General features: G+C 43.2%; 46 protein-coding genes and 1 pseudogene. 24 read left to right on the forward strand and 23 right to left on the reverse strand.

Annotation, left to right across the window (positions count from 1 at the left end; genetic code table 11):
- The first annotated feature begins 204 nt into the window (after positions 1–204).
- Positions 205–948: a Fe(II)-2OG oxygenase family protein gene (locus tag Xkoz_RS06605; RefSeq protein ID WP_244183417.1), complete on the forward strand. Its 744-nt coding sequence runs from the start codon at positions 205–207 to the stop codon at positions 946–948.
- Positions 949–1,123: 175 nt separating this feature from the next.
- Here the strand turns inward: Xkoz_RS06605 and hemW are convergent, their stop codons facing one another.
- The 5 genes from hemW to Xkoz_RS06630 all read right to left on the reverse strand — a co-directional run bounded on the left by hemW (position 1,124) and on the right by Xkoz_RS06630 (position 5,206).
- Positions 1,124–2,254, reverse strand: a complete 1,131-nt coding sequence (hemW, locus tag Xkoz_RS06610; protein WP_099141421.1) for a radical SAM family heme chaperone HemW — start codon at positions 2,252–2,254, stop codon at positions 1,124–1,126.
- Positions 2,247–2,840: an XTP/dITP diphosphatase gene (locus Xkoz_RS06615; protein WP_099141540.1), complete on the reverse strand. Its 594-nt coding sequence runs from the start codon at positions 2,838–2,840 to the stop codon at positions 2,247–2,249. The genes hemW and Xkoz_RS06615 overlap by 8 nt, the downstream gene beginning before the upstream one ends.
- Before the next feature lie 57 nt (positions 2,841–2,897).
- Positions 2,898–3,461 carry a YggT family protein gene (locus Xkoz_RS06620; protein WP_099141422.1) on the reverse strand — a complete coding sequence of 188 codons (564 nt, stop codon included), beginning with the start codon at positions 3,459–3,461 and terminating at the stop codon, positions 2,898–2,900.
- A gap of 32 nt (positions 3,462–3,493) precedes the next feature.
- Positions 3,494–4,315 (reverse strand): pyrroline-5-carboxylate reductase, encoded by an 822-nt coding sequence (proC, locus tag Xkoz_RS06625; RefSeq protein ID WP_099141423.1) that lies wholly within the window; start codon positions 4,313–4,315, stop codon positions 3,494–3,496.
- Positions 4,316–4,510: 195 nt separating this feature from the next.
- Positions 4,511–5,206, reverse strand: coding sequence for a YggS family pyridoxal phosphate-dependent enzyme (locus Xkoz_RS06630; RefSeq protein WP_099141424.1), 696 nt, complete (start codon positions 5,204–5,206; stop codon positions 4,511–4,513).
- A 21-nt stretch (positions 5,207–5,227) separates the two neighbouring features.
- Here Xkoz_RS06630 and Xkoz_RS06635 point away from each other — a divergent pair, with 21 nt between their 5' ends.
- Positions 5,228–6,229, forward strand: coding sequence for a type IV pilus twitching motility protein PilT (locus Xkoz_RS06635; protein ID WP_099141425.1), 1,002 nt, complete (start codon positions 5,228–5,230; stop codon positions 6,227–6,229).
- Positions 6,230–6,334: 105 nt separating this feature from the next.
- On the opposite strand, the gene ruvX is transcribed toward Xkoz_RS06635, so the two are convergent.
- From ruvX to rsmE, 4 genes are all read right to left on the reverse strand, one after another.
- Entirely contained in the window at positions 6,335–6,757 is a 423-nt protein-coding gene (ruvX, locus tag Xkoz_RS06640; RefSeq protein ID WP_099141426.1) for a Holliday junction resolvase RuvX, read from the reverse strand.
- Positions 6,757–7,320, reverse strand: a complete 564-nt coding sequence (locus tag Xkoz_RS06645; protein WP_099141427.1) for a YqgE/AlgH family protein — start codon at positions 7,318–7,320, stop codon at positions 6,757–6,759. The genes ruvX and Xkoz_RS06645 overlap by 1 nt, the downstream gene beginning before the upstream one ends.
- A gap of 108 nt (positions 7,321–7,428) precedes the next feature.
- Entirely contained in the window at positions 7,429–8,388 is a 960-nt protein-coding gene (gene gshB, locus Xkoz_RS06650) for a glutathione synthase (RefSeq protein WP_099141428.1), read from the reverse strand.
- A gap of 9 nt (positions 8,389–8,397) precedes the next feature.
- Complete coding sequence (gene rsmE / locus Xkoz_RS06655) at positions 8,398–9,129, reverse strand: 16S rRNA (uracil(1498)-N(3))-methyltransferase (protein ID WP_099141429.1); 732 nt, start codon at positions 9,127–9,129, stop codon at positions 8,398–8,400.
- Positions 9,130–9,640: 511 nt separating this feature from the next.
- On the opposite strand from rsmE, the gene Xkoz_RS06660 reads away from it, so the two are divergent.
- The 3 genes from Xkoz_RS06660 to Xkoz_RS06670 all read left to right on the forward strand — a co-directional run bounded on the left by Xkoz_RS06660 (position 9,641) and on the right by Xkoz_RS06670 (position 12,057).
- On the forward strand, positions 9,641–9,991 hold the full coding sequence (locus Xkoz_RS06660) for a metalloregulator ArsR/SmtB family transcription factor (protein WP_099141430.1): 351 nt from the start codon (positions 9,641–9,643) through the stop codon (positions 9,989–9,991).
- A gap of 76 nt (positions 9,992–10,067) precedes the next feature.
- Complete coding sequence (locus Xkoz_RS06665) at positions 10,068–11,357, forward strand: arsenic transporter (RefSeq protein ID WP_099141431.1); 1,290 nt, start codon at positions 10,068–10,070, stop codon at positions 11,355–11,357.
- Between the two features lie 193 nt (positions 11,358–11,550).
- Complete coding sequence (locus Xkoz_RS06670; protein WP_244183418.1) at positions 11,551–12,057, forward strand: prepilin peptidase; 507 nt, start codon at positions 11,551–11,553, stop codon at positions 12,055–12,057.
- A gap of 841 nt (positions 12,058–12,898) precedes the next feature.
- Here Xkoz_RS06670 and Xkoz_RS06675 read toward each other — a convergent pair.
- Positions 12,899–13,783, reverse strand: coding sequence for an MBL fold metallo-hydrolase (locus Xkoz_RS06675; protein ID WP_099141432.1), 885 nt, complete (start codon positions 13,781–13,783; stop codon positions 12,899–12,901).
- Positions 13,784–13,921: 138 nt separating this feature from the next.
- On the opposite strand from Xkoz_RS06675, the gene Xkoz_RS06680 reads away from it, so the two are divergent.
- Positions 13,922–14,836 carry a LysR family transcriptional regulator gene (locus Xkoz_RS06680; RefSeq protein ID WP_099141433.1) on the forward strand — a complete coding sequence of 305 codons (915 nt, stop codon included), beginning with the start codon at positions 13,922–13,924 and terminating at the stop codon, positions 14,834–14,836.
- Here the strand turns inward: Xkoz_RS06680 and Xkoz_RS06685 are convergent.
- On the reverse strand, positions 14,819–15,748 hold the full coding sequence (locus tag Xkoz_RS06685) for a LysR family transcriptional regulator (RefSeq protein ID WP_099141434.1): 930 nt from the start codon (positions 15,746–15,748) through the stop codon (positions 14,819–14,821). The genes Xkoz_RS06680 and Xkoz_RS06685 overlap by 18 nt on opposite strands.
- A gap of 132 nt (positions 15,749–15,880) precedes the next feature.
- On the opposite strand from Xkoz_RS06685, the gene lysA reads away from it, so the two are divergent.
- The 3 genes and pseudogenes from lysA to Xkoz_RS19520 all read left to right on the forward strand — a co-directional run.
- Positions 15,881–17,131, forward strand: a complete 1,251-nt coding sequence (gene lysA / locus Xkoz_RS06690; RefSeq protein ID WP_099141435.1) for a diaminopimelate decarboxylase — start codon at positions 15,881–15,883, stop codon at positions 17,129–17,131.
- Between the two features lie 96 nt (positions 17,132–17,227).
- Entirely contained in the window at positions 17,228–17,713 is a 486-nt protein-coding gene (locus tag Xkoz_RS06695; protein WP_099141436.1) for a hypothetical protein, read from the forward strand.
- A pseudogene (locus Xkoz_RS19520) lies at positions 17,709–17,822 on the forward strand (transposase); the annotation flags it as partial. The gene Xkoz_RS06695 and the pseudogene Xkoz_RS19520, both read left to right, overlap by 5 nt.
- Before the next feature lie 88 nt (positions 17,823–17,910).
- Here the strand turns inward: Xkoz_RS19520 and fadE are convergent.
- Positions 17,911–20,358: an acyl-CoA dehydrogenase FadE gene (gene fadE, locus Xkoz_RS06705; RefSeq protein WP_099141437.1), complete on the reverse strand. Its 2,448-nt coding sequence runs from the start codon at positions 20,356–20,358 to the stop codon at positions 17,911–17,913.
- A 256-nt stretch (positions 20,359–20,614) separates the two neighbouring features.
- Between fadE and lpcA the strand changes: the two genes are divergently transcribed.
- Both lpcA and Xkoz_RS06715 read left to right on the forward strand, forming a co-directional pair.
- Positions 20,615–21,196: a D-sedoheptulose 7-phosphate isomerase gene (gene lpcA / locus Xkoz_RS06710; protein WP_099141438.1), complete on the forward strand. Its 582-nt coding sequence runs from the start codon at positions 20,615–20,617 to the stop codon at positions 21,194–21,196.
- A 23-nt stretch (positions 21,197–21,219) separates the two neighbouring features.
- The gene (locus Xkoz_RS06715; RefSeq protein ID WP_099141439.1) at positions 21,220–21,987 is read left to right on the forward strand and encodes a class II glutamine amidotransferase; all 768 of its coding nucleotides are present in this window, start codon (positions 21,220–21,222) and stop codon (positions 21,985–21,987) included.
- On the opposite strand, the gene Xkoz_RS06720 is transcribed toward Xkoz_RS06715, so the two are convergent.
- The gene (locus Xkoz_RS06720; RefSeq protein WP_244183419.1) at positions 21,958–22,761 is read right to left on the reverse strand and encodes a L,D-transpeptidase family protein; all 804 of its coding nucleotides are present in this window, start codon (positions 22,759–22,761) and stop codon (positions 21,958–21,960) included. The two genes, Xkoz_RS06715 and Xkoz_RS06720, sit on opposite strands and share 30 nt — an antisense overlap.
- Positions 22,762–23,195: 434 nt before the next feature.
- On the opposite strand from Xkoz_RS06720, the gene Xkoz_RS06725 reads away from it, so the two are divergent.
- The 8 genes from Xkoz_RS06725 to nqrM all read left to right on the forward strand — a co-directional run bounded on the left by Xkoz_RS06725 (position 23,196) and on the right by nqrM (position 30,457).
- The gene (locus Xkoz_RS06725) at positions 23,196–24,539 is read left to right on the forward strand and encodes a Na(+)-translocating NADH-quinone reductase subunit A (RefSeq protein WP_099141440.1); all 1,344 of its coding nucleotides are present in this window, start codon (positions 23,196–23,198) and stop codon (positions 24,537–24,539) included.
- Between the two features lie 3 nt (positions 24,540–24,542).
- The gene (locus Xkoz_RS06730; protein WP_099141441.1) at positions 24,543–25,781 is read left to right on the forward strand and encodes an NADH:ubiquinone reductase (Na(+)-transporting) subunit B; all 1,239 of its coding nucleotides are present in this window, start codon (positions 24,543–24,545) and stop codon (positions 25,779–25,781) included.
- Entirely contained in the window at positions 25,774–26,568 is a 795-nt protein-coding gene (locus Xkoz_RS06735) for a Na(+)-translocating NADH-quinone reductase subunit C (RefSeq protein ID WP_099141442.1), read from the forward strand. Before Xkoz_RS06730 ends, Xkoz_RS06735 begins: the two co-directional genes overlap by 8 nt.
- Positions 26,561–27,190, forward strand: coding sequence for an NADH:ubiquinone reductase (Na(+)-transporting) subunit D (locus Xkoz_RS06740; protein ID WP_099141443.1), 630 nt, complete (start codon positions 26,561–26,563; stop codon positions 27,188–27,190). The genes Xkoz_RS06735 and Xkoz_RS06740 overlap by 8 nt, the downstream gene beginning before the upstream one ends.
- Positions 27,191–27,198: 8 nt before the next feature.
- Entirely contained in the window at positions 27,199–27,795 is a 597-nt protein-coding gene (nqrE, locus tag Xkoz_RS06745) for an NADH:ubiquinone reductase (Na(+)-transporting) subunit E (protein WP_086107962.1), read from the forward strand.
- A gap of 15 nt (positions 27,796–27,810) precedes the next feature.
- A complete protein-coding gene (gene nqrF / locus Xkoz_RS06750) occupies positions 27,811–29,037 on the forward strand; it encodes an NADH:ubiquinone reductase (Na(+)-transporting) subunit F (protein ID WP_099141444.1) in 1,227 nt (408 codons plus the stop codon).
- Between the two features lie 200 nt (positions 29,038–29,237).
- Positions 29,238–30,215: an FAD:protein FMN transferase gene (locus tag Xkoz_RS06755; RefSeq protein WP_422646086.1), complete on the forward strand. Its 978-nt coding sequence runs from the start codon at positions 29,238–29,240 to the stop codon at positions 30,213–30,215.
- Positions 30,216–30,232: 17 nt separating this feature from the next.
- On the forward strand, positions 30,233–30,457 hold the full coding sequence (gene nqrM / locus Xkoz_RS06760) for a (Na+)-NQR maturation NqrM (RefSeq protein ID WP_099141446.1): 225 nt from the start codon (positions 30,233–30,235) through the stop codon (positions 30,455–30,457).
- Positions 30,458–30,709: 252 nt separating this feature from the next.
- On the opposite strand, the gene Xkoz_RS06765 is transcribed toward nqrM, so the two are convergent.
- The 3 genes from Xkoz_RS06765 to Xkoz_RS06775 form a co-directional block, all read right to left on the reverse strand.
- Positions 30,710–34,423 carry a hypothetical protein gene (locus Xkoz_RS06765; protein WP_099141447.1) on the reverse strand — a complete coding sequence of 1,238 codons (3,714 nt, stop codon included), beginning with the start codon at positions 34,421–34,423 and terminating at the stop codon, positions 30,710–30,712.
- Between the two features lie 263 nt (positions 34,424–34,686).
- The gene (locus tag Xkoz_RS06770) at positions 34,687–35,202 is read right to left on the reverse strand and encodes a sigma-70 family RNA polymerase sigma factor (RefSeq protein ID WP_099141448.1); all 516 of its coding nucleotides are present in this window, start codon (positions 35,200–35,202) and stop codon (positions 34,687–34,689) included.
- A gap of 135 nt (positions 35,203–35,337) precedes the next feature.
- Complete coding sequence (locus Xkoz_RS06775) at positions 35,338–37,644, reverse strand: TonB-dependent hemoglobin/transferrin/lactoferrin family receptor (protein WP_099141449.1); 2,307 nt, start codon at positions 37,642–37,644, stop codon at positions 35,338–35,340.
- Between the two features lie 187 nt (positions 37,645–37,831).
- Here Xkoz_RS06775 and Xkoz_RS06780 point away from each other — a divergent pair, with 187 nt between their 5' ends.
- Positions 37,832–38,323, forward strand: a complete 492-nt coding sequence (locus tag Xkoz_RS06780) for a hypothetical protein (protein ID WP_099141450.1) — start codon at positions 37,832–37,834, stop codon at positions 38,321–38,323.
- A 57-nt stretch (positions 38,324–38,380) separates the two neighbouring features.
- Here Xkoz_RS06780 and betA read toward each other — a convergent pair whose 3' ends face one another.
- From betA to betI, 3 genes are read right to left on the reverse strand one after another with little or no spacing between them, the layout of a single operon-like run.
- Positions 38,381–40,045, reverse strand: coding sequence for a choline dehydrogenase (gene betA / locus Xkoz_RS06785; protein WP_099141451.1), 1,665 nt, complete (start codon positions 40,043–40,045; stop codon positions 38,381–38,383).
- A gap of 27 nt (positions 40,046–40,072) precedes the next feature.
- Positions 40,073–41,551, reverse strand: coding sequence for a betaine-aldehyde dehydrogenase (betB, locus tag Xkoz_RS06790; RefSeq protein WP_099141452.1), 1,479 nt, complete (start codon positions 41,549–41,551; stop codon positions 40,073–40,075).
- A gap of 44 nt (positions 41,552–41,595) precedes the next feature.
- Positions 41,596–42,192 carry a transcriptional regulator BetI gene (gene betI, locus Xkoz_RS06795; RefSeq protein WP_099141453.1) on the reverse strand — a complete coding sequence of 199 codons (597 nt, stop codon included), beginning with the start codon at positions 42,190–42,192 and terminating at the stop codon, positions 41,596–41,598.
- Positions 42,193–42,401: 209 nt separating this feature from the next.
- On the opposite strand from betI, the gene Xkoz_RS06800 reads away from it, so the two are divergent.
- Entirely contained in the window at positions 42,402–44,441 is a 2,040-nt protein-coding gene (locus tag Xkoz_RS06800) for a choline transporter (RefSeq protein ID WP_099141454.1), read from the forward strand.
- Positions 44,442–44,597: 156 nt separating this feature from the next.
- On the opposite strand, the gene Xkoz_RS06805 is transcribed toward Xkoz_RS06800, so the two are convergent.
- The 4 genes from Xkoz_RS06805 to Xkoz_RS06820 all read right to left on the reverse strand — a co-directional run bounded on the left by Xkoz_RS06805 (position 44,598) and on the right by Xkoz_RS06820 (position 51,916).
- Positions 44,598–45,068, reverse strand: a complete 471-nt coding sequence (locus Xkoz_RS06805; protein WP_099141455.1) for a MarR family transcriptional regulator — start codon at positions 45,066–45,068, stop codon at positions 44,598–44,600.
- Positions 45,069–45,209: 141 nt separating this feature from the next.
- Positions 45,210–45,599 carry a nuclear transport factor 2 family protein gene (locus Xkoz_RS06810; RefSeq protein ID WP_099141456.1) on the reverse strand — a complete coding sequence of 130 codons (390 nt, stop codon included), beginning with the start codon at positions 45,597–45,599 and terminating at the stop codon, positions 45,210–45,212.
- Between the two features lie 118 nt (positions 45,600–45,717).
- A complete protein-coding gene (locus Xkoz_RS06815; protein ID WP_099141457.1) occupies positions 45,718–50,103 on the reverse strand; it encodes a non-ribosomal peptide synthetase family protein in 4,386 nt (1,461 codons plus the stop codon).
- Positions 50,093–51,916 carry a non-ribosomal peptide synthetase gene (locus Xkoz_RS06820; protein WP_099141458.1) on the reverse strand — a complete coding sequence of 608 codons (1,824 nt, stop codon included), beginning with the start codon at positions 51,914–51,916 and terminating at the stop codon, positions 50,093–50,095. The genes Xkoz_RS06815 and Xkoz_RS06820 overlap by 11 nt, the downstream gene beginning before the upstream one ends.
- Positions 51,917–52,434: 518 nt before the next feature.
- On the opposite strand from Xkoz_RS06820, the gene Xkoz_RS06825 reads away from it, so the two are divergent.
- From Xkoz_RS06825 to Xkoz_RS06835, 3 genes are read left to right on the forward strand one after another with little or no spacing between them, the layout of a single operon-like run.
- A complete protein-coding gene (locus Xkoz_RS06825) occupies positions 52,435–53,601 on the forward strand; it encodes a 3-deoxy-7-phosphoheptulonate synthase (RefSeq protein ID WP_099141459.1) in 1,167 nt (388 codons plus the stop codon).
- Positions 53,601–54,386, forward strand: coding sequence for a 2,3-dihydro-2,3-dihydroxybenzoate dehydrogenase (locus Xkoz_RS06830; protein WP_099141460.1), 786 nt, complete (start codon positions 53,601–53,603; stop codon positions 54,384–54,386). The genes Xkoz_RS06825 and Xkoz_RS06830 overlap by 1 nt, the downstream gene beginning before the upstream one ends.
- A 24-nt stretch (positions 54,387–54,410) precedes the next feature.
- Positions 54,411–54,776: an isochorismatase family protein gene (locus Xkoz_RS06835; protein WP_244183420.1), complete on the forward strand. Its 366-nt coding sequence runs from the start codon at positions 54,411–54,413 to the stop codon at positions 54,774–54,776.
- Positions 54,777–54,866 lie beyond the last annotated feature (90 nt).

Here is a 54,866-nt window from a genome sequence, read left to right on the forward strand (position 1 = left end):
TTTCATGTTACATTACCCGAAAAAGCACAGGAATTGACCACCCGGTTGACAGATAATTTCCAGACTTTAATTCCTGCATCTTCAAGTTAATTGCGTATATGTCATAAAATAAAAGACGAAAGGCGACTGTATGGTATTAATGCTCAACTATTGAAAAATCTTCCTATTGATAGAGTTGTTCCTGAATTCGATCAGGAAGATCCTGTGAATGACAAATACAGGAAGAAAACAACATTCATTGGCGAAAGCCTGTTGGAACTTTTCTCACAGTTAACCGACTCACCTCTTCTGGCTTATCAGACACGCAATAACGGCGATTTCTTTCATGATGTTTACGCGCATAAGAAATATTCTAATACACAAACGCAAAAAACTGATGGTGAACTCTATTTCCACAATGATCGTACTGCACACCCTGTGAGAGCAGATTTTCTTAGTTTACTCGGTATGCGTTGTAGCGAACAAAATCTGATTTATACAGGTTACCTTGATGGGAAAGAGATACTTTCTTGGCTAAAGCCAGAATCGCAGCAATGGTTACGTCAACCTTGGTATATAACACCTTACGACGAATATTCAAGAGACTCTAACAAAAAACAACTTTACTCTGAAAAGCATGTCATTCTTGAAAACATACATACTTTTCGTTACTACGATACCCGTACTACCTATTTATCAGATGCTCCTAAAGAAGCTATTGAAGCACTTCTTGAACTAAAAATTGCTATCACTAAAGCAAAAAAGGAACATGTTTCTATTAATAGCGGAGATTTATTTTCTTTTGCTAATCAGGATTCACTGCATAATCGTGAAATTATCAAAATTGTTGATAAAAATGCCATGGAAAAACGTTGGTTACTTAAAACATATAGTTTCAGAAATGAAGAATATTTAAATAAGCATAGAGAATATTTTCACCCGGAAATATGTGGTTTAGTCCAGGAATGATTATTATTTTTCTAATATGAAACACTATCTTTATCTGGTAATGCTGTTTGATTAAGGGATAATTAAGCAACGTGGGTAACTGTGTGAACTGGGTAAATTATAGATCTAAAAACAATATTCCTTCAACTTCCAATCAATAAAACTGCACCTTTTAATATTTAGGTGCAGTTTTTTGTTAAAGAAACAGCTCCAGTAACGAATTCAGGAATAGTTTCCCGTGCTGAGTGATTTGCCAGTGTGTCTCATTCTCAGTGATATAGCCTTTCGTCAGCGCTGCATCAATTTTGGGACGGATAACGCTTTCGGGTAATCCGGTGAAATCACTGAAATCCTGACGTGGCATCGATTCCAGCAAACGGAAACGGTTCATAAAAAATTCAAATGGGCGATCTTCATTATCCACCTGATGTTGTTGATCCAAATAACGCCCCTGCATATAACCGCGTGGATGCCGGGTTTTCACGGTGCGGAGGATACGGCCATCGGCAAATGAAATCTTGCCATGTGCACCACAACCAATCCCTAAATAATCACCGAAACGCCAGTAGTTGAGATTATGCTGGCATTGATAACCGGGTTTGGCATATGCCGAAGTTTCATATTGCTGATAACCCGCTTTCGTCAGTAATTGATGGCCTTGGGAAAAAATATCCCATAGCGCATCATCATCCGGTAAAACCGGAGGGCGGGAGCCGAAATGGGTATTAGGCTCAATCGTCAGTTGATACCAGGACAGATGGGGCGGGGACAACTCAATAGCCTGCCGCAAATCATTCAGTGCTTCATTGAGTATCTGGTCAGGCAAGCCATGCATCAAATCCAGATTGAAGCTGCGTAATCCAAGCCCATCAGCCAATTTTGCCGCCCGTTTGGCCTCTTCCGGGCCATGGATACGACCCAGACGGATGAGTTTATCTGAACCGAAACTTTGTACGCCGATGGAAATGCGATTAATCCCTGCCTGTTGATAAGCACTGAAACGATCGGCTTCAACGGTTCCCGGATTCGCTTCCATGGTAATCTCTGCCTGTGGGGAGAGCGGCAATGCCGCCCTGACGCCATCAAGCAATCGCTGCATCCCTTCGGCGCTTAACAGGCTCGGCGTTCCTCCACCGATAAAAATCGTTGATACTTCACGATCACTAATCATTGGCAAATCCGCATGTAAATCCGCCAATAGATGATCAACATATTCCTGATGCGGTATATCCCCTTTTAAGGCGTGTGAATTAAAGTCACAATAAGGGCATTTTTGTACGCACCACGGAATATGAATATAAAGACTCAGAGGTGGTAACTTAAGCATTACGCATGGCTTCCAACAACATGGCTAATGCTTTCCCGCGGTGTGAAACGGCAGTTTTTTGCTCACGAGTCAACTCGGCGGCGGTACTGTTAAATTCTGGAGCATAAAAAACGGGATCATACCCAAACCCCCCTTTTCCAACCGGTTCACGGGTAATCATGCCTGACCAGCGCCCATGAAACACCAGCGGGGTAGGATCTTCTGCATGGCTCAGGAAGACCAGCACACAGTTGAATTGAGCCTGGCGCTGTTCATCAGGAACATCACGCATGGTGTGCAATAATTTTTCCAGATTCTCCTGATCGGAGGCATCACTGCCGGCATAGCGCGCGGAATAAATGCCGGGTGCGCCACCTAACGCATCAACTGATAGCCCGGAGTCGTCGGCAATCGCAGGTAAGCCCGTCACTGCTGCGGCATGGCGCGCTTTGATGATTGCGTTTTCAATAAAAGTGAGGCCCGTCTCATCGGCTGGAGCCACACCTAATTCGGTCTGCGCGACGATATCTAAGCCAAAGTCAGCCAATAAGTCAGCCAATTCACGTACTTTTCCTGCATTTCCCGTGGCGAGAACAACTTTTTGCATTGCCATTTCTTTCATTAACCTGTGTGTTCAATTCATCTACGTAACTAATTTATCTCATTAACCTGCGAGTATTGAAGCCAACCACCCCATCACATCGTAACGCAGGGAATTCAGTGCGTAGAGAATAAGAATGATAATCATGGCGGAGAAATCAAGTCCCCCCATGGAAGGGATAATGCGTCGGATAGGTGCCATCAAGGGTTCGGTCAGTTGGATCAGGACATAGTCAACAGGGTTACGTCCTTGACTGATCCAACTCAATAACGAACGGGCGATCACTAACCAAAATACGAGTTTTCCGGCAGCCGTCAGTAATTCAATCACGCCAAGCAAGAATATGGCGCCAGAAGGGATAAGAAATTGCCCTGTGGCTAACCAGATAGGCAACAATATTTTGATAAAAATCAGCAGGTAGGCGAAGAGCACGGAGGCAGTATCGATGGGGCCAATGGCAGGAATGACTCTGCGTAATGGGCGTACCACAGGTTGGGTGATTTTAACGATAAATTGTGAGAATGGATTATAAAAATCACAACGTACCCACTGCATCCAGACACGCAGCAGTAAAACGGCAATATATAAATCCAGAACGGTAAAAAGGACGAAGTTTAAGAATTGCATGTAGCAGCCCTGATTGAATTAAACCAATTGAATTAAAATAATTTTTCCATTTCTTGTGCCCGGCGGATAGCTCCTTGCATAGCACTGGACACCATTTCAGGCAGCTTGCCTTCATAAAAAATGCGCAGTGCTTCAGCCGTTGTACCGCCTTTAGATGTTACCTGCTCACGCAGGATAGCAAAAGGAAGATCTTTTTGCGTTTCAGCAAGTTTAGCTGAACCTATCGCTGCTTGCAGGACAAGTTCTCTGGCGGTTTCACTGTCAAAACCCAGACGCTCCGCTTCTTGTTGCATTGATTCCATGAACAGGAAGTAATAAGCAGGGGCACTGCCTGCAACCGCGATAATATCGTTGATACCGCTTTCATCCTTTACCCAGCAAACCTTCCCGACACTGCGCATTAACGATGCAGCAAACTCGCGATCAGATTGCTCGATATGCTCAGGCGCAAATAGCCCACAGACCCCTTGTCCGATAAGTGAGGGGGTATTTGGCATGATGCGGATAACAGTGAGCTTATCCTGTAACAGCGCATAAAAACGGGAAATGGGGATACCCGCCGCAATAGAAAGCACCAATTTCTCACTGAAATCGACGGACAAGCGCAGTGCATCACACACTTCCACCATCATTTGCGGTTTAACAGCCAGGACAATGACATCGGCTTCTTGCGCGTAACGAATATTATCGTTTTGACTGTTGATGCCATACTCTTTTGCCAGCCCATCACGGCGGGTTGTCGTTGGAGAACAAACAGTGATGAGCTTAGCTGGATAACCTTGATTGACTAATCCGGCAATGATGGCATGAGCCATATTTCCTGCGCCAATAAAGGTGATTTTACGATTTTCCATTAGATAATCTCATATATTAAACAGTGAATTTTAAATATTGAATCAGATGATCTGTATTTTCTCTATACCAATCCAACTTCAAGTTGCCGTTTGCAAACCAACGAGAGTGTTTATATTTCCCCACTGCACGGGGAGATATAAGACGCATCTTGAAAGGCGACGGGTATATAAGCATATAAGCAACACATAAGCGTGTTAAGGCTGGTACTGACGAGCACCAAATATTGCCGTTCCAATCCGCACCAGGGTAGAACCACAAGTAATGGCGGCTTCCATATCCTCTGTCATGCCCATTGACAGTGTATCAACCTGAGAATATCGCACTTTTAGCTCAATAAATGCCTGTTCCATCCGACGAAAAACGGCTATTTGGTGCTCAGGGTGACTTTCTGGTGCCGGTATTGCCATTAATCCACGTAATACCAGATTGGGCAGCCCGTTAATCGTTGCAGCCAATTCAGTTAACTCTTCCAATAAAATGCCTGATTTGCTCTGTTCTCCGCTGATATTAATTTGGATCAGAACATGAAGAGGTGGCATTTTTTCAGGGCGCTGCTCGCTTAATCGTTGGGCGATTTTTGCCCTATCAATGGTATGACACCAATCAAAATGTTCTGCCACCAGACGACTCTTGTTAGATTGTAATGGGCCAATAAAGTGCCACACTAAATCGTCACGGTGATTAAAATGTTGGATCTTTTCAACGCCTTCCTGAACGTAATTCTCGCCAAATTCCCGCAGGCCATTGGCTATGGCTTCTGCGATAGCCTCCACAGGTTTGGTTTTACTGACTGCAAGCAAGGTAATTTCTTCTGGAGAACGCCCGCATTTTTGAGCTGCAAGTGCAATGCGGTTCCTGACATCGTGAAGATTTTGTTCGATATTGTGCATAATTGACTCAGGAGATAAAAAATGAATATGGAAAAATTAGTGTCCCTTAGTGTAAAGCATAATGCTTCCGATCTGCATCTTTGTGTCGGGCAAGTTCCGGTTTTGCGTATCCATGGGGTGTTATACCCTCAGAGGCAATATGAGAAAATTCAACCTGATACCCTGATAACGTGGAGTAAGGAAATATTATCCGATGTGCAGCAACAGCAATTACACAAGCAGGGACATGTCGATTTTGTGGTAACAATGCCAGATAAACAGCGGCTCAGGGGAAACCTGTTTTATCAACAATCTCATTTATCATTGGTATTGCGATTGATTGCTGATCAATGCCCGACTCTGGAACAACTCTATGCACCTGATATCATCCAGCATCTTATCCTGCAAGAGATGCGTGGATTGATATTAGTGACAGGCGCGACGGGAAGCGGTAAGTCAACTACGCTGTCGGCAATGATTAATGCCTTGAATAGCCACGTTTGTAAACACATCATCACGCTGGAAGATCCAATAGAATTTGTTCACCAAAGCCGAAACTGTTTGATACAGCAAAGGCAGGTTGGTAAGGATGTCGCGGATTATCAAACGGCATTGAAAGGGGCATTACGTCAAGATCCAGATGTGATCCTGCTGGGAGAGCTACGGGATAAAGAAACCATCCGGTTGGCCCTGACAGCGGCGGAAACGGGGCACCTGGTTTTATCGACGTTGCATACCCGTGGTGCAATTCAGGCGATAGATCGCTTGGTTGATGCTTTTTCCGCAGAAGAAAAGGGCTGGATTTGTAGCCAGTTGGCCGGAAGTTTAAAGGCAGTTATTTCTCAGCAACTGCTCCCCACCAAAGACGGTGGTAGGGTAGCGATTTATGAAGTTTTGGTCATTAACCAAGCGGTTAGCCATTTGATAAGAGAAGGTAAAAATCATCAAATAGTGTCATTAATGCAGACTGGCGCCGCTTGCGGTATGCAAACTTACGAGCAAAGCCGACAACAGCGCAGGACATTAGGGTTGTTAACTGGGTAGTGAGTAGAAGGTGGGCAGTTTTGACGTTGTTTTAGGATATCAGTGGCTGGGTAAACCGTTTGTGGTAACAGCCATGCCTAATGATGGCTATTACGGATAGGGTTATTATTGATACTGCTGTTCAAACCAGCTTTCCAGAATAATAACAGCGGAGGTAGCATCAACTTTGCTCTTATTCAATGCCTTGTAGCCACCGTGATCAAACAGGTGGGCGCGTGCTTCCACGGTGGTCAATCGTTCATCGTGCAATTGAACCTGTACGCCAAAACGCCCATGTATACGATTGGCAAATTTACGGGCCTGTGCGGTAACAGGCTGCTCTGTGCCATCCATATTGAGTGGCAGGCCAACAATGACCAGATCAGGCTGCCACTCTTTAAGGAGTTTCCCAATAAGTTCCCAATTAGGGGAACCTTCGTTAGCTTTGAAAGAGGATAATGCTCTGGCTGTAGCAGTAATTTCTTGCCCGATGGCAGCCCCAATGCTGCGAGTTCCAAAGTCAAAGGCAATAATTGTACGGTTTTTCATCAGGCGTGTCCTGCTTGTGATGCGAGATGGTGAATATTAACCCCCAGTAAAGCAGCCGCATCGTGCCAGCGGTTAGCGATAGGGGTATCGAAAATAATGGAGGGTTCAGCGCTGACAGTCAGCCAACTGTTTTCCATCATTTCCCTTTCCAACTGACCTGATTCCCAACTTGAGCATCCAAGGGTCATTAAAATATTTTTCGGTTGGCGTAGTGTGCCGAGTGTTTCCAGCATATCTCTGGAGGTTGTGATCATGGTGTGTTCAGAGATCTGAATACTGGAACTGAAACCTGATTGTGGCGTATGCAAAATAAAGCCATGCTCCTCAGACAGAGGGCCACCCGCCATCACGGGTTGATTGAGATTGATCGTATTGTCTCTATCCTTAGGGGCGATATCTAATTTTTGTAAGATACTCTGAATAGAAACTTTGGCTATCGGCTTATTGATAATTAATCCCATTGCCCCGTTTTGATCATGTTCGCAGATATAAACTACAGAACGATTGAAATAAGGATCAGAGAGCGAAGGCATGGCAATAAGAAAATGATGCTGTAGATTCATGTGTTTTCTGATAATTATTTTGGCAATGTAAGAATGATTTGGCCCACAGTATGTGGGCTCTTAATATAAATGGCAAATATTGTCAGGAAACAAACGTTGTTTGGCCCGTTATGCAACCTGTCTTTCCAACCGTTTTTCGATAGCATCCATCAGCATGCCAGTAATGGAAATATCTGGGAATGCGGCTTCTATTTCACGCACACAAGTTGGACTGGTCACGTTGATTTCGGTTAAACGGTCGCCAATGATATCCAGCCCAACAAAGATTAATCCTTTCTCTTTTAACACGGGAGCCACTGCGCGGGCGATTTCCCAATCGCTTTCTGACAATGGTCGAGCCTCTCCACGGCCACCTGCCGCCAAATTACCACGGGTTTCTCCCTGGGCTGGGATACGGGCAAGGCAATAAGGCACCGGTTCGCCATCAACAACCAGCACACGCTTATCCCCATCTTTAATGGCAGGCAGAAAATTTTGCGCCATACAATAACGATTACCATGTTCAGTCAGCGTTTCAATGATAACGCCGACGTTGGCGTCGTCTTGTTTCAAGCGGAAGATGGAAGCGCCGCCCATACCATCTAAGGGTTTAAAAATCACATCACTATGCTTTTGATGAAACTCGCGTAGTTTTTTAGCATTGCGGGTGACCAGTGTATCGGGTGTCCATTCTGGGAACCAGGCCGTAAACAGTTTTTCGTTACAGTCGCGCAGGCTCTGGGGTTTATTAACGATCAGGCTGCCTTTGGCTTCTGCTCTTTCCAGAATATAGGTCGCATAAATGAACTCAGTATCAAAAGGTGGATCTTTGCGCATCAAAATAACGTGCAAAGTATCGAGCGCTATTTCTTGCTCACCGCCAAACTGATACCACTGTTGTGGGTTTTCTTCTACCGTGAGTAAACGCGTGCGGGCGCGGGCCTCTCCTTGATGCAGGTAGAGATCACCCATTTCCATATAATGGATCTCCCATCCACGTTTTTGTGCTTCTAACAGCATGGCAAAACTAGTGTCTTTCTTGATGTTGATGGATGAAATAGGGTCCATCACAATGCCGAGCTTGATCATTTTTTCTCCTTAACCCAGATCACCAAAACGTACTTGCAATGCGGTAATTGCGGTGAGTGCCGTCGTTTCTGTCCTCAGGACACGAGGCCCTAACAGGATATCAGTAAATTGATATTTTGCGGTCATTTCTATTTCTTCGGCGGACAATCCCCCTTCAGGCCCAATCAGCAGGCGTACTTTTTCCACAGGAAGTGGGAGGGTATTGATGCTATGGCTGGCACGGGGATGCAAATTCAATTTTAGACTGCCATCATTTTCCGCACACCAGGTTTCCAGTGGCATAACCGGGCGAATTTCAGGGATACGGTTACGTCCACACTGTTCACAAGCAGAAATGGCAATTTTTTTCCATTGTTGTAATTTCTTCTCTAACCTTTCTGCATCCAGTTTTACCCCACAGCGTTCAGACAAGAGTGGCGTAATTGTGTTAACGCCCAGTTCAACAGATTTTTGGATGGTAAATTCCATTTTTTCGCCACGGGATATGACCTGGCCAAGATGTAGGTTCAGTGGTGATTCATGGTTAGACAACTTGCCATCAAGGATAGACACTTTGACCGTTTTTTTACTGGTTTCAGTGACTATTGCATCAAAAACCTGATTACTGCCATCAAAGAGTTGTAATGCTTGTCCATGACTCATTCTAAGCACGCGGCCAACATGATTGGCCGCTTCATCACTTAAATAAATTTCTGTTCCTGTTGAGAGCAGCTCTGGGTGATAGATGCGGGGTATTCGCATATTTCTTCTTTCCTTCTTTTTTCCGGTTGATTCCGGCGTGGCGCAAACGGCCATATGACAAAGTTGATTGTCCGCCATGATAAATGAGCGTTGTTTGCGTGATCAAGCTGTCTCTTGGGGGTAAGGAATACAAGATATCTCCTTGCGAGCCGGCTCGCATATTTATTTTGTCACTGCTTTTTCAGCTAAAAAATGATTGCCAATAACCGGAATGAAAAATTAGTATTTACCTTGTTCTGATTGAGGTCAGAGAATAGGGAAAGAAAAGAATAACAAGGATGTTTTTATAAATGGATTTTAAATTTTGACAGATGAAAAAAAGGAAGCGTTCTATTTTAAATAAGATTTCAAAACTGTAGGACACTTCCTTATTCCTCGCGGCGCGAGGAGTAAGGGGACTTCATAAATATCAGTGACTCCATCTGTTTATTTGTTAAAACAGCAATGATTAATACTTTAAGCTTAATCACATATGAATTAGCATATGTGTTAGGTCATCAACGGAGAGTCAATCGTGCTATTTCCCATCCAGCTTTTCAAACTTCTTGCCGATGAAACCCGCCTTAGCATCGTGTTGTTGCTACGTGAAACCGGTGAATTGTGTGTCTGTGATATCTGTACCGTGCTCAGTGAGTCTCAGCCTAAAATTTCACGACATATCGCACTACTGCGTGATGCAGAATTGTTACTGGATCGCCGTGAAGGTAAATGGATTTATTATCGTCTATCACCCCATATTCCTGCATGGGCGGCGAATATTATTGAGGCGTCATGGAATTGCCAACAGGCAGCAATAAAAGCCCAGGTAAATAAACTCGTGGATTCAAACTGTACACCTGATGGTAAGGCACTTTGCTGTTAAAAATTTTGCCCAAACACATATGAAAATTCATATATAAATTAACTAAGCGAAAAATAGATCTGCTATAGGAGATAATATGTTACTTGCAGGAGCGATCTTTATCCTGACGATAATTTTGGTCATCTGGCAACCGCGCGGGTTAGGGATTGGATGGAGTGCAACCCTGGGAGCGATCCTTGCTCTCCTGACAGGAGTCATTCAACTGAATGATATCCCCGTTGTCTGGAACATTGTCTGGAATGCCACCGCGGCGTTTATTGCTATCATCATCATCAGCCTACTGCTTGATGAGTCTGGTTTTTTTGAATGGTGCGCTTTACATGTTGCACGTTGGGGAAGAGGGAATGGGCGATTACTGTTCACCTTTATCATTCTGCTGGGAGCCGTTGTTTCGGCCTTTTTTGCCAATGATGGCGCGGCGCTTATCCTCACGCCTATTGTCATCGCCATGTTACTGGCGTTGGGATTCAGTCGGGCAACCACTCTGGCATTTGTGATGGCGGCAGGATTTATCGCTGATTCGGCAAGTTTGCCGCTTGTCGTCTCTAATTTGGTTAATATCGTCTCTGCCGATTTTTTCCAGATAGGTTTTAATCGCTATGCTTCGATCATGGTTCCAGTTTATATTGTCGCGATCCTTGCTTCATTACTCATGTTACATCTTTTCTTTTATAAAAATATTCCAGCCACTTACAATCAGGCCAAACTTAAAACACCCCAGAATGTTATCAAAGATCCCATCACCTTTCGCACGGGTTGGTTCATCCTTATCTTCTTACTGACGGGTTTTTTCTTGCTTGAACCCATGGGAATTCCGGTTAGCCTAATTGCGGCTATTGGCGCCTTAATCCTGCTTCTGGTTGCCAGAAAAGGAAAATCCATTGATACCGGAAAGGTTATACGCAATGCGCCCTGGCAAATTGTCATTTTTTCCCTTGGTATGTACCTTGTCGTATATGGCCTGCGTAATGCAGGGTTAACCGACTTTCTGGCTCAAATATTCAGCTCATTCGCTAGCCAGGGGTTATGGGAGTCCACCTTAGGGACAGGCTTTGTAACCGCCATATTGTCCTCAGTGATGAACAATATGCCAACTGTACTTATTGGTGCCCTGTCTATTGACGAAAGTTCAGCTCAAGGTGTGGTTAAGGAAGCGATGATCTACGCCAATATCATTGGCTGCGACCTTGGACCTAAAATCACGCCGATTGGTAGTCTTGCCACTTTACTCTGGCTTCATGTGTTGTCACAAAAGAATATAACCATCAGTTGGGGATATTACTTTCGGGTCGGCATCATCATGACATTCCCGGTTTTGTTCGTCACACTAGCAGCACTCGCGCTTCGTCTCTCTTTTACCGTTTAATGCGTAAAATATCATGATTGATATTAAATACACGAGCAGACACTTCTTGCGAGCTGGCTCGCATATTTATTTTGTAATTGCCTTTTTAGCTAAGATTTTATTGCCAATAACCGGAATGAAAAATTAATATTCACCTTGTTCTGATTGAGGTCAGAAAATAGGGATAGAAGAGAGTGACAAGGATGTTTTATCAATGGACTTTAATTTTTCACAGGTGAGAAAAAGGAAGGGTTATATTTTAACTAACGTAGATTGTATAATAATAATGTTTTTCTGTAGTACCTTGTTGTTATTGACGGTAATAGACATTAAAACGTATTGTTTGCCAGATATTATCACTCTTCCTTTATTATGGTTTGGGCTTCTGTTTAATATTGAAGGTAATTTGGTTTCGATAAAGAGTGCAATATACGGCGCCATATCAGGGTATCTTTTTTTATGGTTTTTGTACTGGTTATGTCGATATACCTTAAATAAGGAGGGAATAGGTCATGGCGATCTTAAATTAACCGCGGCGATCGGTGCCTGGCTGGGGGTGGAAATGATACCAATATTGATGTTAATGGCTTCATTATCTGGGTTGTTTGGGTTTGCAATGATTGGAGTGAAAAGAAAATCTATTCCTGAATTTATCGCATTTGGGCCTTATTTATGTTTATCTGCGATAGTATTGCTAGGGTATGGTTTTGGTAAAGAATGATATTAGTAAGGAATGGTATTAAGTCTTATTAACGGGCAAAAAATACAGAAATAAAAAGTGGCGGAGAGAACAGGAAGTCTAACCTACGATACGCATTCTGCACATGCTAGATGTTAAAAGCATCTAGTTGTTTTAGGCCGCTTTTTGCACACATTAGATGTTAGAAGCATCTGGTTTGCTTAGGCAGCTATCCTGCGTACATTAGACGTTAAAAGCATCTAGTTGGTTTAGACTTACCTTGTATGCGCTAGATGTTAAAAGCATCTAGTTGGCTTTAAGCTGCTTGCCTTGCATATTCTAGACGTTGGAAGCATCTAGTTAGCTTTAGGCTGCTGGCTTATCTCTCCGCTGACTACAAATTTAAAAAAAATGAGATTTTTATTCAAGCTGATTTATTGGGTTATGGACTATTGATCACAACTTAAGATTATTGGTTATTTCAAATTATTAAAAGGAGCTAAATATCACATCAATTAAGAAGTAACTGTGTTTATTTAATAAGTTTTTCAACGTCGATATCGTATTAATTTTTATATGGTGATAAATATAAAGTATTAAAATGGGTTTTAATATATACCAATCCAACTTCAAGTTGCCGTTTGCAAGCCAATGAGAGTGCTTATATCTCCCCGCTACGCGGGGAGATATAAGACGCATCTTGAAAGGCGACTGGTATAAATCTTATCAAGGATTGATGCTGGGTTTTTATTTGGTGTGCTGGAGCCATAAAAGTTGGTGGGAGGGTATTAAAATAATGTTTTAAATATGATTATGGTATTGGTTTTTTGAAATGGTAATAAGGGCGCTGCTATCCGCAGCAACGCCCGTGATAATTTTTAACCTATTGAGGCCATTTCATTTCGCCTTTTAATACCTTGGCACTGAGTTCAAGGCTGGATTCATCAGCCAGATTTGGATAGTGTTTCTTCATGGCTGCAATCAGTGCATTGGAATCTTTTGCTTTCGGTAACTCTTTTTCTAATGTGGTCAGATAATTCTGTGTAAAAGTCACTGAATCTAACGTCATTGATGGATTACCCAGATAGTGGCCTGGTACAACGGTTTTAGGTTGTAAGCTCTTGATGCGATCTAATGTTTGTTGCCAATGCTGGCGTGACTCTTTGGTCTGGGTATCTGCAATCCATACATGGATATTATCAGAAACGGTTACCCCACCGACAACCGCTTTCAATTTAGGCACCCAAACGAAAGTCCGATCTGCGGCTGGGCCATCTAAGCCTTCAACAATGAGCTTTTCACCGTCAACAGTGAAGGCGTTTCCTGTTAGTGGTTGTGGTACGACGATCTTTTTGGGTGCCTGATCTGCCAGGATTCCACCCCAATAAGCCAGTTTGCCGTCTTTGGTTTCATTGATCGCTTTAATGGTTTCTGGTGATGCGATTACTTTGGCGTCAGGGAAAGCCTCGGTGATCACATCAAGGCCAAAATAAAAATCAGGATCGGATTGACTGATATAGATCGTTGTCAATTTTTTGCCTGTTTGCTGGATCATGTTTACCAGCGCTTGGGCATCATTTTTCTTAAATTGAGCATCGATCAGGACAACTTCATGATCACCACTGATAATTTCAGAAGAAACGGGGAAGACACCTTTTTCACCTGGATTGTAAATATCCAATTTGAGATCAGCGGCCTGAGCCAGTGATGCCATCCCTAAAGAAAGGGTCGCCGCCAGAGCGATATTTAATGTTGTTTTGCGAGCCATTATCGAATTCCTGTATAAAATGCTTATGTGCTTGAATGGCATGTATGATAGGTTGCATATTTCGATTTAAAAACCCCATAATCAGCAACTATTTGTTGCATAAATAGAGCTAATTAGGGCAAAAATAGGTTGGCTGGAATGGACAGGATCACCGCAGCACAGGTGTTTGTTACGATTGTTGAACAGGGCAGTTTAATCGCGGCGGCAGAACGGTTAGAGATGTCAAGGGCGATGGTATCGCGATATTTAGCTGAGATGGAGAAGTGGGCAGGGGTTCGCTTATTACATCGCACGACACGTAAAATTGGCCTGACTTCAGCGGGTGAAAGTGCTTATCAACGCAGCCTTAAGTTAATGGAATTAGCCGAAGAAATGCCGGTACAACAATCCCTGGAAGCACAAACCTTGAGAGGATTGTTGCGAATGAGCTGCTCTCAATCGCTGGGCGTTAGTGCGTTGGCGGTGGCTATTCCTGAATTTATGCGGATATATCCACACATTGCCGTCAATTTGCAAATGGATAATAAGGCTGTCAATTTAATAGAAGAACGCATTGATTTGGCGATCCGCATTACCAATAATCTGGAGCCAAATCTGATCGCCCGCCCATTATCGACTTGCCATTCCATTGTTTGTGCCACGCCGTCTTATTTAGCAGGAAAATCTACGCCTAAAAACCCGGTAGACCTGACATCGCATAACTGTTTGACCTATAACTTTTTCGGCAAGAGTTTATGGCTCTTTGAAAAACAGCATGAACACTTTTCAGTCCCTGTCAGTGGTACGTTAAGTGCCAATGAATCCACCGTATTAATGGAAGCTGCCTTGCAAGGGGCTGGAATTACCATGCAGCCTTACTATTCGGTTTCTTCTTATTTAATGTCAGGGCAGTTAGTTGAGTTGTTACCTGATTATCAACCTCAGGCCATGGGGATTTATGGTATCTATACCAGCCGCCAGAATATGCCCGCCACTTTACGGGCACTGTTGGATTTTCTGGTGGATTGGTTTGCGACATCACCTTATTGGCAGCAGTTAATGTTGAAACGCTAATGCCAGTTTTTCAGGAAATAGGGCAACCTGCTGTTTTAAATGCATAATAAAAGCTTCGACAGGCTCTGAAGAGGGTCGATGTACGGGTTTGATCAAACTTACGGTGAATGGAATGTCGATACTGAATGGCCGAAGGCAAATTTTTGCATTGTTATCTAAATAATCCAGGGCAGTTAGCGGGTTTACGATAGACATGCCAATGCCTTCGTTAATCATGGCACAGATTGAGGCTGCACTGTGGGTTTCCATCACCATCTTGCGACTGACTTGATGCTCAGTAAAGAGGGTATCGATAAGTTGTCTATAGCTGTCGGTGATCGAGAGGCTGATAAATTTTTGATTATGAAAATCTGCGGGGGTCAGTTGTGATTTTTGACTGAGTGGGTGATGGATAGGTAAAACACAAACCTCATTCAAGGTTATCAACGTCTCTCGCTCAGTCCCTGCCGGAGTCTGTAAATGTTCGGTCAAGCCAATATCATGGCGCTGGGCTGAAAGCCATTCTTCTAATAGAGGGGATTCTTGCGGAATGATGGTCAGTTTGGTGTCGGGGTGGTGTTCAATAAAACGACAACAGGCTTTTGGCAGCAGAGATTGGGAGAACATAGGCAGGCAGGTAATGGACAATTGCGCCTGCTCAAATTGCCGGATACTTTCAGCCGCATTGATGATCCTTTCCAGCCCATAATAAGAGCGTTGCACTTCTTCGAATAGCCTTAATCCCTGCGCGGTGGGAAACAGGCGCCCTTTGATTCGGTCAAACAATTTAAATTTGAGTAATTGTTCAAGGCGGGCAAGTTCGCGGCTGACGGTTGGCTGGGAGGTTTTCAGTAATAACGCGGCATCAGTCAGGTTTTTGGTGGTCATTACAGCATGAAAAATTTCAATATGTCGCCATGAGCAGAAGTGCATATATTGTCCCTTTTGGATAATAAGTAAGCATAACCATATCATAAATGAATAGACTATGGATAAATGGATATTTTTCTTCCTGCTTCATTGTTGTCAATAATGAAGGATCTGCGGATTTTGTGAGGCGCTTCAATGACTATATCGACCTTTACCCATGCCTTGGGGACTGAAAATCTACTTCGTTTACCTGTTCAGTATGGAACACCATTGTGGCTTTATGATGGCGATAGCATCATCAAGCAAATCCAAAAATTAAAACAGTTTGATGTCATTCGGTTTGCACAGAAAGCGTGTTCCAACACCCATATTTTACGCTTGATGAGAGAGCAGGGGGTGAAAGTGGATGCGGTGTCATTGGGTGAAATCGAGCGGGCGCTGTATGCCGGTTTTACACCTGGAGGTGAGAAATCGGAAATTGTGTTCACTGCGGATGTCATTGATGAAGCCACCTTGTCGCGTGTCATTGAGCTGGATATTCCGGTCAATGCCGGTTCTATTGATATGCTGGCGCAAATTGGTGAACGTCGATCTGGGCATCCGGTTTGGTTACGCATCAATCCCGGATTTGGACATGGACATAGCCAAAAGACGAATACTGGCGGCGAAAATAGCAAGCATGGCATCTGGTTTCAGGATTTGCCTCTGGCGATTGAAAAAATTCGCCAATACAGTATGAAGTTGGTCGGGCTACATATGCACATTGGTTCAGGGGTGGATTACCGGCATCTCGCCAATGTGTGTAATGCGATGGTAGAGCAGGCCATACTGTGCGGGGAGGATATCCAAGCCATTTCCGCCGGTGGCGGGTTATCAATTCCTTATAATGTCGATGAAGCGCCCGTCGATACTGAACATTATTACAGTTTATGGCATGAGGCTCGCCAGCGTATTGAGCGACATTTGGGGCATCACGTTGAGTTGGAAATCGAACCTGGCCGTTTTCTGGTGGCTGAATCAGGTATTTTGCTGGCGGAAGTTCGGGCAGTTAAGTCTATGGGTCATCGCCATTATGTGCTGGTGGATGCGGGGTTCAATGACTTAATGCGCCCGGCGATGTATGGCAGTTATCACCATATTTCTGTGTTGCCGGTAAAGGTTTCGCCGGCAGCGCCATTGCGAGAAACCATCATCGCGGGGCCGTTATGTGAATCTGGTGATGTGTTCACGCAACGGGAAGGCGGCGAGGTGGTATCACGTATGCTGCCTCGCGTTTGTGTCGGGGATTATCTGATTTTTCACGATACCGGCGCTTACGGTGCGTCGATGTCTTCAAATTACAATAGCCGCCCGTTGATCCCTGAAATTTTGGTGAGCGGGGGAGAAGCGCGTTTGATCCGCCGTCGTCAGACAATCGAAGAGTTGCTATCGCTGGAAGACATTTAAATAAAAATGGGAAATGATGTCTTAATATCGCACTCTTAAGGGACGCAAGCGAAGCAGAAAAAATGGCGCTAATACAATTATTCAAGGAGTAACATCATGAGATATCAAGATGAACGTCATAAAAAAATTTTTGAGTTATCTAAAAAACTCGTTGAACTAAAGGCCTTGTCTAATCAAATGCGTGCTTGGAAAAAAGCGGATGATAGTCATATTTATGAGCTACGGTTCCATCCAACTGAACAGCATCAATACGTATTAATCAATATGGTCACCCAAGAAGAAACAATACCAATAGGAAGCTATGTCTTTGTCAATCGGATAGATGAACCTGGAATTATTCGTATGGCAAAATCCCATATTTATGGGCATTCATCGTTAACTTATTATCGTTATCAAAGACAAGGTAAAAATTTTGATGGCAATATAGCGGTTTACTATGCAGGTAAAGCTGAATTTATGAATGGCCGGTTGAAATGGTGGACTAACGAGAGCGGTCACTATAAGCCTTCCAGTGATTTGTCTAGAAATTTTATACCCTATGTTAGTCGGCTTTTACCAATGAATTTATTTAGAGCAATATAGAACGAGAACAGGATGTCCGTGGCGGGATTTATCCGATGAATATGGAAAATGGAATATTCCCTTTAAGCGCTTTAATGCGTGGTCAGAGAAAGATGTTTTCAAATTACTCGCTGAAAAATCGGCCTCAGACAATCATCTGAGGCCGGTTATGACTTATCCCAATTGGCTTAAGTGAGTGGCTTTACCTTTCGTCAGCATCAGGCGGCCTTAATTTGACGCTGACTGTCAGGCTTTTTTGCTGAATGAGGCACCGCAAAGGCATCCGGCTCAAATTCATCGACATTGATTGAACGCAGTCGACTGTTTTCAGCCCGTTTCAGGATATCGGCTTCTTCCTGGCTGATTTTATTCGCTGCCAGCGCTTGTTCCGCTAATTTATCCAAACGGGTGAAGCTCAGGTTTTTGCCGGCTTCACGGCTCAGGCGGGCATGGATTGGCTCTGCGGCGATGATATCGTGCAATGCTTCTTCCAGTAACCCGTGAGGGTTATGCTCGCTGGGTGTCAGATATTGCCCGCGCCCAATCCGGTTACGGGTGGCGGAAGGCGTTTGTAATATCTGGGCCAGCTTGTGATCCAATTTATCGGATGGTGCGGTATGTACACGTCCCAATGGGAAGATAATCACTCGCATTAAACCGGCAACCAAACGGTTGGGGAAATTGCGCAGTAAATCATTCATGGCCTGTTCAGCTTGATGCAGGCTATCTTCCACCGCCCATTGTACCAATGGCAAGTCTTCCTTTTGGCGCCCTTCGTCTTCATAGCGTTTCAATGTGGCAGAGGCCAGGAAAATTTGGCTCAGAATGTCCCCCAGACGCGCTGAAATGCGTTCACGGCGTTTCAGGCTGCCTCCCAATACGCCCATTGAGACATCAGAGAATAAGGCAAGGTTGGCGCTTAAGCGATTAATTTTTTGGTAGTAACGGCGAGTAGCATCGTTGACAGGCGAACGGCTGGTTCTGCCCCTGGTAATCCCCAGCCATAAGCTGCGCAGTGTGTTGCTGGCAACATGGCCTAAATGACCAAATAGGGCTTTGTCAAAGTCTTTCACATTGTTGTTTTCTGCTGCCGCAATTTCAGACAGGACATAAGGATGGCAGCGGATTGCACCCTGACCAAAGATGATCATGCTACGGGTCAGGATATTCGCCCCTTCAACCGTGATGGCAATGGGGGAGCCTTGATAGCCGCGGGCAAGGAAGTTGGATGGGCCAAGGCAAATGCCCTTACCGCCGGCGATATCCATCGCATCAATGATGGAGCGTTGGCCTCTGTGCGTACAATGATATTTGACAATGGCCGACAAAACCGAAGGTTTTTCGCCTAACATGATCCCGCCGGTGATCATGGTTGCCGCCGCATCCATCAGGTAAGCATTACCTGCGATACGTGCCAGTGGCTCTTCAATACCTTCCATTTTACCGATAGGCAGCTTGAACTGGCGGCGAATATAGGAATAAGCACCGATTGCCATCGCCGCGCTTTTTAACCCACCGGTTGCGTTGGAGGGCAGGGTAATACCACGCCCAACAGACAGACATTCAACCAGCATACGCCAGCCTTGGCCTGCCATTTTCGGTCCACCAATGATGTAATCGATAGGAACGAAAATGTCTTTACCACGGGTTGGGCCATTCTGGAATGGGATATTCAGCGGAAAATGGCGGTGACCAATTTCAACGCCTGGCGTATTGGTTGGGATCAAAGCACAGGTAATGCCGAGTGATTCACTATCGCCCAACAGATGGTCAGGATCGTACAGTTTAAATGCCAAGCCCAGCACGGTCGCGATCGGGGCAAGCGTAATGTAACGCTTATTCCAGTTCAGGCGCATACCCAGCACTTGCTCACCTTGCCATTCTCCCATACAGACAATACCAGTATCCGGGATAGCGCCGGCATCTGAACCGGCTTCCGGGCTGGTCAAAGCAAAGCAAGGAATTTCTTCACCACGGGCAAGGCCGGGCAAGTAACGTTTTTTCTGTTCCTCTGTGCCATAGTGTTGCAGCAATTCACCGGGACCCAAGGAGTTAGGTACACCAACAGTAATTGCCAGAATACCCGATACCCCAGCCAATTTTTGCAAGACCTGAGATTGAGCGTAAGCGGAGAATTCCAGACCACCATATTCTTTCTTGATGATCATGGCAAAGAAGCGGTTTTCTTTTAGATAAGTCCAAAGCTCTGGGGGCAAGTCAGCCAATTCGTGGGTGATTTGGAAATCATTTGCCATGCGACAGGCTTCTTCTACTGGACCCTCAATGAAAGCTTGTTCTTCAGCCGTTAACTGCGGCTTTGGATAGTTATGCAGTTTTTTCCAGTCAGGATTACCACGGAACAAATCACCTTCCCACCATGTGGTGCCTGCATCAATCGCTTCTTTCTCTGTTTTTGACATACCGGGCATCACCTTACGGAAGGCTTTTAGTCCGGGCGCAGAAAACAAAGAGATACGCACAGGGGTAAAGACCAGCGGGAAGAGGATGATCACGAGTGGTAACAGTAACCAGTAACTCCAGAGGCCCGTTATGCCCGTCACGAATGTATAGGCAACAAGCAATAAGCTGCTGAGAGTCAGGCTGACCTTGTGGTAACAAAGCCCGCCAATCAAAACTAAAAATAAAATAATGCTGAAAGCGGTCATAGTAAAACTCCTGTAAATCTCAGGTTGAGTTGTCAGAGGTCTGACCTGTTGTGATGTCCTTCTTTTTTAGATGAGGAAAAGGTATTTATCAATATGTTTACATCTTAATTACAAGCTAGCTCACAAAGTCATTTGTGTTTTGCAGGTGATAATTTCCTCAAGGTGGGATGACATCTTCTTTCAAAGGGGGGAATCCGTTACACTGATTGACTAATATTATTATTGATCCCGCAGACTTTTCAGGAGAATGAGTTCCATGTATCAAGAACTGATCCGCAGTGAATTATCCGAAGCCGCAGATACGTTGGCTAATTTCCTCAATGATGATACCAATATTGATGCTATTCAAAAGGCCGCGGTTTTGTTGGCTGATTCATTCAAGGCAGGAGGAAAAGTGCTTTCCTGTGGTAATGGGGGGTCGCATTGTGACGCTATGCATTTTGCGGAAGAGTTGACCGGCCGTTACCGTGAAAATCGTCCGGGCTATCCGGCCATTGCGATTTCCGATCCTAGCCATTTATCCTGCGTGAGCAATGACTTTGGTTATAATTATGTATTTTCCCGCTATGTTGAAGCCGTCGGCCAGAAAGGTGATGTGTTGCTGGGGATTTCAACTTCAGGCAATTCCGGCAATATCATTAAAGCCGTTGAGGCCGCCCGCGCCAAAGGCATGAAAGTCATTACGCTGACCGGCAAGGATGGCGGAAAAATGGCAGGAACGGCCGATGTTGAAATACGAGTACCACATTTTGGTTATGCAGATCGTATTCAGGAGATCCACATCAAAGTCATTCATATCTTGATTCAATTGATTGAAAAAGAGATGGTTAAAGCCTGATTGCTGTTTGTTAGGGGTAGGCAATGTGTGAATTACTTGGCATGAGTGCCAACGTGCCAACAGATATCGTTTTCAGTTTAAGTGGCCTCATTCAGCGTGGTGGGTATACCGGCCCGCATAAAGATGGTTGGGGGGTTACCTTCTATGAGGGATTGGGTTACAGGACGTTTAAAGATCACCAATCCAGTTGTCACTCACCTGTGGCTCGATTTGTACAAGGTTATCCCATCAAATCAGAGGTGATTGTCGCCCATATTCGTCAGGCAAACAGGGGGAATGTTTCCCTGGTCAATACCCATCCATTTACCCGTGAACTGTGGGGAAGATATTGGACTTATGCCCACAATGGTCAACTTAAGGGATTCAATAAGCTGAAAACGGGTCACTATCGACCGGTTGGTGAGACAGACAGTGAATGGGCATTTTGCTGGATATTACATCAATTATCGTTGAAATATCCCAAGCGACCGACCCATTGGCCTGCAGTCTTTAAATTTATTGCCTCTCTGGCGGATCAACTGAGAAAGAAAGGGGTTTTCAATATGCTGTTGTCAGACGGGCAATTTGTTATGGCTTATTGTTCGACTCAATTGCATTGGATCACGCGTCGTGCTCCTTTCGGCAGGGCTAAATTACTTGATCAGGATGTGGAAATTGATTTCCAGCAGCACACCCAGCCGGGGGATGTCGTATCCGTGATTGCTACCCAGCCTTTAACCGTCAATGAAGTTTGGCACCGTATTGAATCAGGTGATTATGCGTTATTTTATCTTGGAGAGAGAGTAGTGTGATTGGCTGTTCCAAAAAGGTGACGGGTGTTGTGACCCTACATTAATAACATATTGCCCGCCTATTACGCTAACCGTGGCAGGAAGGCTATTTTGGGCAAAATATTCATAGGCGGGCTGTAGCTGTTTCCAAAACAGGTAATTGTCGTTATTTTTGTGTCGCTTCATATTTTGTGGGGTCATCCTGAAAGGATAAATATTGATCTTGATTTCATGTTGTCCATGATGAAGAGCACTTTCTACATATTGGTATATCTCATCCATATAGCGATTGGTCATGGCATAACAGCCAATGGATTTACATTCACCGTGGATCATCAAATTGCTGCCGGAATATCCTTTTGATTTATCAAATTCGTTGGGATAACCCAGATTAATCGCACGGTAATAGCGGCTATTCGGCTTTAACTGTTTAAGGCTGACGTGGTAAAACCCTTCAGGGCTTTTAAAATCACCTTGCCGCGTCTTTGGACCAAGCCCCCCAGAGTAATTACAAATAGCGTAGCGTTGGGTTAACTGATAATGACCCGTGTGGTCTTTTGTATAAAGTTCGAGAAGTTTTTCTTCTTTGAATATTTGAATGAAAAGCTTGGCGCCAATCCGTTTTAAGCGTGGTTTCTTAATCGGCTGCTTGATCCATATAGGTTGTGACAAAGAAGGGAGGGGCAGAGAAGAAGATGTGACTGAGGATGGCATGATGGCAGAGTGTGCCATCGCACAAAGGGGAACAGGCAATAATAGTGGGTGCATTGAAAGACAAAAAACCATTTTTTTCATAGTATAACCGGACAGTCTGGTGAAATATCGGAGTGAGAATCGCCATTTGTTGGTGAAATTTTGTGCAAATTGCGTGTAAAAGATAGCAGTTATACCCTGCTTTTGTGAAGTGACTTTTTGCTCAAAAATTCGCCTATTGTAGAGAAAGATGATGAAAGCGCTCGCCTTTCCCGAATAGTTAACGATTTAGCAAAGAAATTATTCTTATTTGCTTGAACTAAGTCACTTGATTAATCAGACAGTCAGTGGGGGAAATGTTAGAATTGCCCCGGCGAAAATTACGAGAAATTTTGTAACGATTATCGGAGTGAATAACTTGAGACATCTATTGCTCAAGGTGTTTTTTTATTACTAGAGTCGCTGCATTACCTCACGGAGAATAACGTAAGGTAGTCTGTAGTATAGGGTTTAACTGATAAACTTGTGCAAATCTTATGATTAAAATTAAAAAAGGACTCGACCTCCCGATAGCAGGAGCACCTGCCCAAGTTGTAGAAGATGGTCCGACAATTCGCCATGTTGCTTTACTCGGTGAAGAATATGTTGGAATGCGTCCTTCTATGCTGGTTAAGGAAGGTGAGCATGTCAAAAAAGGGCAAATTCTTTTTGAAGATAAGAAGAACCCAGGGATTGTTTTCACTAGCCCCGCAAGCGGGAAAGTTGTCACCATTGGGCGTGGTGAACGTCGTGTTTTGCAATCTGTCGTCATTGAAGTGAGCGGTGATGAGAAAGTCATGTTTGATCGCTATGAGCGTGCTGAACTTGCCTCACTGAGCCGTGAACAAGTAGAGAAAAATCTGCTTGCGTCAGGATTATGGACAGCGTTGCGTACACGCCCTTTCAGCCGTTCCCCTGTTCCCGGTTCCACACCAAAGGCCATCTTTGTCACGGCCATGGATACCCAGCCACTGGCTGCTGATCCATTAGTTGTTATTGCAACTCAAGAAGAGGCTTTTGTTGATGGCCTGAATGTTCTGTCAACATTGACGGACGGGAAAATCCACGTCTGCCACGGCGCTGGAAATATTCCAACAGTGGGAAATAACGCTCAAATCACCTATAACCAGTTTGCTGGTCCACACCCAGCCGGCTTGGTGGGGACTCATATTCATTTCATTGAACCGGCGAGTGCCCAAAAAATGGTTTGGCATCTGGGTTATCAGGATGTGATTGCTATTGGTAAGCTGTTTACCACGGGGGAATTGTACACTGATCGTGTGGTATCCCTGGCAGGACCGCAGGTTAAATCGCCACGCTTAATACGCACCCGGTTGGGCGCTGATTTGCTGGAATTGACGCAAGATCAGTTAAAAGAGGGCGAAAACCGTATTATTTCTGGCTCCGTACTGTGTGGTATGAAATCAGATGATACCCGCCATTATCTTGGCCGCTTCCATACGTTAGTTTCTGTACTTGCTGAAGGCAGGGAAAAAGAGCTGTTCGGTTGGATCGCACCCGGCGTTAATAAGTTCTCCATTACCCGCACCACAATCGGCCACTTCCTGAAAAAGAAACGTTTTGCTTTCTCAACCACAACAAATGGTGGGGCACGTTCCATGGTGCCAATTGGCAATTATGAGCGTGTAATGCCGTTGGATATCATGGCAACGCACCTCCTGCGTGACCTACTTGCAGGGGATACCGATAGTGCTCAGGCACTGGGTTGTCTGGAATTGGATGAAGAAGATTTGGCATTGTGTACCTATGTTTGTCCAGGCAAATATGAGTACGGTCCAGTACTGCGTGAAGCGCTGACTAAGATTGAGCTGGAAGGGTAATTCATGGGCCTGAAAAATTTATTTGAAAAGGTAGAGCACCACTTTGAGGCCGGTGGCAAACTGGAAAAGTATTATCCTCTCTATGAGGCAGTGAGCACCGTTTTCTATACACCGGGCACGGTGACGAAAGGGCATTCCCATGTCCGTGATGCCATCGATCTCAAACGCATGATGATCTTGGTGTGGCTATCGGTTTTCCCGGCAATGTTTTGGGGAATGTATAACGTCGGGAATCAGGCGATACCTGCCCTGACACATTTATATAATGGCGATGCCTTACAGCAGATTTTGGCTTCTGATTGGCATTACATGTTTGCTCAGTCTCTTGGTGCATCATTAACACCCGATGCAGGGTGGGGCAGTAAGATGCTACTAGGCGCAACCTACTTCCTGCCAATTTATGCGGTTGTTTTCGTCGTTGGTGGCTTTTGGGAAGTGTTATTTGCCATTATCCGCAAACATGAAATCAACGAAGGCTTCTTTGTTAGCTCCATTCTATTTGCCCTGATTGTTCCGCCAACACTGCCACTGTGGCAGGCTGCCTTGGGGATCACTTTCGGCGTAGTCATTGCGAAAGAGATCTTTGGCGGTACAGGTCGTAACTTCCTGAACCCAGCCTTGGCGGGGCGTGCTTTCCTGTTCTTTGCTTATCCGGCCCAAATTTCAGGTGATTTGGTTTGGACTGCGGCTGACGGTTTCTCTGGTGCAACGCCTTTGTCCCAGTGGGCAACTGCGGGTAGCCACGGCCTGATGAATATCATTACTGGGCAGCCAATCACTTGGATGGACGCGTTTATCGGTAACATTCCAGGTTCAATCGGCGAAGTCTCCACGTTGATGATTTTCCTCGGCGGACTCATCATTCTGTTTGCGCGTATTGCTTCATGGCGCATCGTTGCAGGTGTGATGATCGGTATGATTGCTACGTCTTACCTGTTTAATGCCATTGGTTCTAGCACTAACCCAATGTTCGCTATGCCGTGGTACTGGCATATGGTTCTGGGGGGCTTCGCGTTCGGTATGATCTTTATGGCGACTGACCCGGTATCCGCCGCATTTACGGATAAAGGGAAATGGGCCTACGGTATCTTGATCGGTGTGATGTGCATTTTGATCAGGGTGGTAAACCCAGCGTACCCAGAAGGAATGATGTTGGCGATTTTGTTCGCTAACCTGTTCGCGCCACTGTTCGATTATCTGGTCGTACAGGCCAATATTAAGCGGAGAAAAGCCCGTGGCTAATGATAAACCAAGAAATAATGATGGCATTGGCAGAACGTTCCTCGTTGTTTTTGTGCTGTGCCTGGTATGTTCGATTGTGGTTGCGGGTGCGGCCGTAGGTTTGAAAGCGCAGCAGCAGGAACAGAAACTGCTGGACAAGCAGCGTAATATTCTGGATGTGGCGGGTTTGCTAAAACCCGGCATGACAGCGACGGAAATCAAAGCAATCTATGACAGTCGCATTCAACCTGAATTGCTTGATTTGAAAACCGCAACGTTGGAAAAAAGCCATGGCCATTTTGATCTGAATAACGCCCTGCGCAGTGACGAAACCAGCATTGCGCTGTCACCAGAGCAGGATCTGGCGAAGATTCGCCGCCGTGCCAATATGACAGAAATTTATCTGGTCAAGGATGAAAGCGGCAAAACGACTGAACTGGTTCTGCCAATATACGGCTCTGGCCTGTGGTCAGTGATGTATGCTTTCATTTCCATTGACATCGATGGTGTCACCTCTCACGGCATCACTTACTACTCTCATGGAGAAACGCCAGGTTTGGGAGGGGAGGTTGATAACCCACAATGGCGCAAGCAGTGGGTGGGGAAAAAACTCTATAACCCGCAAGGTGTCCCGGCACTTAAGATCGTCCGTGGCGGTGCCGGTGATAACCCTTACGGCGTAGATGCCTTGTCTGGCGCGACCCTGACTTCTAATGGTGTTCAGCATATGTTTGATTTTTGGCTGGGTGATAACGGCTTTGGCCCGTTCCTGAAAAAAGTACGTGAGGGAGCCTTGAAAGATGGCTGATAGTAAAGAGATAAAACGCGTCCTTCTTGGGCCGCTGTTTGATAATAACCCGATTGCATTGCAAGTCTTGGGGGTTTGTTCAGCACTGGCTGTGACCACCAAACTGGAAACGGCGTTAGTCATGACCATTGCGGTTACGTTGGTCACCGCATTTTCTAACTTTTTCATTTCACTGATCCGTAATTACATTCCTGGCAGTGTGCGGATCATTGTACAGATGGCGATCATTGCCTCTCTGGTTATCGTCGTAGACCAGATTTTGCGGGCTTATGCTTACGAAATTTCCAAGCAGTTATCGGTGTTTGTTGGCCTTATCATCACGAACTGTATTGTTATGGGGCGTGCTGAAGCCTACGCCATGAAAGCACCACCCGTTGAAAGTTTCATGGATGGTATCGGTAATGGCTTGGGCTATGGCGTCATTCTGCTGCTGGTTGGTTTCTTGCGTGAACTGTTTGGTTCAGGAAAATTATTCGGTATTACGGTGCTGGAATCAGTCAAGAATGGGGGTTGGTATCAACCTAATGGCTTATTCCTGTTGGCACCCAGTGCATTCTTCATCATTGGTATGCTGATTTGGAGTTTGCGGTCGCTAAAACCTGAGCAGGTTGAGAAGGAGTAACAAACAAAATGGAGCATTATATTAGTTTGTTTGTCCGCGCAGTATTTATCGAGAACATGGCATTATCTTTCTTTCTCGGTATGTGTACGTTTTTGGCGGTATCAAAGAACGTTAAGACGGCTTTTGGCCTGGGTGTGGCTGTAACCGTTGTATTGGGCATTTCCGTCCCTGCTAATAACCTCGTTTACAATCTGGTACTCCGTGATGGTGCCTTGATGGATGGGGTGGATTTGAGCTTCCTTAACTTCATTACCTTTATCGGGGTTATTGCTGCGCTGGTACAGATCCTGGAAATGATCTTAGACCGTTATGTTCCGGCACTTTACAACGCGTTGGGTATCTTCCTGCCGTTGATTACGGTGAACTGTGCCATTTTCGGTGGCGTTTCATTTATGGCACAGCGTGACTATAACTTCGGTGAGTCCATCGTATATGGTTTCGGTTCAGGCATGGGCTGGATGCTGGCCATTGTTCTGATGGCTGCTATCCGTGAAAAAATGAAATATGCGGATGTTCCGGCAGGTTTGAAAGGATTGGGGATCACCTTTGTCACCACCGGTTTGATGGCATTGGGCTTTATGTCCTTCTCCGGTGTGCAGCTCTAAAGGCGAGAAGAATTCATGGATATAATCATTCTAGGTGTAGTGATGTTTACCCTGATTGTGTTGGTACTAACGGCAATGATTTTGTTCGCAAAATCTAAGTTAGTGAACACCGGGGATATTAAAGTTGAAATTAATGGCGATGAGGATAAGAGTTTCTCTGCTCCCGCGGGTGATAAGCTATTAAATATGCTCTCCAGTCAGGGGATTTTTGTTTCCTCTGCCTGTGGTGGGGGTGGCTCTTGTGGCCAGTGCCGCGTGAAAATTCGGGAAGGCGGTGGTGATATCCTGCCAACGGAACTTTCCCACATCAACAAGCGTGAAGCCAGAGACGGCTGTCGATTGGCGTGTCAGGTCAATGTTAAACAAGACCTGAAAATCGAGCTGCCAGAGGAAATTTTCGGTGTCAAAAAATGGGAATGTGAAGTTATCTCCAACGATAACAAGGCCACGTTCATTAAAGAATTAAAGCTGAAAATTCCTGATGGGGACGTGGTGCCATTCCGTGCCGGTGGTTACATTCAGATTGAATGTCCTCCCCATGTTGCCCATTATGCGGATTTTGAAGTCCCACAGGAATACCGCGAAGATTGGGATAAATTCAATCTGTTCCGTTATGTCTCTGAAGTTAAAGAGCCAACGATCCGTGCGTATTCAATGGCGAACTATCCAGAAGAGCATGGCATTATCATGCTGAATGTGCGTATTGCAACGCCACCACCCAGAAACCCAGATGTGACTCCGGGCATTATGTCCTCTTACATTTGGTCACTGAAAGCCGGTGATAAGGTCACGATCTCTGGCCCGTTTGGTGAGTTCTTCGCTAAAGATACTGATGCAGAGATGATCTTCATTGGTGGTGGTGCAGGTATGGCACCAATGCGTTCTCATATCTTCGACCAGCTTAAGCGTTTAAACTCCAAGCGTAAGATCTCCTTTTGGTATGGTGCGCGTTCTAAGCGTGAAATGTTCTATACCGAAGATTTCGATCAGCTTGCCGCAGAAAATGAGAACTTTACATGGAATGTGGCATTGTCTGATGCTCTGCCGGAAGATAACTGGGATGGCTATACCGGCTTTATTCACAATGTCTTGTATGAGAACTATCTGAAAGATCATCCTGCACCCGAAGATTGTGAATTCTATATGTGTGGGCCTCCGGTCATGAACGCTGCGGTGATTAAAATGTTGAAAGACCTTGGTGTAGAAGATGAAAACATCATGCTGGATGATTTTGGCGGCTGATGATATACCCAATAAGCCAGGTTGTAGCTGACAAAGCTGTAACCCGGAAGAAACACTTTGTTTTAGTGACAATGAGTTAACGACAAGCGCCCACAATTTGTGGGCGCTGCGATTTAGAAAGAGCCAAAATAAATCAGAAAGAGTAAGTTATGTTGAATAAAAAAATGATCAACTGGGGAATATTGCTGTTTGCAACCATCATGCTGGCGGCATGTGGTGGCGCTAAACAGCAAAATCTGGATGGGCAGACAATGGGGACCTATTACTCCGTTAAATATGTTGCTGACTCATCTGCTCCAGCCCCAGAAAGCCTGCAAAAAGAGATTGATCGTCTGCTGGAAGAAGTGAATGATCAGATGTCCACTTATCGGCCAAATTCTGAATTGAGTCGTTTTAACCAAAACCGGGAAGTGAATAAACGGTTTCCGGTATCTGCCGCGACGGCGAAAGTTGTCAAAGAAGCTATTCGAATCAATAAACTGACAGAAGGTGCACTGGACGTTACTGTTGGCCCATTGGTCAATTTGTGGGGATTTGGGCCAGAAGGGCGTATTACCAAGGCGCCGACGGATGAAGAATTAGCGATCCGCCGTGGCTGGACAGGGATTGGTTACTTGTCTGTTGAAGGTAATAATCTGATCAAATCTATCCCTGAACTGTATGTTGACCTCTCTTCTATCGCCAAAGGTTATGGTGTTGATGTGGTTGCTGAATACCTGGGTTCTCACAATATCAAAAATTATATGGTTGATATTGGCGGTGAAGTTCGCACATCGGGCAACAATGGCAAAGGAAATCCGTGGCGGATAGCGATTGAAAAACCATCGGATAGTGGCATGACACAGAGCGCTCAGGAGATCATTGAGCCGGGCAATATGTCTGTGGCAACCTCAGGTGATTACCGCAACTATTTTGAACAAAATGGCGTACGTTACTCCCACACCATTAATCCCAAGACGGGGCGGCCGATAACGCATAACTTGGCCTCAATTACCGTGATTGCGCCGAATTGTATGAGTGCGGATGGCTTTTCCACCGGCCTGGATGTATTGGGGCCAGAGAAAGGCATGGAATTAGCTGAGAAACTGAATATTCCGGTCTTTATGATTGTCAAAACCAAAGAAGGTTTTGAAGAGCGATATAGTGCGGCCTTTAAGCCATACTTACAGAAAAAATAGGAAAGAGGGGGAAGGTAATGGAAGTCTTTATTGCCACTTTTATCTTTTTTTTGCTGGCTTTTGCTGGCATGGCGTTGGGGTATATTTTTAAGCGCAAAAGCATTCAAGGAAGTTGTGGTGGGTTGGGAAGCATCGGCGTAGAAAAAGTTTGCGATTGCCCTGAACCTTGCGATGCCCGTAAAAAACGTATGGCGAGGGAAGCCGCCCGTCAGGCACAGTTGGAGAAAAATCGTATTCTTTGATACTGTTTTGCCATCAGGTAAATTTGCAATTAAAACAGATGCCCTGCTGCCAGATAAACAGCGGGGTTGTTTGTTTAGTACAGTCGACTTCTGAAATTATTTTATCAGAAGTCATATGCACACTCAGCCTTAAGCCCTATCAGTTGGTGCCGTCGTATTTTGAAAATGACATTTTTCGCTGAAATGGACACAAGGCCAGAGATAGGGCCTTGTGTCGTCTTGCAGGTGGCAACTTGAAGTTTATTGGATCTACTATTCAACTATTTTAACTATTTTAATGCCACCAGCCGTTATCCCTAAAAGACACTGAATAGCTACCGAAGCAATAGATACAGGCGGAGCGACTCTCAGCAAAACAGTTCCATCAAGTATTTGCCATGCTGCAAATAGGAATGATATTGTTATATCCAACCCACTTAGTTGTTTCATGTAAAAGAAAGTCAAAAAGAATATACAAGAACCAAATATAATACTTAGTACTATAAAATGTATATCATAAGCGTTTTTTTCAAAAAAAGAAGCGACAGTATAAATAATTAACAACACAAGCATAAAAAAGGACATTGCAATAAGTAGAGCTGAATAAGCATCTAGAGAGCCCAAAAGTAACTGACAAATTATATTCGTGGCATTTATTACTATAGCAAAACAGTTTATAAATTTCTTTATTGTGGAGAGTCGGGTATTGTTAGGATAGGTAGTTTCCGCTATTATCAATGACCCTGCACGTAAGCCTTCAACAAACCCTGAAAATAGAGTGCAAAATGCGCTAATCCATTTTAGTACGTTTTTGCTGCCTGAGCTTTTGGTCGTACTTCTTTTTTTACGCTTTGTTTTCCCTGTATTTTGCGTTATAATCATAGAATCATTATATGTTGAATTTACTATTTCTAATAAGTCAGTTATATTAATTTCAGTTTTAAAATTCAAAACACTTTCTTTATCCGGAAGCAGGCTTTTATTTAATATTAATTTTGACAATATGGTTATCGGGATAGCGAGAAGTAGTGACAGAAAATCATTCATGCTTGGATCTTTTTCGGCTTTCGTAATAAATTTGAATATCTCTGATATAAAAGGAATATATAATGGCTCATTCATAATAGTATAGAGTTTAGAAATTGCAGTTTCAACGAATGATATTACTGAATCAACTAGACTAGTTAAACCATTTATTGCTAGCGTCGTTAGATTTTTTAAAATTCCAAGTATATCTGCTATCATCTTTGAAAATAATGACTCAGTGTTTTGAGTGTCAGAAAATAGAACGTTAAGTGAGTTCATATCATCAGAGTTTTTAAAATCATCAGTATATTTATCTATCGCCTCTCTAACCTGGTCTGCGGGGCTATTATCATTGTCAATAGAAATAAACCGGGACTGAACTGCATTTAATGATTCCGATAATTTATTATAATTAATTGGGTTATAGAGATAATCGAATAAGGGATTATTGGCCAAAGCCTTATCCATACCTTTAGGTGAGAAATTATTTTTAAGTGATTGAACTTGATTATAACCATAATTAACACTTTTACCCTGATATGTATTAATAAGATCATCGAAAACCTTGTTAACCTTGTTTTTGGTACTACTCAATGTGTTATCAACTGTACGCTTTATTTTTTCAGTTGATTTTGTAAGAAATTCTTTTTGTAGAGATAGAATATGAGAAATTGCCTCCTTAGTCCTAAGTATATCATCCCAATCAAAAACAAACCCAATCCATTCAATGAGTTTATCAGTTGTTAGTTTGATATCATTAAATATTACAGATGCTATATTGATAGCATCAAGAGCCACTTTTATTACTGCTGTGAAAAATTTCTCAATGCCATCTTCAACAAAATGGATTGTAACGCTAAATCCATCAGCAGTGGAATCTGCTATAATTTTTAAAACATCTATGACTTTATCCATTCCATTTTTAATAAAATCTCCTATACTACCAAACCATTCTATTGGGTCAAAATCTAATAAATTATCTATTTCCTTTTGATGCATGTCTTTATTCAATTCTCTATAAATAGGCGTATTGTTATTTAAATCAAGCATCCATGATTGATATTGCTTAGGTGCCTGTAATGTCTCTAGTTGAAGTAACGTTTCAGGTAGATATTTTCCAACATGAGGTTCTTTTTTCAATGTACGCCGTAGCTTAGGTGCGGTATCTGCCATTTCCATACATTTTTTAACGCTGCTCACTATACTTTCTGCGCTATCTGTAGAAAGATCAGGTACGAGAAGATTTCCTTTACTATCCTTGGCGTCTTTTAAATCTTGAGCCGTCAATTTAGATAGTCGATCTTTTACATCAGCATATTGGCGAATTGCGACAGGGGAAGGATCACGTTGAGGCAGTGTAAATGATAGTGCTGCTACGCCTAAATTTTCAGCGGGTTGTGTAATCGTAAAAACGCCTCGTATATTCGTTTTGATTGATATTTTCTGATCTTTTTCAACGAAATATGTACTGCCATTAATAATTAGCCCTGTTTGGGCTGAGGATGATATCTCTACAGGTTCATTAATTAATAGGATACCAAATTTATCTTTCACACTAATTTCTGAGCTATAAACAGAGAACTCTTTTGTAACTGTTTTACTTCCTGGTGTTATATTACTATCGATCCATTGGTCATTTTCAAGTGACCACATTGAACGAATAAAGGTATTATTTTTATCAACAAAAAAGACATTAATCCCACCTGATATAACCGAAAGTGTGTTGTATACTGTATTATCATATGACATTACCTGTGTATTAATTCGAGTTGGATCACTCCAACCAGTAGGAGAGTTATCATCTTCCATCATATGATATAAGATAGATTCATGTAGGCGTCTTTTATCTTCGTTATAATCTAGAAATAAATGCGTTCTATTTTTACTATCAAGTGATATTTTAAAATCAAAAATATCTCTACCTTTTGGTGTTATATTTAGATCTATTTCAGAGATAACTTTATCAACTAATACTCTATCGCCATCAATACGCAATGAAACAATATACTGATGAAGTTCTTCTGTATAAATTTTACAGTAAATTTTACTTTTTACCTCCCCGTTGTCATAATATTCAATAGATTTTAATTTTTCTATTTTTTCTATTTTACTGTCTAAGATAGAATCTTCACTATAATAATATGCGTGTGAATCATTTCTATTTTCCACTGAAAAACTATGACATATAAACACATATTTTGGATCATAAGCGTATGTTATATTAAAGTCAGTAAGTGTATCATAAGTATTCCCTATCAATATAGAATTAGTTTCTGCTCCTATTGCAGATAATGCTATCATTTCATAATTTATATTGGGTCCGTCGGTTTTTTCATTGGTAAAATTTAATATTTTTTTACAGTTATCACCTGCTTTGTTTATTTTTGATTTGTTTATAATGTTCTTTCTATTATTTGAGTTTACTGTGTTATCAAACTCTTTTTTTGGATTTGAATAATAGATTGGGCTGATTTCTATTACTTCTCTATCATCCATTATAATGGTTTTTATACGTATTTCATTAATAGTAAATCCAATACCATTTTCTTCATCATAAATATCTTTTGCTAAAGCAAATTTTTCATCACCCAAAATCCAGCGTTCCCTTCCTGTGTTTTTATTCTCATAAATATAACTTATGCAATCTCCATTTATATAAAATACGACTATCCTACCATTGTCAAATGTAGTTAAATATATATTTTTTATATTATAATTATTATTAATTGTAATAGGAAGTTTTTCACTACCATATCCACTATAATTAGCATCAGGATACATATTAATGATATTTTCATTGTCACCAACTGATTGAAAAAAAATCTCAATTTGTCCATCCTTATTCTCTATGGCTTCAAAATCATCTACTGCATAATGTCCTCCAGTATTATCTAATCTATAATTTTTCATAAATCTAGTTACAGAATCATAATCATATGTTGATGTTGTTTGCGTAGTCATAATAATATCCACCTATAGTTGTAAATTTTATTAAATGAATACATCTTATCCTTTAAGTCTTACTTCGCGAGGGGATAGTGTTTGATTATCTCCCACTATGTGGGGAGATAGGAATCCTAGGCATTACGATAGACATCTACTCTCAATCATCTCTCTCAATGCGGGGAAATAATCACGGTTCTGTCACATTAACAGAAAGAGCACGAGTACCGAGCATAATTGCGTTTAGTACGGTTGACTTCTGAAAATAACAATATGTTTGTTCAAAGCGTATTAAAAAAGTGACATTCCCTGTGGGCTTGATGCAAATAATTTTTCACTGAGCTTATTGAAATACCCAAATTTTCCGCCACTTCTTTATAACGTAACCCCTGGAGTTGGGTGAGTAAAAATGTCTGTCGGACTTTTACCGGCAGTTCATCCAATGTCTCATCGATCTTTTCCAACTGTTCTAACAACAGATGTTGATCCTCAGAAGAGTTTGCTAAAATTTCAGTATTTTCAATAAGATATTCCAGATGATTGTCTTCCAGTTTTTTCCTGCGCCAGTGATTGGAGAGCGTTCTGCGCGCTATCGTCATTAAAAAGGCTTTTGGCTGGCGGATATGTTCAAGATCCGAAGATTGCATCAATTTGATGAATACTTCATGGACGATATCTTCAGCTTGATTGGAACAAGCACTGTTTTGTCTAATCCAGTTACACAGCCAGTGATAATAATTGGCATAGAGTTTTTGGGTGATTTGATTGTGCTCAAATGTGCTTTTTTGCACCGCCATAATGATAATGCCTTATGGGATAGGATATAACTGATAATAGTTATTATTTGTATTTGTTGAGAGGAAGTCAATGCCGTGTTTGGAAAACTAACCCCCTTAGGTGAAGGGGGTTAGGCGTGGGTGACTCAATGTCAGTTAGAATTGCTGTGAAATACTGAACTTGTAATTGCGGCCAATACCCGAAGTTGCTTCTCCTAAGTACGGATAGTAATCACGGTTGAACAGGTTATCGACAGTGATCCTTGCTTCAAATCCTTTGATATAAGACGGACGCCAGCTTGCAAACAGGCCATGTAAGGCATAACCCTTACTTTTAGGGAATGCCCAAGAACCTGCGTCTGAATCACCGTCTGAAGGTGAACGATCTTGTTTGCGGATGAAATCACCTTTCCACCCCATTACCATCTGCCATTGCGGAATTTTAAACCCTAACATGGCATGTGCAGAAGTGGGTGGAATTTCCGTCAGCCAGGTTTTATGTCCTATCCACGGATTACGTGGAGAAGCATCACGTTGACCACGCATCGTAGAGAACGAGAGTTTTCCAAACACTGTCCGGCTGTCATAGAAAGTTTCTATTTCTAAGCCCTCAATCGTATATCCCGGCAAATTGCGGTAATTTCCCAATGATTTTCTACATGAATTGCTTGATCTACTATCAAGTTGGGCTTCACAGTAAATACCACGTCTTCTAAAGATTTCATCTTTGCCACGGTTACGGAATAAGGTGGTACGGATTTGCAGGCTATCATCTTCAAGTATCAAGTTATCGAAATCGAGAATGGCACCGAGGCGTATTCCTGCCATTCTTTCAACGGCAAGATCGCGGCTGGAGCCTCTGAGACCACCTATACCTTGTACTTCATATTGTTCATCGACGACGGGGGCACGCCATGTACGGCTGATATCTGCAAACAATGAAAGGTTTTTATTGGCTTGCCACAGAATGCCTAAATGGGGTGACCAGCCGGTATAGGTGACACGGCTATAGTCATGATTGACTTCTGGTGATTTATCGTTATAGATGGGGGCGAGATTTTCTTTGCCCTTATTTTTGACATGATCATAGCGAACACCCGGTGTGACGGTGACGTTGCCTATTTTCAGGGAATCTTGAATATAGAAGCTGTAAGCGAGTTGATCGCCAGCAGGCATATAAGCTGGTTGATAATAACCGTAGTTATATTTTTTTTCCTTTGTGTGGGATTTATTAAACATCAGTATATTGCGGTTATTTTTATGCCAACGGGTTCCCATCAGTAATTCATGTTCAATGAGACCGGTTGAAAATACGCTTTTATTATTGATATCAAGTAGGTTATCGGTGTAATCAACCCAGCTTCTATTTCCCAGGGAAGAGTTGTAATTAGCCTTAATATCGTCTGGACGGTGATCATTTTGCTTAGTTTTTGAATAAGCATAGGTCATTGTCAAGTTCAACCAAGGGTTGTACTCTGGTGCGATATTCCATTTGGCCGTGTAGTTCTGATCGATTTGATCACGAAAAACGAGTTTTTTCTTCCATGCACCATCCCAGCCATATTTTTCTATATCGTAGTCGGAAGGCACACTCATTTTTTTGCCTTTAGCCGACCAAGGCTGCCAGCCATCCGATTCAGATCGCATAGCGGACAAGCTAATCGTATGGGCGTCACTGGGATAAAAGTTGGTTTTCAATAAATAGGATGTCTGATTGTTTTGAGAATACATAAACTGTGTGCCATCAGGGCGTTTAATATTGTGCCCATCCCGTTTGCTCACATAGAGCAAACCATCAGCAAAGCCGTTGGGATCTCTGCCATAGATTGCGCCACTACTGATCCACTGCCTGTCATTGGTGTGATAGCTTTGTTTGATAAAGCCACCCCAATCCTCATCAGGGCGCAGCAAGTCGTTCGCATCTTTTGTCACAAATTTGACCGAGCCCCCAAACCCGCCATTACCATCAATGAGATTATGTGGTCCTTTATCCACCTCTACACGTTTAATCAGTTCAGGTTCAATAAAAATAGAACCCTGCATATATTTCTCGAATCCTTTTGGCGCATCATCCAGTGTGACTTTGATATCTTCCTGGTCGCCCATTCCCCAAATATTCAGCGTTTGTCCTCCAGGGCGCGGGGAGCCGGACATTGAAACACCCGGAAGCTGGTCGAGTAATTGGGCTACATTATCGGCCTGAGTCCGGTCGATATCCGCCTTTTTGAGCACGGAACTTCCCGCACTGTTGCTATCGTGCAGACTTTCAACAACGGAAAGGGCGGGTAATTTCATCACCGCATTTTTCTTTTCAGGCCGCTGCTCGTTGGGATCTTCGGCCGCGTAAACCGTACTGGAGAATGCCGCTCCCAAGACTAATGTCCCTGAAAGGGTGCCGGTTAAAATTTTTTGAACCAGAGTGGCGATTGGGCGTTTTTCTAATTTTTGACTATTATTTGCCATAAATTTCCTGAAATATGATCAAGTGAAATACTTTCAATGTAATAAGTCACCTGAGAAATCAAAAAAGGTAAATGGGAATTGTTTTTATTTGCATATGGGATTTTTGGAAGCATAACATACGATGATGAGACTGAAATATTGGCATTGAAATTTACGTTCAATTTCCTTAAGTACAAGGGGTTCGTCAATGAAGAAAAAAATTCTTGGTTCTCTGATCTTGGCAGGTATCGTGGCACTGCTGGCGGGTTGTGATGATGCGTCTAAAAAAGCAGAAGCGCCGGAACAGCAAACTGAAGAAAGTGCAGTGCAAACGAAAACTGATGCTGAACACGCAACAGAGCAGGCAAAAGAAAAATCATCGGAGGTAAAGGAACAGGTTTCCGATGAAAGCCATAGTTTGCTTGATAAATCCAATGAAGTGACTGAGCAAATAAAGTCCAAGGCAACGGATATCCAAAATCAGGCGACGAAAACCGCAAATGATGTCATCGAGTCTGTGAAAGCGAAAACGGAGGATATCCAGCATCAGGCTAATGACAAGATCGATCAGCTTTCAGATACGGTGAAGTCGAAAACGGAAGAAATAAAATCTGAGGCGAATAAAAAGGCGGATGATTTAATCAATCGTCTTAAAGGTCATGATCCTAAAGACGACAGTGATAAAAAAGAGGAAAATTAATTTATCTCCTTAATTCAATCTATTATCTCCCCGCTGCGCGGGGAGATATAAACATTCTTATTGGCGGACAGGGGTGTTATTGGCAACATAATATTTTGCCTGACTGCGTGGCAGGGGGGAAATACCCCTGATTTTATCTGCAATTTTTTCAGCCATCATGATCGTCGTGGCATTTAAATTACCGGTAATGATGGTTGGCATAATCGAGGCGTCAATAACCCGCAGATTTTCAATACCGTGCACTCTTCCTTGGCCATCTACGACGGCCATTTCATCTGTCCCCATTTTGCAACTGCATGATGGGTGAAAGGCGGTTTCGGCATGTGAACGAATAAAGGCATCGAGCTGTTCATCTGACTGGTTTTCAACACCTGGGCTGATTTCACGGCCACAATAGGGTGCCAGTGCAGGCTGCGCCATAATTTCCCGCGTAATGCGAATAGCCGCGCGGAACTCCTGCCAATCCTGTTCTGCTGACATGTAGTTGAATAAAATACTGGGATGCTGACGAGGATCGCGTGACGTAATTTTCACCCGCCCCCGGCTTGGGGAACGCATAGAACCCACATGAGCCTGAAAGCCATGTTGCTTGACGGCATGGCTGCCGTTGTAATTAATGGCAACCGGCAGGAAATGAAATTGAATATTTGGCCAGGCAAACTTTTCATTGGTACGAATAAAACCGCCTGCTTCAAATTGATTGCTGGCACCAATGCCTGTGCCTTTGAATAGCCATTGCGCACCAATTTGGGGTTGGTTATACCACTTCAAGGCTGGATAGAGGGAAATGGGTTGGAGGCATTCATATTGCAGGTACATTTCAAGGTGATCCTGTAGGTTTTGCCCCACACCAGGCAATACCTGCACCGCAGGAATACCCAACGCGTTTAACACTTCCTCTGGCCCAATGCCTGAACGTTGCAAAATCTGTGGGGATGCGATGGCACCGGCACAGAGCAAAACTTCCTTACGCGCTTTTGCCTGAGTTAAGGTGGAGCTATTGCCTTGGTAAAAATTGACGCCAACGGCTCTCTTTCCTGTCAATTCGAGGATATCAGTCAACGCATGGGTAATGATAGTAAGATTGGGGCGTGAACGGGCTTGATCCAGATAGCCACGGGCTGTACTGGCGCGGCGTCCTTTCGGGGTAACCGTGCGATCCATTGGCCCAAAGCCCTCTTGCTGATAGCCATTTAAATCGTCAGTGCGTGGGTAACCCGCCTGAACACCGGCCTCTACCATCGCATGAAAGAGTTCATTGTTACCCGCTTTGGGGGTGGTAACACTGACTGGCCCATCTGCACCATGATAATCATTTTCGCCAATATCCCTTGATTCCGCCTTGCGAAAATAGGGAAGGCAATCAAGATAAGTCCACGCTTCCAGCCCTGGTTGTGTTGCCCAATGATCAAAATCCAGTGCATTGCCGCGGATATAGCACATGCCATTGATGAGTGAAGATCCCCCTAACCCTTTACCGCGCCCGCATTCCATACGCCGATGATTCATATAGGGTTCGGGATCGGTTTCATACGCCCAGTTATAACGGGTTCCTTGCAAGGGGTATGCCAGCGCCGCTGGCATTTGAGTACGGAAGTCGAATCGGTAATCTGGCCCCCCTGCTTCCAGTAGCAGGACAGTCACGTCGGGATCTTCCGTTAAACGCGTTGCAAGGACATTACCCGCTGAACCAGCACCGATAATAATGTAATCAAAAACCATTGTTATCTCCTCTGTTACAGGTCTGGATTAAAATAAGGATTCAAAATCGCCGAGTTCCACCTGTATCGATTTGGTTTGCGTGTAATTTTGTAGTGTGACCAGCCCATTTTCCCGACCCACACCAGAATGTTTATAGCCACCAACTGGCATGGTTGCCGGAGATTCTCCCCAAGTATTGATCCAACAGATACCGGCTTCTAGCTGGTGGATCACGCGATGTGCACGGGAAAGATTTTGGGTGACTAATCCGGCACCCAGGCCATAATGGGTGTTATTGGCTCTGGCAATGACTTCATCTTCCGTTTCATAAGTCAGGATGGACATCACTGGCCCAAAGATTTCTTCCTGCGTGATTAACATCTCATCGGTACAGCCACTGAATACTGTCGGAGCAACAAAGGCTCCTTTTGCCAATTCACCTTCCATTAGCCGCTCGCCACCACAAAGCAGGCGGGCAGAACTGTTTTTGCCGCTTTCGATATAGCGTAAAACAGACTCCATATGTGGGAAGCTCACCAGTGGGCCAAAGTTAGTGTTGGGATCGAGAGGTGAACCAATGCGAATGCGTTTAACACGCTCAAGAATTTTTGTTTCGAAACGTGAAAGCAGCGAATTAGGGACAAAGACACGGGTGCCATTTGTACAAACCTGGCCTGAACTAAAAAAGTTCGCCATCATGGCAATATCAGCGGCGCGATCCAGATCGGCATCATCGAAGATGATCAGCGGGGATTTGCCTCCCAATTCCATCGTGACGTCTTTCAGGGTTGAAGCGGAAGCATTTGCCATGACTTTCTTGCCTGTCACGATACCGCCGGTAAACGATATTTTGGCGATCTTAGGGTGAACGGCCAAATAATGCCCAACTTCATGGCCTGCGCCAGTCAGGACATTGAACACACCATCAGGCAAGCCGGCTTCGGTATAGATTTCAGCCAATTTCAAGGCGGTAAGGGAGGTGACCTCACTGGGTTTGAAAATCATGGCATTACCGGCAGCCAGGGCCGGTGCTGATTTCCAGAGGGCGATTTGAATAGGATAGTTCCATGCGCCGATACCCGCCACAATACCTAAGGGTTCACGACGGGTATAGACGAAAGAAGATTCCCGTAATGGGATCTGCTGGCCTTCAAGGACTGGAACTAAGCCAGCATAATATTCCAGTACATCGGCGCCCGTGACGATATCAACCTGTTGGGTTTCAGAAAGCGGTTTGCCGCTATCCAATGTTTCCCATTCAGCCAGTTCATCATTGCGTTCACGCAAGATATTTACAGCCTTGTGTAAGATCCGCGAACGTTCCACCGCCGTCATGGCTGCCCAGATTTTCTGTCCCTTATGGGCGCTTTCGACAGCCAGATTAACATCTTGTTCGGTTGCGGATTGAAATTGAGCAATAACCTCGCCATTGGCCGGGTTAATAGAATCGAAAATGGTGTTATCGGGATTGGCGCTATCGACATAAGCACCGTGGATATAAAGTTTTTGTAATCCAAAATGGGTCATAGAACCTCCTTAAGAGTCTATCCATTAGGTTATATGCCAGAAGTTCAGGCTACATCGGATGATCCGAGTTTCTTTTCGATATAATCGATAGTAATTTTGAATGTTCCTTCTATATCAAAAGGCTTCTTGCTTAATGCACTGCGCAGCCAAATACCGTCGATCAATGCAGAAAGCCCTTGGGCAGCCAGACTCGCTTCTGCGGGTGGCATGGCACGTTTAAATTCAACACAAAGATTGGAGTGCAAACGGCGTTCATTGACTTGCTGTAACCGATACAATGTGGGTTGATGCATACTACTCGCCCAGAAAGCTAACCAGGTTTTCATTGCTGCACTGTTAGTCTGGCTGGGATCAAAATTCCCTTCGACAATGGCTTTCAACCGTTGTGTGGGCGTGGCGTTGTCAAGCAAACGTAATCGACGTGCGACGGCCATTTTTAGTTGATGTAACAGATAGCGCATGGTAGCTTCCAATAGCCCGTTTTTATCTTTGAAATAGTGGCTGATAATTCCGTTGGAAACTCCCGCTTTTCTGGCTATTTGCGCAATAGTGGCTTCCTGCATTCCAACTTCATTCACAACGATTAATGTTGCATCAATGAGTTGCTGTTTTCTTATCGACTGCATTCCAATTTTTGGCATGATTTTAGGCTCAGAAGATCAATCATTCGGGCAGTATTAAACTTTTTTTTGATTGAATGTTCAATCAAAATTAAATATGTTTTATCACAATGTTTTTACAATAAAGGGGGTGGGTTATTTAATATATTTTATATTTTATAATTAATTCAATTGGTTATGCGATTTATGCATTTTATGTGTTTCACTTCTATTAATTTCAGGAACTGCCTATGAATACCCAAGACAGTCCAAAAAATCCTCAGAAGGATACCCTGAATTCTGTCGTTTTTTTCACCTCTGCCGGACTGATTATTGTATTTTCTCTATTCACTATTTTTTTCACGGAAGCTACGAGTATTTGGATAAAAAATACCCTGAATTGGGTGTCTAAAACGTTCGGTTGGTACTATTTACTGGCTGCAACGCTTTACATTGTGTTCGTGGTTTTTGTTGCCTCTTCCCGTTTTGGATCAATCAAATTGGGTCCAGAACAATCTAAGCCGGAATTCAGTCTGCTGAGTTGGGCGGCAATGCTGTTTGCTGCCGGGATCGGCATTGACTTGATGTTTTTCTCGGTGGCTGAGCCGGTCACGCAATATATGCAGCCACCAACAGGCCAGGGGGAAACCATTGAAGCAGCTCGTCAGGCGATGGTGTGGACACTCTTCCACTATGGCCTGACGGGCTGGTCTATGTATGCCCTGATGGGAATTGCACTGGGCTATTTTAGTTATCGTTATAACCTCCCTCTGACTATCCGCTCGGCGCTTTATCCTATTTTTGGTCACCGCATTAAAGGCGCAATCGGCCATACGGTGGATATTGCGGCCGTGATAGGGACAATTTTTGGCATTGCAACGACGCTGGGAATTGGGGTTGTGCAGTTGAATTATGGGCTGAAAGTCCTTTTCGGGTTACCGCAAGGATTGGGAGTGCAGGGAGGCTTGATATTATTGTCTGTGCTGATAGCCATTATCTCTGTGACGACCGGTGTTAACAAAGGCATTCGATTTTTGTCCGAATTGAATGTCCTGCTGGCTCTTGGCATGGTTTTGTTTATTTTATTTATGGGTGATACCGAATTTCTGCTTAACGGATTAGTGCAGAATGTCGGGGATTATATCAGCCGTTTCATGGGCATGACGCTAAACAGTTTTGCATTTGAACGCCCAACGGAATGGATGAATAACTGGACGCTGTTTTTCTGGGCATGGTGGGTAGCTTGGTCGCCGTTTGTGGGATTGTTCCTGGCCCGCATTTCCCGTGGCAGAACCATTCGCCAATTCGTTATGGGAACATTGATCATTCCATTTGTTTTTACCCTGCTGTGGTTATCGATTTTTGGTAACAGTGTGTTGTATGAAATTCTGCATGGCAATCGCCAATTGGCGGAAACCGTACTGCAACATCCAGAACAAGGCTTTTATCGTTTGCTGGCACTTTATCCGGCCTTCACGTTCAGCGCTTCTGTCGCCACCATCACCGGATTGCTGTTTTATGTCACATCGGCGGATTCAGGCTCGTTAGTGTTAGGCAATTTCACCTCTAATCTTAGTGACATCAATAATGATGCACCGAATTGGTTGCGTGTCTTTTGGTCGCTGGCAATCGGTGTATTAACGTTAGGTATACTCATGACGGATGGCATTTCCGCCTTGCAAAATACCACGGTTATTATGGGGTTACCTTTTAGTTTTGTGATCTTCTTTGTGATGGCTGGGCTGTATAAATCCTTGCGAGTGGAAGATTTCCGCAAAGCCAGTTCGTTACACAACTCTTCACCCACGCTTATCCATGACAATGGTTCATTGAACTGGAAACAGCGTCTGAGCCGTATGATGCATTTCCCTGGCACGAAAAGCACCCAGCGAATGCTGGATAGTGTGTGCCGGCCGGCTATGCTGGAAGTCGCTAAAGAGTTGGTGATGAGCGGTGCGAAAGTTCAGTTTAATGAGCTGCCCGCCAAAGAGGACAAGCGTTTGAACCCGCTGGAATTGATTGTTGATTTAGGTGATGAACAGGATTTTATCTACCAAATTTGGCCCCAACGTTATTCTGTACCCGGATTTACCTATCGAGCCAGATCGGGCAAGTCTCACTATTACCGGTTGGAAACTTTTCTCATGGAAGGCACACAGGGCAATGATCTGATGGATTATACGAAAGAGCAAATCATCAGTGATATTCTTGATCACTATGAAAAGCACCTGAACTTTATTCACTTAAACCGGGAAGCGCCGGGGCAGACATTGATTTTTCCGAATGGTTAATCAACCTTATTAAGCGGTTAGTCAGGCCTGACTTCAGTATTCACTGGACTCAGGCTTTTTATTACGAGGTAAATAACAAAACAATTGCCTTGAAAATTCGCTTTACGTTGCGAATTTTGGTTATAAATTTATATAAAAGAGTGGGTTGCATAATGTTCAATCTTCTTCACGAATGGGGGTTTGTGCATATAAAAGATCGGCGGCGCGATGGCAAAGTTCGGTAAAGATGGCGATTTCACCTTGGGACATATTAGATGCCACAATATCAGCCATGTTATGTTTGCTGGACTCGGCTCGCTGCAAAAATATGAGCCCTTTTGGGCTGAGTTTGGTGATCAGTTCGCGTTTATCATTTTCCCCCGCTTCTTGTTTAATAAGTGCTTTATCTTTCAGCAATCTCAGGATCTTAGACATTTTAGAGCGAGTAAAACCGAGTTTTTCACCCATCACAGTAGGATTCATCGGCTGATATTGTCGGAGTAAATGTAAAGTATCATATTGTGCCCATGAAATACCTTCAGGGTTTGTGATGGTTCTTCTTGCAACAAGCACACATTGAAGCCGACTTAATGCGTTTTCAAAAGGTGTTACGGCAGTATCATAAATATCTTGATTATCTGTTTTCATGTGGGTTCTTTTATCACCTAAATCTTGAATAAGAAACCGCGTTAACCGCCTGTTCCATAAATAAATCTTTACAAATGTAAATGATCCTTGATGGAACAGGCCTGTAAATATCCACTTATTTACAATTAAGAACGGCCAAAATTAAGAGAAAATGGCTGCTCGGTTAAGAACATCCTCATAGTCGTGTAATTCTTTAATTTTACCGTTGTTTAATTTAAATACGTTAACATATAAACAATAAAAATCTTTTTTATCTGGCAATGTCTTACCATTCAACCGATATTCAACGATAAAATTATCAGGATTATCTGTAGCGTACAGTTCTACATCCTGAACAGCCGTAAAAATCAGGGGTGCTTGACCAAAACTTGCGGAATAATGCTCAAGTATCTGTGACTGCGTCTCAATTGTATCGCGACTGGTACGAAAGGGTAACTTTAGAATACCATCGTCACAAAATAGAGCGGCAAGTTTTGTGGGTGATTTTTCCAAAACAGCTTCTATATATTTATCGAACACAACTTTAAACATGGGTTCTCCTTAGTGTTTTACATGTTGCTTACTTTCAGGTTTATATAGCCGTCACCTTTCAAGATGCGTCTTATATCTCTCCGCTGCGCGGGGAGATATAAACACTCACATAGGGTTGCTAGCGGCAACTTGAAGTTGGATGGGTATATGACTGTATGATTTCTGTATCCATAAAATAAGAAATTAATTTTGAGAACGTTTTTACATTAATATCTGGAAAATCGAGACCTAAGGCTTTAATAGCCTCGCGTGTGCTTTGGTTGTTATAGGTGTTATGACCAATATTCAAAGCATTTTCTTTAAAAAGGTGGATTAATGAACCCAAAGCCACATCATCGCCATTGACAACCATTTGTTCGAGTTTTTCTAACCATGCTGATTCAGAAGCGGTGGTAACGTCATATCCTGCTTGTTTGATCGCCAGATATATTGGAGCAAAATCAGTGCCTTCCGGATGAAATAAATGGAAGTTTTGCTGCCCATCTGGCTTATTCGCGGTTGATAATGCCACAATGGCCTGACTGACGAAATCGACCGGCAATAGGTCAGTACTTAGCAATTCAGGGGATGGTGCAATGCCCATTTGGATAAAACTTTTGATTTGTAGCCATAAAAAATCATCTTTTTGACATGCCCCGGTAACACTGTCACCTGATATCCGTCCTATCCGATAAATATTGATATCAACACCCTGATATCTGGCCTGCTGTACATACTGTTCTGCCACCCATTTACTTTGGGTATAGCCGATAGAGAGTGAATTGGGGTAGTCAGGAGGGCTATCTTCCGTTATTGGCTGTTTAGGATAGTCTGGTGCAAATACGGCAACAGTCGAAATATACTCCAGTTTCTTACGCACATGGTGACAACAAAAATTAATGACTTCGACGATACCCTCGACATTCGCGCCTTTAACCGAGCTGTATGGGAGAACAAAATTAATATAAGCGGCGGCGTGATATATTTTAGATACTTTTTCTGATAATGACTGGTATTCTGCCTCAGTTAAACCAAATTTCGCCTTGGCAATATCCCCCACCACAACTTCAACGCGTGAAAAATCAATGTCATGTTCGATACCATAGCAATGGGCATTTTTTATTATGCGGCTCAATCCTGCCTCATTATCTGCGGCCCTGACTAAACAAATGACTTTACCTGTGAGTGGTTGCAGTAAGGCACGAAGCAGATAGATACCTAAAAAACCGGTAGCACCGGTGAGTAATACCTTACCGTCTCTTGACGGATTTAATTGTCGCGTATAAGTCCAGTCATGTTGGACGAAAGCATCGTTAATAAATGTACTCGTTATGTCATCATCTGATTTTTTGTCGTTATTAAGATAAGTATCAACCGAAGCTGCCATGTCACGTAAGGTAGGCGTACTAAAGAGTAATTTTAGCGGAAAATCGACATTAAATTGTTGGCGCAGTAAATACACTAACTGTGTTGCTAACAGTGAATGCCCGCCGATATTGAAGAAATTGTCTTCTGGTTTAATCGCCTTGTTCGGAAAAACTTTTTGCCAGAGTAATTTCACGGTTTGTTCGGTTGAAGTCAGAATTTCTTCAATACTATTGTTTTCAACATCATCGGATATTTTAGTTATTTCAATGTTATGCAGTGCTTTTCGGTCAATCTTACCACTTGGGGTATTGGGAAGTTCGGACAAAAATACGAACTCATTTGGGATCATATAATCCGGTAGGTTGCTACGTAATCGAGTTAACAGTTCAACGCGTTCTAATGGCACCGTGGCGATGATGAAAGCCACCAGAATTTTGTTACCCGCTGATATTTCTTTCCCAATAACCGCACAGACTTTCACTTCATCCCATGAATTGATAACGGCTTCTATTTCTGATGGTTCAATGCGAAATCCTCGGATTTTTAACTGATTATCCAAGCGACCAAGGTATGTCAATGAGCCATTGGTGTTGAGTTTGATGAGATCGCCAGATTTATACGCATGTTGGCTCAATGCACCTGGCCAGTTTTCACTTAAAAACCGTGCTTGAGTTTCATGATCTTTGTTGTGGTAACCGGGGGAAATAAAATCACTGACAATCCAAAGTTCGCCGGCAACACCCGCTGGAACCATACGCCGGTGTTCATCTAATACAAGCATTGTAAATCCGGGGAGTGGATACCCTATCGATGCACTGTCTCCCCACGAAGATACCTCTGTCGGCATGACATAAGCAGAACAAACATGGCTTTCTGAAGGGCCATAAAGATTAATCAGTCTTCGGTTGGCATTAAACATATGTTTAATGTCAGCAGTGAGAACCAACTGTTCGCCTGTTGAGTAGACTTCATCAAGCATTGACAGCGGGGCTTTATTTGTGACGGTCAATTGCGCTAAATGTTGAAGTGCCACATAAGGAAAATAGGCTCGACGAACCTTGTTTAACTCAATGACATCTTGCAAATGATGCAGGTCTTTACGTTCCTCTTCATCGGCAATATATAACTTTCCGCCCGTACATAAAGTGCCGAAGATTTCCTGTACAGAAACATCGAAAGACAAAGACATATAATGGAGTGTGCAATCACCTTCACCACAAATAGTGATCTCTTTTTGCCATGTAAGAAGATTGGACAGTGTTTTATTCAGTAAACGAACCCCTTTGGGTTGTCCTGTTGAACCGGAAGTGTAAATGACATATAACTCATCTTCTGGCTTTCGTTGCACTGATTGCCAGCTAACATCTTGTTTAAATACGGTTTCATCCAACACGATTGTATGGATGGTCGCAGGTAGTGTTGTGGCAAACTCGCGGGTGGTTACGATACAATCTACTGCTGCGTCCCGGAGCATATATTCAATACGCTCCTGCGGATAATTCGGGTCAATGGGAACATAGGATGAGCCTGTTTTCAACACGGCCAGTAAAGCGGCAATAGTCTCTTCGTTCCGGCTTAGCAATAAACCGACTCGTGAACCCGCCCTGATAGCATAACTTCTGTGCATGAATTCAGCTATCTGATTGGCTCGGTGATTTAACCATCCATAAGTCAAGTGACCATGACGTGTTATTAATGCAATATTGTCCGGGTGAATTTTTGCATATTGCTCTATTTCACCAATAACGCATTGAGTGTTCATATCAGCGAATGGGGTACTTGAGCGATTGACTAGGGATAGCTGTTCATCTTGCGTGAGTATTTCAATTTCACTTAACGTCTTTTCACTCCATCCCCCCATACATAAAGCTGTTTGCCTATATAGCTCCAGCCAATATTGAATGGTGCTGTCTTTAAATAGTTCAGCATTAAATTCCATGATCAAATGATGAGATGTACCCGTTTCGACAAATAGGGTTAAATCATACTTAGCGGATTGAATATACTGTTCAGTGACGTTTATTGAGTAAGGGAAATCCTTCAATGCATCATTGATGGTATTAAGATTTACAAGTAATGTTTGAAAAACAGGGTTATCTAAGCCAAAGTTCTGGCCTGTATCTGCAACCATGTCCGTAAACGGTAATTGCTTATTAAAATGTGCCTGAATAAAGCGGTTACGAACGGATACTGCAAACTGCTTCACGGTACTCTTTAAATCTAAATGAGATCGAAATGGTAACGTATTTACCAAATATCCCACAGTTTCTTCAAATTCACGGTTATCCCGTAGAGCAAAAGGGATACCAATGGTGATATCTTTTTGACCAGATAAACGATACAGCAAAAACTGCCAGCACATGGTCATATACATGAAAGGGGTCATGGCAAGATTTTTTGCCTGGCTGGATATTTTCAATGCGTCATCATGGCTGAGTGTCAAATGACAATAACCTGCTTTGGTTCCTTTGCACGCCTTTCTGGGGTAATCAGTTGGGAGATCGATTGTAGAAGGGTACGGAGTAAGCACCTCCTTCCAATAGTCTTTCATGGTGGAAATTTCAGGTTTGGTTAATTGCGCTTTCTGCCATTGGGTGAACGCCAGATAATCTGCACTCGTTTTCAGATAATGAAATTCTCGGTTTTCAACCAAATGGGCATAGCATTCGAGAATATTCTTTATAACAATAGTCACTGACGGTGCATCAACGATAATATGATGAAAACAACACGCCAACCAACACTGTGCTAATTCTCCGGTTATCAGACAAATATCAAATAATGGCCCTTTTGCCAAATCATAGTGTTTTGACGCCATTTGTTGAATCACTTCTTCTGGGTGAGCCCCCTCAGTGATAGTTTTGTGTGTAATATGAATGTGGGCAGGTGGTTCGATGACTTGATAAAGCTGATCTTGATTAAATGTAAAGTGAGTACGTAAAACCGGCGTGAATTCAACAAATTGAGTGACTGCTTTTTCCAGCAAACGGTGATCTAACTGAGTGCCTATTTCTATCAGTAAGGGAATGTTGTAGCTTTCGGGTTGGCTCAATACCTGATCAAGTAACCATAAGCCTTTTTGGCCTTGTGTGCTGGGTAAGGATGTTCTGTTATCCAAAGTATCCTTTGCTACTTGGTTCAATGATTCATTGCCCATTTTTTTTCTCCAAGCCGTTTTTCTCTAACTGAGCTGCTAATTTTTCGACACTATCCACTGAAAACACATCGGCAGATGAAACATGAATATCGAGTGTTTTACTGATAAGAGAGGCTAATTTGATGAGGTGAAGGGAATTTATCCCCTGTTCCCAAAACGAAGTCGCTGGGTCAAGGTGCTTGTGACCCGTGATCCCTTCCCATATTGAGAGAATTTTTGATGTTATGTTGTCATCTCGTTGTTTGTGCATCCCATCAGTAATCAGTTGAGCCATTTGGTTTCGGTCGCGTTTCCCATTTTTATTCATCGGCAAAGAATTAACCTGTGTGAACCGTTCTGGAACCATGTATGACGGCAACCTTGAACTCATAAATTCGCGAAGATGCGTGTTGGATAGCGAACCTGATTGACTCAGATAACAGGCATGTAACAGGGACTCATTATCCGTTTGTTCTATTATTACAATGGCATCGTCTATCTGAGGGTGTGAGCGTAGTGTATGCTCCACTCCCGTGATTTCGACCCTGAAGCCACGAATTTTACACATGTGGTTATTGCGTCCCAGTAGGGTAATATTGCCGGATTTATCTTTTTTAGCTTGGTCATTAGTGCGGTAATAACGCGCATGATGACCATTAAGATCCAGCCAGACAAAACGCTCAGCGGTTAATTCAGGGTCTGAATATCCTTCCGCAAGCCCAGCGCCACTGATACAAAGTTCCCCCGGTACATCCGGCGCACAAAGTTCTGAATTATCATCCAGTACGACCATATTGACGAGAGGTAACGGGTAGCCGACAGGAACTGGCGAATCAGCATCAAGTATTTCATCGGGTAGCACCTGATAAGCAGAAGCGAGAGCTGAGTTCTCCGTACATCCCATGCCATTGAATATACGTCCCTTACCTGCTTTGGCCGCCATTGAAAACAGTCTGGGGTTAACAAAATCACCTGAAACGATGACACTATCAGGTTTATGTAACGTCTCAGGAGAAACTTCGACAAATAATCGGAACAGCCCGCCGGACAAGGCAAGAATAGAAATATGCTGATGGCTAATGATGTTATCGATTTCGGCCAAATCAGGAACATCTTTGGGATAAACAACAAGTGTGGCGCCGGTCAGAAGGCTTAGCCAAATTTCATTGGCGCTTGCAGCAAATGAGGGTTCTGCAAGTTGTAAATAACGGTCACGGTCTGTATTACCTAACTGACTGATGGGGATTGCAAGGCGGGTTAACCCACAATGACGGATAATCACACTCTTGGGTTTACCGGTTGAGCCTGACGTCAACAATATCATCACCGGGTCTGTCGCCACTAACGTTTCGGTTATGGTTTCAAATTTTGTTGGTATGTGATCCAAATCGCGAGCTTGAGAAATCAGGTTTTCTACTGCGATAACGGGATAATGTATTTGTGAACCCTTTGTTTTTAATTTTGTTATATTATTATCAACATTTGAAATCAATAAACTGATATCAGCAGCCTTGGTGCAATCTGCTATATACTGTTCTGGATTGTTATTGTTAAACGTATTGTTTAACGGAACAATAATAGCACCCAGTCGAATTACCGCTATCATCACCAAATATAATTCAAGGCTGCGAGTTATTTTAATTGCGACTTTATCTCCTTTTTTTACTTTCATTTTTTGTAAAACAAATGCTATCTGAGCTGATTTCTCCCAAAGCTCACGATATGATAATGTTTCTGAATTAAATATTAACGCAGTTTTATTTGAGTGTTTACTGACTATTTCACTCAAAGCATTTGGTATGGTATGCAACTGCTCAAGTTGTTTTTCAATCATGCAGAAGACCTCATTATATTTATTATAAGGCAGGGTAATAAATATTAAATAACATGTTTAATAGGTATTGGAAAAATGATCTTGATCAAGGTGCGCTCATTTTTATTTATTTCTATTGCCTAGGATACTGATAAAACAAAGTCTACAACGCAATCCTAAAATCAGTCAAATAATTTCTAAAAGGAAAGTATTTGTTTATTTTTTCATCTGAGTTTAAATTTAAATCCTTTATAAACAATGCATTGAATTTATTTTGTAAAATAACCCTATTAAGGTGATTGACAAAGTGCAGGTAAGTTATGGATGATTAATGCCATGCGAATGATGATTATCTATTTATATAGAGTCATGTTTAATTTGATGTCAGAATTTATCATTTTAACTTAAATACAACAGAATTTCGTATTTATTCTACCTTTTTAAAAAAGCTTATACGACTGCCTTGCTTATTAATAGGTAATGTGTTTTCGATTGTGAATTATGAATTCACTCTTAATTAAACGTGGAGTATTAGTCAGATGGCCACATTAGAAACTCTTGATTCTTCTTGGCAGCAACCTATTTGGAACGACTCGGCAACATTATCCACCATAAAAAAAGAGTTATTGAAATTACCACCATTAATTAACTATGAAGAATTGACACATCTTTATAATAAATTGGAAAAAGTTTGGTTACATGAAGCGGTCATAATTCAAGTTGGTGATTGCGCCGAACGGATTATCGAATGTGATCAACAATCGGTTATTCCAAAAATTGATTTTTTACATAACCTATCAGACATTTTTTCTACTTTGCTGAATAAGCCTGTGATCACAGTTGGCCGCATAGCCGGCCAATATGCAAAACCGCGCTCTAATGCAACTGAAAAATACGGGAATACGATGTTACCTGTGTGGCGAGGCGATTGCGTAAATAGCCCGGAACCGGTTCAGGATGCCAGAATCAATGATCCCAGACGGATGTTATTCAGTTATCACGCCGCTTCACAGACCCTGACTACGATTGACGATTATATTCGAAGCAGACCCGATATGAATTTACAGGTCTGGACAAGCCATGAAGCCTTATTGTTGGACTACGAATATTCTCAGTTGAGAACCACGTCTGATGGGCGGAGATACCTTGGGAGTACCCATTGGCCTTGGATTGGCATTCGTACCCTGGATTTAAATAGCCCTCACGTTGAGATGTTATCGAATGTAGATAACCCCGTAGCCTGTAAAATCAGCGATAAAGTCTCCCCTGATTTAATCACTGCATTATGCAAAAAACTCAACCCCAAAAAAATCCCCGGACGACTGACATTTATCTCCCGTTTTGGTCATAAACATATCCATAAACTCAGTCCTCTTATTGATGCTGTATTGGAGACAGGTATCCCCGTGCTTTGGATGTGTGATCCCATGCATGGCAATACAACAAAAACAGCGAATGGAAATAAACAACGAATTTTTGCAGAGATGGTGGATGAAGTGACTCATTTTCAAATCCAGTTAGCCGAACGTCACGCTTGCTGTGCCGGTATTCATTTAGAAACAACGGCTGAAGATATCGCTGAGTGTTTTGGTTGCGGTTTTCAACCTGAAGAACCCGAATTATCAAACATCCTATGCGACCCACGATTGAACAAAATACAGACAATTGAACTTATTAAACAATGGGCAATGAATCAGGAGGCATGATGAAATTTGACAAAAAATATGTTGCAGTGGTTACCGGCGCATGTGGTGGTATCGGTGAAGCCATCGCCAGACGACTGGCAGTGGAGGGAATAACTTTAGCCCTTATTGATAGGCAAGCCGATGCGTTGCAATCTCTGGTGGACAAACTGAGCGATGAGTATTCTCAACCTATTATCGGTTTTCCCGTGGACGTTGCCGAACCTCAACAAGTTGGCAGCGCATTTCTTGCAATCAAAAATCAACTCGGCCCCGTTGGCTATTTGGTGAATGGCGCGGGGGTATTACACCATGCTTCGGTGGAAAACACCGATATCGATGCATGGCGCAATATCTTTGCTGTTAATGCAACGGGGGTATTCAATGTCAGTAAAGCCGCAGCCAGTGATATGAGGGAACAGAAAAAAGGCAGCATCGTGACTGTTGCTTCAAATGCCGCACGAGTACCCAGAGCAATGATGGCCGCATATTGTGCCTCAAAAGCGGCAGCCCAAGCCTTTACATATGCACTGGGATTAGAAGTCGCGCCATTCGGAATTCGGTGCAATGTCGTTGCACCTGGCTCAACAGACACATCTATGCTGCGCGGTATGTGGGAAAATGAAGACGATAAAAACCACACATTGTACGGTAATCCAGAGCAATTTCGCATTGGTATCCCACTTCGCAAGATTGCCACATCAGACGAAATTGCCGCAGCGGTTTGTTTCTACCTCAGTGAAGAATCCAGCCAAACGACGTTGTCGACTTTGCTGGTGGATGGTGGTGCTGCATTAGGTAGCTGTTAGTGCATAGCAAGCAAGAGACACAATATGGAAAAGATATTACCGTACCCATTGCCTAAATATGCTGATTTACCTAAATCTACAGCAAATTGGCTCCCTGATCGGCATCGCGCAGCCTTGTTGATCCATGACATGCAAAAATACTTTGTAGATTTTTTTGAAGCTGAAACAAGCCCGATAAAAGGTGTCACTGGCAACATTTGCCTGCTATTGAGTGTTGCCAGAAATTTGAATATTCCCGTTTTTTATACCGCTCAGCCCGGCAGTATGACCCCAGAACAACGCGGATTATTAAAAAGCATATGGGGCGACGGTATGAAAGCAATAGATGAACATCGGGAAATTATTCCACTCCTGACACCCAGTAAAAATGAAATCGTACTGACTAGATAGTGTCGTCATGAAAAATTTGTGCGATGATAATGCCTTATCATTCCATCATAAGAGTCGATTAACCATGAGTACACCCGCACACCGCCGCCA

It is taken from the genome of Xenorhabdus kozodoii (genome assembly GCF_002632875.1).
In the GTDB taxonomy this organism is placed as follows: Bacteria; Pseudomonadota; Gammaproteobacteria; order Enterobacterales; family Enterobacteriaceae; genus Xenorhabdus; species Xenorhabdus kozodoii.

What these genes read in the sequence shown, in the direction of transcription:
- hemW (WP_099141421.1), bottom strand. Translation starts at nt 2,254, where the DNA reads ATGCTTAAGTTACCACCTCTGAGTCTTTATATTCATATTCCGTGGTGC.
- Xkoz_RS06615 (WP_099141540.1), bottom strand. Translation starts at nt 2,840, where the DNA reads ATGCAAAAAGTTGTTCTCGCCACGGGAAATGCAGGAAAAGTACGTGAA.
- Xkoz_RS06620 (WP_099141422.1), bottom strand. Translation starts at nt 3,461, where the DNA reads ATGCAATTCTTAAACTTCGTCCTTTTTACCGTTCTGGATTTATATATT.
- proC (WP_099141423.1), bottom strand. Translation starts at nt 4,315, where the DNA reads ATGGAAAATCGTAAAATCACCTTTATTGGCGCAGGAAATATGGCTCAT.
- Xkoz_RS06630 (WP_099141424.1), bottom strand. Translation starts at nt 5,206, where the DNA reads ATGCACAATATCGAACAAAATCTTCACGATGTCAGGAACCGCATTGCA.
- Xkoz_RS06635 (WP_099141425.1), top strand. Translation starts at nt 5,228, where the DNA reads ATGAATATGGAAAAATTAGTGTCCCTTAGTGTAAAGCATAATGCTTCC.
- ruvX (WP_099141426.1), bottom strand. Translation starts at nt 6,757, where the DNA reads ATGAAAAACCGTACAATTATTGCCTTTGACTTTGGAACTCGCAGCATT.
- Xkoz_RS06645 (WP_099141427.1), bottom strand. Translation starts at nt 7,320, where the DNA reads ATGAATCTACAGCATCATTTTCTTATTGCCATGCCTTCGCTCTCTGAT.
- gshB (WP_099141428.1), bottom strand. Translation starts at nt 8,388, where the DNA reads ATGATCAAGCTCGGCATTGTGATGGACCCTATTTCATCCATCAACATC.
- rsmE (WP_099141429.1), bottom strand. Translation starts at nt 9,129, where the DNA reads ATGCGAATACCCCGCATCTATCACCCAGAGCTGCTCTCAACAGGAACA.
- Xkoz_RS06665 (WP_099141431.1), top strand. Translation starts at nt 10,068, where the DNA reads ATGTTACTTGCAGGAGCGATCTTTATCCTGACGATAATTTTGGTCATC.
- Xkoz_RS06670 (WP_244183418.1), top strand. Translation starts at nt 11,551, where the DNA reads ATGGACTTTAATTTTTCACAGGTGAGAAAAAGGAAGGGTTATATTTTA.
- Xkoz_RS06675 (WP_099141432.1), bottom strand. Translation starts at nt 13,783, where the DNA reads ATGGCTCGCAAAACAACATTAAATATCGCTCTGGCGGCGACCCTTTCT.
- Xkoz_RS06680 (WP_099141433.1), top strand. Translation starts at nt 13,922, where the DNA reads ATGGACAGGATCACCGCAGCACAGGTGTTTGTTACGATTGTTGAACAG.
- Xkoz_RS06685 (WP_099141434.1), bottom strand. Translation starts at nt 15,748, where the DNA reads ATGCACTTCTGCTCATGGCGACATATTGAAATTTTTCATGCTGTAATG.
- lysA (WP_099141435.1), top strand. Translation starts at nt 15,881, where the DNA reads ATGACTATATCGACCTTTACCCATGCCTTGGGGACTGAAAATCTACTT.
- Xkoz_RS06695 (WP_099141436.1), top strand. Translation starts at nt 17,228, where the DNA reads ATGAGATATCAAGATGAACGTCATAAAAAAATTTTTGAGTTATCTAAA.
- fadE (WP_099141437.1), bottom strand. Translation starts at nt 20,358, where the DNA reads ATGACCGCTTTCAGCATTATTTTATTTTTAGTTTTGATTGGCGGGCTT.
- lpcA (WP_099141438.1), top strand. Translation starts at nt 20,615, where the DNA reads ATGTATCAAGAACTGATCCGCAGTGAATTATCCGAAGCCGCAGATACG.
- Xkoz_RS06715 (WP_099141439.1), top strand. Translation starts at nt 21,220, where the DNA reads ATGTGTGAATTACTTGGCATGAGTGCCAACGTGCCAACAGATATCGTT.
- Xkoz_RS06720 (WP_244183419.1), bottom strand. Translation starts at nt 22,761, where the DNA reads ATGAAAAAAATGGTTTTTTGTCTTTCAATGCACCCACTATTATTGCCT.
- Xkoz_RS06725 (WP_099141440.1), top strand. Translation starts at nt 23,196, where the DNA reads ATGATTAAAATTAAAAAAGGACTCGACCTCCCGATAGCAGGAGCACCT.
- Xkoz_RS06730 (WP_099141441.1), top strand. Translation starts at nt 24,543, where the DNA reads ATGGGCCTGAAAAATTTATTTGAAAAGGTAGAGCACCACTTTGAGGCC.
- Xkoz_RS06740 (WP_099141443.1), top strand. Translation starts at nt 26,561, where the DNA reads ATGGCTGATAGTAAAGAGATAAAACGCGTCCTTCTTGGGCCGCTGTTT.
- nqrE (WP_086107962.1), top strand. Translation starts at nt 27,199, where the DNA reads ATGGAGCATTATATTAGTTTGTTTGTCCGCGCAGTATTTATCGAGAAC.
- nqrF (WP_099141444.1), top strand. Translation starts at nt 27,811, where the DNA reads ATGGATATAATCATTCTAGGTGTAGTGATGTTTACCCTGATTGTGTTG.
- Xkoz_RS06755 (WP_422646086.1), top strand. Translation starts at nt 29,238, where the DNA reads ATGCTGGCGGCATGTGGTGGCGCTAAACAGCAAAATCTGGATGGGCAG.
- nqrM (WP_099141446.1), top strand. Translation starts at nt 30,233, where the DNA reads ATGGAAGTCTTTATTGCCACTTTTATCTTTTTTTTGCTGGCTTTTGCT.
- Xkoz_RS06765 (WP_099141447.1), bottom strand. Translation starts at nt 34,423, where the DNA reads ATGACTACGCAAACAACATCAACATATGATTATGATTCTGTAACTAGA.
- Xkoz_RS06770 (WP_099141448.1), bottom strand. Translation starts at nt 35,202, where the DNA reads ATGGCGGTGCAAAAAAGCACATTTGAGCACAATCAAATCACCCAAAAA.
- Xkoz_RS06775 (WP_099141449.1), bottom strand. Translation starts at nt 37,644, where the DNA reads ATGGCAAATAATAGTCAAAAATTAGAAAAACGCCCAATCGCCACTCTG.
- Xkoz_RS06780 (WP_099141450.1), top strand. Translation starts at nt 37,832, where the DNA reads ATGAAGAAAAAAATTCTTGGTTCTCTGATCTTGGCAGGTATCGTGGCA.
- betA (WP_099141451.1), bottom strand. Translation starts at nt 40,045, where the DNA reads ATGGTTTTTGATTACATTATTATCGGTGCTGGTTCAGCGGGTAATGTC.
- betB (WP_099141452.1), bottom strand. Translation starts at nt 41,551, where the DNA reads ATGACCCATTTTGGATTACAAAAACTTTATATCCACGGTGCTTATGTC.
- betI (WP_099141453.1), bottom strand. Translation starts at nt 42,192, where the DNA reads ATGCCAAAAATTGGAATGCAGTCGATAAGAAAACAGCAACTCATTGAT.
- Xkoz_RS06800 (WP_099141454.1), top strand. Translation starts at nt 42,402, where the DNA reads ATGAATACCCAAGACAGTCCAAAAAATCCTCAGAAGGATACCCTGAAT.
- Xkoz_RS06805 (WP_099141455.1), bottom strand. Translation starts at nt 45,068, where the DNA reads ATGAAAACAGATAATCAAGATATTTATGATACTGCCGTAACACCTTTT.
- Xkoz_RS06810 (WP_099141456.1), bottom strand. Translation starts at nt 45,599, where the DNA reads ATGTTTAAAGTTGTGTTCGATAAATATATAGAAGCTGTTTTGGAAAAA.
- Xkoz_RS06815 (WP_099141457.1), bottom strand. Translation starts at nt 50,103, where the DNA reads ATGGGCAATGAATCATTGAACCAAGTAGCAAAGGATACTTTGGATAAC.
- Xkoz_RS06820 (WP_099141458.1), bottom strand. Translation starts at nt 51,916, where the DNA reads ATGATTGAAAAACAACTTGAGCAGTTGCATACCATACCAAATGCTTTG.
- Xkoz_RS06825 (WP_099141459.1), top strand. Translation starts at nt 52,435, where the DNA reads ATGGCCACATTAGAAACTCTTGATTCTTCTTGGCAGCAACCTATTTGG.
- Xkoz_RS06830 (WP_099141460.1), top strand. Translation starts at nt 53,601, where the DNA reads ATGAAATTTGACAAAAAATATGTTGCAGTGGTTACCGGCGCATGTGGT.
- Xkoz_RS06835 (WP_244183420.1), top strand. Translation starts at nt 54,411, where the DNA reads ATGGAAAAGATATTACCGTACCCATTGCCTAAATATGCTGATTTACCT.